Annotated in this window: 54 protein-coding genes (2 of these 54 running past the window's edge); 22 read left to right on the forward strand and 32 right to left on the reverse strand. The window is 53.8% G+C overall.

The window, feature by feature from the left end; genetic code table 11:
* The 6 genes in view from SGR01S_RS21950 to rfaD are tightly spaced (at most 22 nt apart) and all read right to left on the reverse strand, a layout consistent with a single transcriptional unit that may run on beyond the window.
* Window positions 1-521, reverse strand: partial view of a glycosyltransferase gene (locus SGR01S_RS21950; protein WP_061808595.1) — the 5' portion only. It extends 463 nt beyond the left edge of the window; the window shows 521 of its 984 coding nt (coding positions 1-521); the start codon lies at window positions 519-521; its stop codon lies beyond the left edge, outside the window.
* Window positions 522-525: 4 nt separating this feature from the next.
* The gene (locus SGR01S_RS21955) at window positions 526-1761 is read right to left on the reverse strand and encodes an O-antigen ligase family protein (RefSeq protein ID WP_061808596.1); all 1236 of its coding nucleotides are present in this window, start codon (window positions 1759-1761) and stop codon (window positions 526-528) included.
* A 22-nt stretch (window positions 1762-1783) separates the two neighbouring features.
* Window positions 1784-2953: a glycosyltransferase family 4 protein gene (locus SGR01S_RS21960; RefSeq protein ID WP_061808597.1), complete on the reverse strand. Its 1170-nt coding sequence runs from the start codon at window positions 2951-2953 to the stop codon at window positions 1784-1786.
* Entirely contained in the window at window positions 2950-3915 is a 966-nt protein-coding gene (gene rfaC / locus SGR01S_RS21965; protein WP_061808598.1) for a lipopolysaccharide heptosyltransferase RfaC, read from the reverse strand. Before rfaC ends, SGR01S_RS21960 begins: the two co-directional genes overlap by 4 nt.
* A 2-nt stretch (window positions 3916-3917) precedes the next feature.
* Window positions 3918-4964, reverse strand: coding sequence for an ADP-heptose--LPS heptosyltransferase RfaF (gene rfaF, locus SGR01S_RS21970; protein ID WP_061808599.1), 1047 nt, complete (start codon window positions 4962-4964; stop codon window positions 3918-3920).
* 22 nt (window positions 4965-4986) lie between these two features.
* A complete protein-coding gene (rfaD, locus tag SGR01S_RS21975) occupies window positions 4987-5916 on the reverse strand; it encodes an ADP-glyceromanno-heptose 6-epimerase (RefSeq protein ID WP_061808600.1) in 930 nt (309 codons plus the stop codon).
* A 240-nt stretch (window positions 5917-6156) separates the two neighbouring features.
* On the opposite strand from rfaD, the gene kbl reads away from it, so the two are divergent.
* Entirely contained in the window at window positions 6157-7353 is a 1197-nt protein-coding gene (gene kbl, locus SGR01S_RS21980; RefSeq protein WP_061808601.1) for a glycine C-acetyltransferase, read from the forward strand.
* A 9-nt stretch (window positions 7354-7362) separates the two neighbouring features.
* Window positions 7363-8388, forward strand: a complete 1026-nt coding sequence (tdh, locus tag SGR01S_RS21985) for an L-threonine 3-dehydrogenase (protein WP_037421692.1) — start codon at window positions 7363-7365, stop codon at window positions 8386-8388.
* A gap of 33 nt (window positions 8389-8421) precedes the next feature.
* Here the strand turns inward: tdh and SGR01S_RS21990 are convergent, their stop codons facing one another.
* Genes SGR01S_RS21990 through gpmM form a run of 3 tightly spaced genes read right to left on the reverse strand, consistent with a single transcriptional unit; the run spans window position 8422 to window position 12275 of the window.
* Window positions 8422-9384 carry a divergent polysaccharide deacetylase family protein gene (locus tag SGR01S_RS21990; RefSeq protein WP_037421690.1) on the reverse strand — a complete coding sequence of 321 codons (963 nt, stop codon included), beginning with the start codon at window positions 9382-9384 and terminating at the stop codon, window positions 8422-8424.
* A gap of 2 nt (window positions 9385-9386) precedes the next feature.
* Window positions 9387-10721 carry a murein hydrolase activator EnvC gene (gene envC, locus SGR01S_RS21995; protein WP_061808602.1) on the reverse strand — a complete coding sequence of 445 codons (1335 nt, stop codon included), beginning with the start codon at window positions 10719-10721 and terminating at the stop codon, window positions 9387-9389.
* Window positions 10722-10730: 9 nt separating this feature from the next.
* The gene (gene gpmM, locus SGR01S_RS22000; protein ID WP_061808603.1) at window positions 10731-12275 is read right to left on the reverse strand and encodes a 2,3-bisphosphoglycerate-independent phosphoglycerate mutase; all 1545 of its coding nucleotides are present in this window, start codon (window positions 12273-12275) and stop codon (window positions 10731-10733) included.
* Between the two features lie 300 nt (window positions 12276-12575).
* Here gpmM and SGR01S_RS22005 point away from each other — a divergent pair, with 300 nt between their 5' ends.
* The 5 genes from SGR01S_RS22005 (at window position 12576) to cysE (ending at window position 15793) form a co-directional block, all read left to right on the forward strand.
* The gene (locus tag SGR01S_RS22005; protein WP_012147491.1) at window positions 12576-13010 is read left to right on the forward strand and encodes a rhodanese-like domain-containing protein; all 435 of its coding nucleotides are present in this window, start codon (window positions 12576-12578) and stop codon (window positions 13008-13010) included.
* A 28-nt stretch (window positions 13011-13038) separates the two neighbouring features.
* Window positions 13039-13287, forward strand: coding sequence for a glutaredoxin 3 (gene grxC / locus SGR01S_RS22010; protein ID WP_037421687.1), 249 nt, complete (start codon window positions 13039-13041; stop codon window positions 13285-13287).
* A 59-nt stretch (window positions 13288-13346) separates the two neighbouring features.
* Window positions 13347-13817 carry a protein-export chaperone SecB gene (gene secB, locus SGR01S_RS22015; RefSeq protein WP_004953255.1) on the forward strand — a complete coding sequence of 157 codons (471 nt, stop codon included), beginning with the start codon at window positions 13347-13349 and terminating at the stop codon, window positions 13815-13817.
* Window positions 13817-14836 (forward strand): NAD(P)H-dependent glycerol-3-phosphate dehydrogenase, encoded by a 1020-nt coding sequence (gene gpsA / locus SGR01S_RS22020; RefSeq protein ID WP_037421684.1) that lies wholly within the window; start codon window positions 13817-13819, stop codon window positions 14834-14836. Before secB ends, gpsA begins: the two co-directional genes overlap by 1 nt.
* Before the next feature lie 135 nt (window positions 14837-14971).
* Window positions 14972-15793, forward strand: coding sequence for a serine O-acetyltransferase (gene cysE / locus SGR01S_RS22025; protein ID WP_037421681.1), 822 nt, complete (start codon window positions 14972-14974; stop codon window positions 15791-15793).
* Window positions 15794-15863: 70 nt separating this feature from the next.
* Here the strand turns inward: cysE and SGR01S_RS22030 are convergent, their stop codons facing one another.
* The 5 genes from SGR01S_RS22030 to cpxR all read right to left on the reverse strand — a co-directional run bounded on the left by SGR01S_RS22030 (window position 15864) and on the right by cpxR (window position 20092).
* Complete coding sequence (locus SGR01S_RS22030) at window positions 15864-16535, reverse strand: DUF3313 domain-containing protein (protein WP_037421679.1); 672 nt, start codon at window positions 16533-16535, stop codon at window positions 15864-15866.
* A 94-nt stretch (window positions 16536-16629) separates the two neighbouring features.
* Window positions 16630-17424, reverse strand: coding sequence for a CHAD domain-containing protein (locus tag SGR01S_RS22035; protein ID WP_061808604.1), 795 nt, complete (start codon window positions 17422-17424; stop codon window positions 16630-16632).
* Window positions 17425-17486: 62 nt separating this feature from the next.
* Window positions 17487-17960: a tRNA (uridine(34)/cytosine(34)/5-carboxymethylaminomethyluridine(34)-2'-O)-methyltransferase TrmL gene (trmL, locus tag SGR01S_RS22040; RefSeq protein WP_061808605.1), complete on the reverse strand. Its 474-nt coding sequence runs from the start codon at window positions 17958-17960 to the stop codon at window positions 17487-17489.
* A gap of 63 nt (window positions 17961-18023) precedes the next feature.
* Entirely contained in the window at window positions 18024-19397 is a 1374-nt protein-coding gene (gene cpxA / locus SGR01S_RS22045; RefSeq protein WP_037421674.1) for an envelope stress sensor histidine kinase CpxA, read from the reverse strand.
* Entirely contained in the window at window positions 19394-20092 is a 699-nt protein-coding gene (cpxR, locus tag SGR01S_RS22050; protein WP_004953234.1) for an envelope stress response regulator transcription factor CpxR, read from the reverse strand. Before cpxR ends, cpxA begins: the two co-directional genes overlap by 4 nt.
* A gap of 149 nt (window positions 20093-20241) precedes the next feature.
* On the opposite strand from cpxR, the gene cpxP reads away from it, so the two are divergent.
* From cpxP to SGR01S_RS22070, 4 genes are all read left to right on the forward strand, one after another.
* Window positions 20242-20736: a cell-envelope stress modulator CpxP gene (gene cpxP, locus SGR01S_RS22055; RefSeq protein ID WP_061808606.1), complete on the forward strand. Its 495-nt coding sequence runs from the start codon at window positions 20242-20244 to the stop codon at window positions 20734-20736.
* Window positions 20737-20853: 117 nt separating this feature from the next.
* Window positions 20854-21756: a CDF family cation-efflux transporter FieF gene (gene fieF / locus SGR01S_RS22060; RefSeq protein WP_037425602.1), complete on the forward strand. Its 903-nt coding sequence runs from the start codon at window positions 20854-20856 to the stop codon at window positions 21754-21756.
* 231 nt (window positions 21757-21987) lie between these two features.
* The gene (gene pfkA / locus SGR01S_RS22065; protein WP_037425599.1) at window positions 21988-22950 is read left to right on the forward strand and encodes a 6-phosphofructokinase; all 963 of its coding nucleotides are present in this window, start codon (window positions 21988-21990) and stop codon (window positions 22948-22950) included.
* A gap of 185 nt (window positions 22951-23135) precedes the next feature.
* Window positions 23136-24125, forward strand: coding sequence for a sulfate ABC transporter substrate-binding protein (locus SGR01S_RS22070; protein ID WP_061808607.1), 990 nt, complete (start codon window positions 23136-23138; stop codon window positions 24123-24125).
* A 66-nt stretch (window positions 24126-24191) separates the two neighbouring features.
* Here SGR01S_RS22070 and tpiA read toward each other — a convergent pair whose 3' ends face one another.
* Both tpiA and SGR01S_RS22080 read right to left on the reverse strand, forming a co-directional pair.
* A complete protein-coding gene (tpiA, locus tag SGR01S_RS22075) occupies window positions 24192-24959 on the reverse strand; it encodes a triose-phosphate isomerase (protein WP_012147479.1) in 768 nt (255 codons plus the stop codon).
* A gap of 127 nt (window positions 24960-25086) precedes the next feature.
* Window positions 25087-25677 (reverse strand): DUF1454 family protein, encoded by a 591-nt coding sequence (locus tag SGR01S_RS22080; protein ID WP_037425592.1) that lies wholly within the window; start codon window positions 25675-25677, stop codon window positions 25087-25089.
* A gap of 200 nt (window positions 25678-25877) precedes the next feature.
* Between SGR01S_RS22080 and SGR01S_RS22085 the strand changes: the two genes are divergently transcribed.
* Entirely contained in the window at window positions 25878-26303 is a 426-nt protein-coding gene (locus tag SGR01S_RS22085) for a DUF805 domain-containing protein (RefSeq protein WP_037425588.1), read from the forward strand.
* An 8-nt stretch (window positions 26304-26311) separates the two neighbouring features.
* Here the strand turns inward: SGR01S_RS22085 and fpr are convergent, their stop codons facing one another.
* Both fpr and SGR01S_RS22095 read right to left on the reverse strand, forming a co-directional pair.
* Complete coding sequence (fpr, locus tag SGR01S_RS22090; RefSeq protein WP_037425585.1) at window positions 26312-27058, reverse strand: ferredoxin--NADP(+) reductase; 747 nt, start codon at window positions 27056-27058, stop codon at window positions 26312-26314.
* A gap of 3 nt (window positions 27059-27061) precedes the next feature.
* Window positions 27062-27685 (reverse strand): helix-turn-helix transcriptional regulator, encoded by a 624-nt coding sequence (locus SGR01S_RS22095; RefSeq protein WP_061808608.1) that lies wholly within the window; start codon window positions 27683-27685, stop codon window positions 27062-27064.
* Window positions 27686-27981: 296 nt separating this feature from the next.
* Here SGR01S_RS22095 and emrD point away from each other — a divergent pair, with 296 nt between their 5' ends.
* Window positions 27982-29166, forward strand: a complete 1185-nt coding sequence (gene emrD / locus SGR01S_RS22100) for a multidrug efflux MFS transporter EmrD (protein ID WP_037425581.1) — start codon at window positions 27982-27984, stop codon at window positions 29164-29166.
* A gap of 30 nt (window positions 29167-29196) precedes the next feature.
* On the opposite strand, the gene glpX is transcribed toward emrD, so the two are convergent.
* The 3 genes from glpX to SGR01S_RS22115 form a co-directional block, all read right to left on the reverse strand.
* Entirely contained in the window at window positions 29197-30207 is a 1011-nt protein-coding gene (glpX, locus tag SGR01S_RS22105) for a class II fructose-bisphosphatase (protein WP_037425579.1), read from the reverse strand.
* Window positions 30208-30338: 131 nt separating this feature from the next.
* Window positions 30339-31847, reverse strand: a complete 1509-nt coding sequence (glpK, locus tag SGR01S_RS22110) for a glycerol kinase GlpK (RefSeq protein ID WP_061808609.1) — start codon at window positions 31845-31847, stop codon at window positions 30339-30341.
* 42 nt (window positions 31848-31889) lie between these two features.
* Complete coding sequence (locus SGR01S_RS22115; RefSeq protein ID WP_037425575.1) at window positions 31890-32735, reverse strand: MIP/aquaporin family protein; 846 nt, start codon at window positions 32733-32735, stop codon at window positions 31890-31892.
* Window positions 32736-33275: 540 nt separating this feature from the next.
* Between SGR01S_RS22115 and zapB the strand changes: the two genes are divergently transcribed.
* On the forward strand, window positions 33276-33515 hold the full coding sequence (gene zapB, locus SGR01S_RS22120) for a septal ring assembly protein ZapB (protein WP_012147470.1): 240 nt from the start codon (window positions 33276-33278) through the stop codon (window positions 33513-33515).
* A gap of 56 nt (window positions 33516-33571) precedes the next feature.
* On the opposite strand, the gene rraA is transcribed toward zapB, so the two are convergent.
* From rraA to priA, 7 genes are all read right to left on the reverse strand, one after another.
* Window positions 33572-34057: a ribonuclease E activity regulator RraA gene (gene rraA / locus SGR01S_RS22125; RefSeq protein ID WP_020837546.1), complete on the reverse strand. Its 486-nt coding sequence runs from the start codon at window positions 34055-34057 to the stop codon at window positions 33572-33574.
* Between the two features lie 80 nt (window positions 34058-34137).
* Window positions 34138-35055 (reverse strand): 1,4-dihydroxy-2-naphthoate polyprenyltransferase, encoded by a 918-nt coding sequence (locus SGR01S_RS22130; RefSeq protein WP_037425571.1) that lies wholly within the window; start codon window positions 35053-35055, stop codon window positions 34138-34140.
* Between the two features lie 91 nt (window positions 35056-35146).
* Window positions 35147-36481, reverse strand: a complete 1335-nt coding sequence (gene hslU, locus SGR01S_RS22135; protein ID WP_037425568.1) for an ATP-dependent protease ATPase subunit HslU — start codon at window positions 36479-36481, stop codon at window positions 35147-35149.
* 12 nt (window positions 36482-36493) lie between these two features.
* A complete protein-coding gene (gene hslV, locus SGR01S_RS22140) occupies window positions 36494-37024 on the reverse strand; it encodes an ATP-dependent protease subunit HslV (protein ID WP_004953184.1) in 531 nt (176 codons plus the stop codon).
* 102 nt (window positions 37025-37126) lie between these two features.
* Window positions 37127-38071: a cell division protein FtsN gene (ftsN, locus tag SGR01S_RS22145; RefSeq protein WP_061808610.1), complete on the reverse strand. Its 945-nt coding sequence runs from the start codon at window positions 38069-38071 to the stop codon at window positions 37127-37129.
* Between the two features lie 65 nt (window positions 38072-38136).
* Window positions 38137-39165: a DNA-binding transcriptional regulator CytR gene (gene cytR / locus SGR01S_RS22150; protein WP_037425563.1), complete on the reverse strand. Its 1029-nt coding sequence runs from the start codon at window positions 39163-39165 to the stop codon at window positions 38137-38139.
* 289 nt (window positions 39166-39454) lie between these two features.
* The gene (priA, locus tag SGR01S_RS22155; protein ID WP_061808611.1) at window positions 39455-41650 is read right to left on the reverse strand and encodes a primosomal protein N'; all 2196 of its coding nucleotides are present in this window, start codon (window positions 41648-41650) and stop codon (window positions 39455-39457) included.
* A 199-nt stretch (window positions 41651-41849) separates the two neighbouring features.
* Between priA and rpmE the strand changes: the two genes are divergently transcribed.
* Window positions 41850-42065 carry a 50S ribosomal protein L31 gene (gene rpmE, locus SGR01S_RS22160; RefSeq protein WP_037425558.1) on the forward strand — a complete coding sequence of 72 codons (216 nt, stop codon included), beginning with the start codon at window positions 41850-41852 and terminating at the stop codon, window positions 42063-42065.
* Window positions 42066-42142: 77 nt separating this feature from the next.
* Here the strand turns inward: rpmE and metJ are convergent, their stop codons facing one another.
* Window positions 42143-42460: a met regulon transcriptional regulator MetJ gene (gene metJ, locus SGR01S_RS22165; RefSeq protein WP_012147461.1), complete on the reverse strand. Its 318-nt coding sequence runs from the start codon at window positions 42458-42460 to the stop codon at window positions 42143-42145.
* Between the two features lie 317 nt (window positions 42461-42777).
* On the opposite strand from metJ, the gene metB reads away from it, so the two are divergent.
* The 3 genes from metB to metF all read left to right on the forward strand — a co-directional run bounded on the left by metB (window position 42778) and on the right by metF (window position 47500).
* The gene (metB, locus tag SGR01S_RS22170; RefSeq protein WP_061808612.1) at window positions 42778-43938 is read left to right on the forward strand and encodes a cystathionine gamma-synthase; all 1161 of its coding nucleotides are present in this window, start codon (window positions 42778-42780) and stop codon (window positions 43936-43938) included.
* A gap of 2 nt (window positions 43939-43940) precedes the next feature.
* Window positions 43941-46376: a bifunctional aspartate kinase/homoserine dehydrogenase II gene (locus tag SGR01S_RS22175; RefSeq protein WP_037426703.1), complete on the forward strand. Its 2436-nt coding sequence runs from the start codon at window positions 43941-43943 to the stop codon at window positions 46374-46376.
* Window positions 46377-46603: 227 nt separating this feature from the next.
* Window positions 46604-47500, forward strand: coding sequence for a methylenetetrahydrofolate reductase (gene metF / locus SGR01S_RS22180; protein WP_037426700.1), 897 nt, complete (start codon window positions 46604-46606; stop codon window positions 47498-47500).
* Between the two features lie 103 nt (window positions 47501-47603).
* On the opposite strand, the gene ppc is transcribed toward metF, so the two are convergent.
* Window positions 47604-50240, reverse strand: coding sequence for a phosphoenolpyruvate carboxylase (gene ppc, locus SGR01S_RS22185; RefSeq protein ID WP_037426698.1), 2637 nt, complete (start codon window positions 50238-50240; stop codon window positions 47604-47606).
* A gap of 320 nt (window positions 50241-50560) precedes the next feature.
* Entirely contained in the window at window positions 50561-51706 is a 1146-nt protein-coding gene (argE, locus tag SGR01S_RS22190) for an acetylornithine deacetylase (RefSeq protein WP_037426695.1), read from the reverse strand.
* A gap of 216 nt (window positions 51707-51922) precedes the next feature.
* Between argE and argC the strand changes: the two genes are divergently transcribed.
* The 4 genes from argC (at window position 51923) to argH (ending at window position 56548) form a co-directional block, all read left to right on the forward strand.
* Window positions 51923-52927, forward strand: coding sequence for an N-acetyl-gamma-glutamyl-phosphate reductase (gene argC / locus SGR01S_RS22195; protein WP_061808613.1), 1005 nt, complete (start codon window positions 51923-51925; stop codon window positions 52925-52927).
* 148 nt (window positions 52928-53075) lie between these two features.
* Entirely contained in the window at window positions 53076-53849 is a 774-nt protein-coding gene (gene argB, locus SGR01S_RS22200) for an acetylglutamate kinase (RefSeq protein WP_061808614.1), read from the forward strand.
* Window positions 53850-53874: 25 nt separating this feature from the next.
* A complete protein-coding gene (locus SGR01S_RS22205) occupies window positions 53875-55095 on the forward strand; it encodes an argininosuccinate synthase (RefSeq protein ID WP_037426686.1) in 1221 nt (406 codons plus the stop codon).
* A gap of 79 nt (window positions 55096-55174) precedes the next feature.
* The gene (gene argH, locus SGR01S_RS22210; RefSeq protein WP_037426684.1) at window positions 55175-56548 is read left to right on the forward strand and encodes an argininosuccinate lyase; all 1374 of its coding nucleotides are present in this window, start codon (window positions 55175-55177) and stop codon (window positions 56546-56548) included.
* Between the two features lie 64 nt (window positions 56549-56612).
* Here argH and SGR01S_RS22215 read toward each other — a convergent pair whose 3' ends face one another.
* Window positions 56613-57671, reverse strand: the 3' portion of a protein-coding gene (locus SGR01S_RS22215; RefSeq protein ID WP_061808615.1) for a dihydrolipoyl dehydrogenase. The gene runs 390 nt beyond the window's last position; only the last 1059 of its 1449 coding nucleotides appear in the window; the start codon falls outside the window, past its right edge — the gene reads right to left on this strand; its stop codon occupies window positions 56613-56615.

Consider the following 57671-nt stretch of genomic DNA (forward strand, 5'->3'; position numbering starts at 1 on the left):
CTCCGCCTGTAGACTCGACTCCAGAGGTGCCACATCGAGTTGGCAAACAAAGGGGTGAGACAGGCCAGGCCGTGATGAGCAAAATCATAAAGGCTACGGTGTGTGGTCGTAGCGGCGGGTTGCATTGGTGGAACGTCGGTAAACTTCTGGTAATTAAAATCGATCAGGTCATCTTCATCGGCAATCAGCAGTGGGCGCAGGATGCTCAGATAGTCATCACTCAGTAAGTCATCACCATCAAGAAAGGTAATATAGCGTCCTTGAGCGTGATGCAGCCCGACGTTGCGGGCATTGGCGATGCCACCATTTTTTTGCGAGATAAAAGTCACATGCGGATGCTGCTGTTTGCCCAGCAGTTGGCGGACTCGTTCTGCGGAAGCATCCGTTGAGCCGTCATCAATGATGACCACTTCAATATCATCACCAATCTGGTTGAACAGCGAGCTCAGGCTGGCGACCACGAAATCTTCGTTATTGTAAAATGGCACAATAAAGCTGAGCAGGTACGGTGACGAATGCATGGTTTTAATCCTGCGCTGGTGGTGTTTTCTTCACTGAAAGCACACTGGCTATAATCGCCAAACAGAATATGGCAGTGCCTTCGGTGCTGAAGAAGATAACGTCGCTGAGTCCGTAAACAAATAGACTGAATGTCACTCCCAGCAGTAATGCATTACGGTAGGGTTTAAGTGAAGAGACAAACAAGCCAATGTACAGCGCCAGTAAAAACAGCGCACCCCAAACTCCTTTGAGTGAGTAGGTCTCTAGCAGTTCGTTATGCATATGCACATTGATATAAGGCATGACTCCGTATAATTCTGGCTGTTTGGCTACCATGGCTTTGATTTCATCTCCACGCTGCTCGGCAGATTGTCCTAATGGAGCCATAGTACCGGTACGTACACCAATTATTTGCATCGAAAGGCGAGACATAATGGAGTTGTCGATTTCCGGAGTATTCACCAGTTGCATATTGGTTTTAAAATCGGCAATACGTTGTTCTATTTGTGATTTGAAAACAAAGCCGCTAATGAGCAGTAATAGTGGTACTGAGGCAATAAGCTGCAGTTTATGCTTATGGGAAATCAGATTCTTCGTCGCCAATATCGACAGAGCAACCGCAACCGGATAAACCAGCATTGCCGCTCGCGTTCCAGTGAGCACCAGTGTGGAGAAGGTGAACAAGAAGCCGATAATATACAATGGGATGCGGTATTTAGTCCGTAGCATTAGTATCGCCTGCATCATCACCAAATTGATGGCGGTAATCAGATAAGCGGCAACAGTCGCGCGGTCAAAATTGATTTCGATACGTGGAATGTCTAGCCACAGTCCCTGATAAAGCGAGTAGCCATTGACGGCAATACCGGTTGCCAGCGCAACAACAATAAATGCGCGTTGCATACAAAGGCGTTCATTTAAGGCAATCAACAGAATAAATGCGGTAGCAATCTGCAATTTACCGGTCGACATATAGGAACGGTAAATGTTGATGTAGTCACCTGGCTGTTTGAAATACTTCATCCAGAAAATAGTCGCCATCCCGACGCAGAAAAACAGTATTGGCAGGATCAAATTACGTTTGTTTTTAAAGAAATACCTCAAGTTCAGGCAAACGGCAATGAAGGAGATATAGCTGGATATATAGAAAATATTGCGTCCAGTGTCGGAGCCGAAAGGGATAGTGCAAAAAGCGATAGCGCATCCCAGATAAATGAGGTAACTGAAGGCGGGATGCGGTGTTGTTTCTTTTAGTAGCATGGGGCTTGGTTTCCGGCTCACATTACGGTTGGACAATAAATGATTTCAGTGCGTCATCAAACTCAGTTTTGAATAAAGCATAGCTGAAATGTTCGATGGGATAGCGCTGTGCATGTCGGCTCATATTTTGATAGGTTGCAGGATCCATCAGCCTTTCAACGGCATCCGCGCATTCCAGGTGCGACAACAGTTTCGGCGTAACCAGCGCATCGCTAACCGGGTCGTAAACCTGGTGAGGGAAGTCTACCTTAATGCCTGTCAGACGTTGATGTTCTTCAATTGTCACTGAAGGCGTCAGCCCGATGCCGCATTGTCCGTCTTTGATAACCTCTGGCTGACCATCAACCTGCGGGAAAATTACCGGTACGCCAAAATACAGGGATTCCATGCAGGATAAACCGAAGGGTTCGGTGATAGGCGTGCTCATGTAAATGTGCGTGCGGTTGAAAAAGTCAGCGACGTTATCCTGAAAACCACTAAAGGTGACGCGATCACCCAATTCAAGTTTTTCAGCCAACATTTCAAACTCAGACCGATCCGGGCCCTTACCCGCTATTTCCAAAGTAACATCATGTCCACGACGCAACAGCTCCTGCATCATCAGCAATGAAACACTAATGCCTTTCAGGCTCACCAGTCGTGATGCCGTGCCGATCTTGACTGGGCTGCTGAGCGGTTTGAGAGTGTCGTTGATACCGGAGGGGGTTTTCAGCCGGTTTATGACGACATGATTTGGACAGGGTAAGTTAAACCGCAGGGCCATAACGCGTTTAGAGGCGTAGGACGCAGAGATGCAGCCGTCCAGCATCGCCAGAAAACGTAATGTTTTATGGTTTTTCGGATAGCGCCATGAACAGCCGTGATCGTAATACACCAGTTTGCCGCGTTTAGGTTTAGCAGGCAGGCCCGGTATCAGGTCCCAAACGATCACCACGTCGGCGTTGGCCCGCTCGATTTTTCTTTTCAGCAGGTACTTGCGCAAAAATTGTGGGCAGCGTAGCGGTAGCGCGTTGAACAGTCGATTTGCAAAGGTCACTTTCTGGCCAGGCATTTGACGGCGGATCTCTTCACCGATCTCACTGCTGATACAAATCACCTCGTTACTGCCGTCGGTTGTGTCATTGATATACTGCAGGAACAGGCGTTCAACACCGCCCATTTTCCCTAAATTGATAATATGCAGCTTTTTCATCCAATAACCTTTTGCAACTCGTCCCAGACTGAATCGGCGCTGAGGGTCGCCATGCTTTTTTCTGGAGAAATCAGGGAATATTGATTCTGCCCATAGCCGCCGATCAAGCCTGGATCTGTGGGCCCAAACAGCGTGATGTTCGGCCTGTCGAGTGCGGCGGTCAGGTGACTGAGGCCGGTATCGACCGAGACCACGCCTTTTGCGCCAGCCAGCACTTCGGCAACCTGCTGCAGGCTAAGCTTTGGCAAAACTTCAACGTGCGGGAAGCCTTCCGCCATACGCAGCGCGCGCTGACGTTCGTGCTCTGCGCCCCATGGCAGTTTAATTTTTAATCCGCTCGGAGCGGTTAACGCAATCAAATCACGCCAATGAGATTCCGGCCAGTGTTTATCGTCGCGGGTAGTGGCGTGTAAAAACACCAGATACTGTCCTGCGTCAGCGGGGAGATGGGTGAGAAAGCGGGCAGCAATGGCGTAGTCACCCTTGTTGTCCGGTTTTTCGTAGCCCAGGCTTTTGGCGAACAACTCACGCGTACGCTCTACAGCATGTTGTTGTTTGTCGATGTCATGACGATGGTTGTAGAACCAACTGGCGAATGGCTCACGGGCACTTTTACTATCTTGGCCATGCTTGCTGCCTTTGGCGATGCGAGTGATCAGCGCCGCGCTTTTGATTAACCCCTGGGCGTCTATCACTACATCGTAGTCGCGCTCTTGCACCACACGTTTGAAGTCACAACGCTGCTGGCGGGTTTCACTGCCAAACCAATTTTTGCGCCAACGGCGGATTGCCACCGGGATCACGCGGTCCACTGCTGGGTGCCAGGTGGGAATTTGGCTGAAACCTTCTTCCACCACCCAGTCAAAACGGATGCCGGGAATGGCCTGCATGGCATCCGTCAGCGCCGGTAGCGTATGGAGAACATCCCCCATGGAGGAGGTTTTTACAATCAACACCTGCATGCTTATTCCTCGCTGGCGGCAAGTAACGGCGTCAGCGCGTCCAACACCTGCTGTGGCTGTATATCGATCAGGCTTTGATGGTAACCCTGATCGGCATCGCCTTTGCGTATCTTATGGTAACCACTGATTAAGCGGATCACTTTGGCCTTGTCGGACAGTGGTGGAGTAAAGTCTGGGCTACTTGGGCCATACAAGGCTATCAGCGGTTTGTTCAATGCGGCTGCAACGTGCATCAGGCCGGAATCATTGCTGACTACAGCCGAACAGGAAGCCAGCAGAATCACCGCTTGTTCGAGCTGGGTTTCCCCGGCCAAATTCATGCAAAAACCGCGGGCATCGTCATCCAGTGCCGCGCGAATTTGCTCGCCTGCCTCATTATCTTTGGCAGAGCCAAACAGGGCGATTTGATAGCCTTGATCGATCAGCTTCTGCGCCAGTGCGGCGTAATGGTAGTGTGGCCAGCGTTTGGCTGGGCCAAATTCGGCGCCTGGGCAAAAACCGATAATCGGTCGGTGATCGGTCAGATTGAAGGCGGCAGTGGTTTCAGCAATTTCTTCGTCGCTCACCTGCAGTTGCGGCCACAGCAATGGTGTAGGCAGATCTTCTGCGCGTTGAATACGTTGTTTGTCGTAAGCCAGCGCGACGTAACGTTGCACCATCAGCGGGAAAGCCGCTTTGTCCAGCAGGCGAATATCATTCAGCAAGCCATAGCGCATTTCTCCGCGCCAGCCGGTGCGCTGCGGCACATTGGCAAAGAATGGCACGAGTGCGGATTTGAATGAATTTGGTAAGACATAAGCGCGATCGTAACCGTTGGCGCGCAGGGCATGCCCCAAGCGCCGACGTTCACCAAGAGCCAGAGCACCGTGGCCCAATGGCATCGACAATGCTTGATTGACCTCTGGCATGCGTGCCAGCAATGGACGGCACCAGGCTGGTGCCATCACATCGATTTCTGCCGTCGGGTACTCGGCCTTCAGGGTGCGGTAGAGACTTTGCGACATCATCATATCGCCAACCCACGAAGGGCCGATAACCAGTATTTTCATACCCGGGGTATTTCCCTTCAGCTTAAGCGGTGCGGTTTAACCAAGCCATGTACTCTTTCACGCCTTCGGCGACCGTTTTGAACGGTGCGTCATAGCCGGCAGCGCGCAGCTTGGTCAGATCGGCTTGGGTAAACGCCTGATAACGACCTTTCAGCTTTTCTGGGAACGGGATATTTTCTACCGTACCTTTTTGGTGGAAGTCGACGACTGCGTCTGCCACTGCCTGGAAGGTTTCCGCTCGGCCAGTACCGCAGTTGAAGATGCCGGAGACACCGCTTTTCCAGAACCACAGGTTCACTGCTGCCACGTCGCCGACGTAGATAAAGTCACGTTTGAAGTCTTGGCTGCCGTCGAACAGTTTTGGATTCTCACCGCGGTTGATCTGGCTGTTCAGGTGGAATGCGACGCTGGCCATACCACCTTTGTGACCTTCACGTGGGCCGTAAACGTTAAAGTAACGGAAGCCGCAAATTTGTGAGTCGGCTTGCGGCAGGATTTCACGCACATACTGGTCGAACAGGAATTTGGAGTAGCCATAAACATTCAGTGGCTCTTCGAATTGACGCTCTTCGATAAACTCTTCACGGCCGCCGTAAGTGGCTGCAGATGAGGCGTACAAGAACGGAATTTCGCGATCCAGGCAATAGTGCAACAGATCTTTGGAGTACTGATAGTTGTTGTCCATCATGTACTTGCCGTCCCACTCAGTGGTGGACGAACAGGCACCTTCGTGGAATATCGCGTCGATTTCGCCCAGATCGTCACCGGCCATAATATTGGCGATGAAATCTTCTTTGTCGATATAGTCGGCGATATCGAGATCAACCAGGTTGGCGAATTTGGTGCCGTCTTTCAGGTTATCGACTACCAGGATATCGCGATACCCTGTGTCATTCAGCGCTTTAATGATGTTGCTGCCGATCATGCCGGCGCCACCAGTAACGATAATCATTGGGTTACCCCTGTTATTCTGCCCGGTGGGACACGGTGCCCCACGCTCAATGCCGCTTATAATAGCATTTCATGTCGCCGCAAACATCGGACGGGCTCCGAATATCCCGCGATGTCGAGTCCGGCAGCACTTTGCCGTGATATCTGCTGCAATTTTCATATTCTCTCCCGCAGTTTCTCGTCAGTTTGGTTACAAATCAGTAAAATATGTTGAAAACAGACCAATCCTGGAGATAACCGAATGTCCGCGTCTTTTTATCAGCAGTTGGAACAACAACTTGCAACCACTCGTAGCGAAGGGCTGTTCAAAGAAGAGCGCATTATCACCACTGCTCAGCAGGCGGATATCGCCGTTGCTGACGGCAGTCATGTGATTAATTTTTGCGCTAACAACTATCTGGGTTTGGCTAACCACCCGGCGATGATTGCCGCGGCCAAGGCCGGCATGGACAGCCACGGTTTCGGCATGGCATCGGTACGCTTTATTTGTGGTACCCAGGACAGCCATAAACAGTTGGAGCAAAAGCTGGCCGATTTCCTTGGGATGGAAGACGCTATCTTGTACTCCTCCTGCTTCGATGCTAACGGTGGCTTGTTCGAAACTCTGCTGGGCCCGGAAGATGCCATTATCTCTGATGCGTTGAATCATGCTTCGATCATTGACGGTGTCCGCTTGTGTAAGGCGAAGCGCTATCGCTACGCCAACAACGATATGACCGGATTGGCCGCACAGCTTGAGCAAGCGAAAGCCGACGGTGCACGCCACATCATGATCGCCACCGACGGCGTGTTCTCAATGGACGGTGTGATTGCCAACCTGAAAGGGGTTTGCGATCTGGCGGATAAATACCAGGCGCTGGTGATGGTTGATGACTCCCACGCGGTTGGTTTTGTTGGTGCTAACGGGCGTGGCACTCACGAGTATTGCGAAGTGATGGGGCGTGTTGACATCATTACGGGGACGTTGGGCAAGGCGTTGGGTGGTGCTTCTGGCGGTTATACCGCGGCGAAGAAAGAGGTGGTGGAATGGCTGCGTCAGCGTTCGCGTCCTTATCTGTTCTCCAACTCGCTGGCACCGGCGATCGTGGCCGCGTCGATTAAAGTACTGGAATTGCTGGAGCAGGGCGATGCATTACGCGATCGTCTGTGGGCCAATGCTAGCCTGTTCCGTGAAAAAATGACCGCGGCAGGCTTTGAGCTGGCCGGGGCCGATCACGCCATCATCCCCGTGATGTTGGGTGAAGCAAAATTGGCGCAGGAATTCGCCAATGCGTTGCTCAAGGAAGGCATTTATGTGACGGGTTTCTTCTATCCGGTGGTGCCGAAAGGCCAGGCGCGCATTCGTACCCAGATGTCCGCCGATCACACCCCGGAGCAAATTGAACGTGCGATTGCGGCGTTCATTCGTATCGGTAAAGATCTTGGCGTTATTGCATAAGGTAAAACCATGAAAGCATTGTCAAAACTGAAAGCGGAAGAAGGGATTTGGATGACCGATGTGCCTCAGCCAGAGCTGGGCCATAACGACATCATGATTAAAATCCGTAAAACTGCGATCTGCGGTACCGATGTTCATATTTATAACTGGGATGAATGGTCGCAGAAAACCATCCCGGTACCTATGGTGGTCGGCCACGAATATGTGGGTGAGGTGGTTGCCATCGGTCAGGAAGTCAAAGGGTTCAACGTCGGTGACCGTGTCTCCGGTGAAGGCCATATCACCTGCGGCCATTGCCGTAACTGCCGTGGCGGTCGTACGCACCTGTGTCGTAACACCACCGGTGTAGGTGTGAACCGCCCTGGTTCGTTTGCTGAATATCTGGTGATCCCGGCGTTTAACGCTTTTAAGATCCCAGACAATATCTCCGACGAACTGGCGTCTATCTTTGACCCATTCGGCAATGCGGTGCACACCGCCCTGTCATTTGATCTGGTTGGCGAAGATGTGTTGGTTTCCGGTGCCGGGCCGATCGGCATCATGGCTGCCGCCGTGTGTAAACACGTTGGTGCTCGCCATGTGGTTATCACTGACGTTAACGAATACCGTCTGGATTTGGCGCGCAAAATGGGTGTGACCCGTGCGGTTAACGTCAGCAAAGAAAATCTGAACGACGTGATGGCTGAATTGGGTATGACCGAAGGGTTCGACGTAGGGTTGGAAATGTCCGGTGCACCACCGGCATTCCGTTCTCTGCTGAATGCGATGAACCACGGTGGCCGCATTGCTATGCTGGGGATTCCGCCGTCTGACATGTCTATCGACTGGAATCAGGTGATCTTCAAGGGGCTGTTTATCAAAGGGATCTACGGCCGTGAGATGTTTGAAACCTGGTACAAGATGGCTGCACTGATCCAGTCTGGTTTGGATCTGACGCCGATTATTACCCACCGTTTCTCGATCGATCAGTTCCAAGAGGGCTTTGACGCCATGCGTTCCGGTCAATCCGGGAAAGTGGTGTTGAGCTGGGATTGATTGTAAAAAAGGGCCGGAATTCCGGCCCTTTTTTTATACTTTTGGTTTCGTTGGTGTGGCGTCTGTCCAGCGTTGCCACTGGCGTTTAATGAATGTCCCCGCTGGCGATTGCGCCACGCTTTCACCGATCACGCTAATCACCGCGCTCGCGCTGACTTTTTCTTTCGGCAACTTGACCTTACACTGCTTGATACCGCCGGTGAACGGGTTCTTCGGCTGTGGTTTCGGCGGTTTGACCGCAGGTGGGACGTAATTGCCACCGCTGCCGCCCTGCGGTTCATTCAGTAGTGAGCTAGGTTTGACCAACACGATATCAGCCGGCAGAGTTGGCAACATTTGCTGCAACACCTTCACTGTGGCTGGGCGCGGGTGACCAATCGCGATGGCTGAACCCGTGCGGCGCGCCACGTCAACCGCGCGGTTGAATTGACGGCGGATATCGGCTTCGTTGGCGGTATCGTCCAGGAACACCTTACGCTTGATCACCTTCACGTGCGTTCCTGCCGCTGCTCGGGTGGCTTGGCTGTTACCGATGGTCATGCTGTCGAGGAAATAGAGCTGATAGCTGTCGAGTGCCTGCATGACTTTCTCCATGCCTGGTAGGCTGGAAGTCATGGCGCTGCCCATATGGTTATTCATACCCACCGCATAGGGCACATTATTGACTGCATTGCGGATAATGCGCTGGATCTCTTCGCTACTCATGGACGGCTGTAATGTATCGCGTTCCAAAGGTTGCTTGCTGAGCGGTGCCATTGGCATATGAATCAGCACTTCGCGGCCCTGACTGTGGGCGCGGGTGGCCATCAAACGGGCATGTGGGGCGTTAGGTAACACGGCAATTGATATTGCCGTTGGCATTTGCAGCACTGCGCCTTCTTCATGCGGACGATAACCCACGTCATCGATCACAATGGACAATTTCCCTGCCTGTGCGGCGCAAACCTGCAACAAACAGCCAATCAGTACGACAGTACGGGGTTTGATATAGCGCAAATCTATCTTCCCAACCACGGTAGTGGGTTAACGGCCTGGCCTTGGCGACGGATTTCGAAATAGAGCGACGGCGTTCCCTGGCCCCCGCTGGTACCCACTAAAGCAATTGGTTGACCGGCACGCACCTGCGCCCCGACGTTGACCAACGCGCTTTGGTTGTAGCCATACAGGCTCATGTCGCCCTTACCGTGCTCGATGACGACAACCAGGCCATAGCCCTGCAACCAGTCAGCCAACAATACGCGGCCATCGGCGATGGCTTTCACTTCGCTACCTTCTCTGGCCTCAATGACCATACCTTTCCAGCGTAGCTCGCCTTGCAACTGTTCGCCAAAGCCGTGCAGTGTGCGGCCGCGCACTGGCCATATGGCCTGTCCATTTGGTCGACCGAGACCGCCGGTACGGGCCATCAGCGAGCGATCGGCTTCGCTTGGTTTATAACTGGTGCCGGTTTTCTTCGCCTGTTGTTCTTTGACGCGGACCTGTTCGCGCACCTTGGCCGCTTCACGCGCTTCGCGTTCCGCACGGGCGCGGGCTTCACGTTCGGCACGGGCAATCTGGTCTCGCATGCGGGTTTCGTTCTGACGCAGTTCCACCAGACGCTGCTGATCTTTTTCCAGCGAGGCTTCGAGTGCGGTCAGCGTTTTCTTACGCGCGCCGCGTGCCTGCTCCAGCTTTTGCTGCTGGGTTTGTTGCTCGCCTAACAGCGATTTCTGTTGGCCTTGCTTGGCAACTAGCGTCGTTTTTTGCTTCGCCAGTTCGGCACGGGTTTGTTTTAGCTCTTCAATCGTTTTTTGCCGTGCTTCGTTCAGATAGCCGAAGTAAGCCAAAATACGCTCGCTGCGCTGACTCTCTTCACCGCTAAGAACTAATTGTACTGCGCTGTGCTGGCCTTGTCGGAAGGCTGCATCAAGTTGTTTCGCGAGGATATCCTGCTGGGTGGATTGCTGTTTTTGCAGCTTGGCAATTGAAGCGTTCAAACCGGAGATGTCTTTCCCCAACTGGCTCAATGTGCCTTGTGTGTCTCGTAACAGGCGGCTCGCCTGTGCGATGGTTTTTTCTTGCTGCTTCAGTTGATCTTGCAAGGAGCTGCGCTGTTGTTGCTGCTGCTTAACCGCCTTTTCTTTCTCGGCGATACTTTGCTGGATGTCTTTGAGTTGGGATTTGTTGTCCTCCGCCGCCTGGCTGGCGAGCGGCAACAACAAGACGCCAGCGTAAAATACGCTGGCGCACATGGTGGTTAACTTCCTTGGCGCAGTGCGTTCAGGCAGCGATTGGCCGCCTGTGTTTGCGCTTCGGGTTACCCTTGATAGTGCAAAAAACGCCTTTTCCCTCATAGGGAAGGATTATTCCACGATGAACAGCGGCTTACCAGTCATCTCTTGCGGGATTTCCATTCCCATCAGTGTCAGCATGGTTGGCGCGATGTCGGAAAGCTTGCCCCCATTGACTGCGTTGGCAGGCTTGCCGACGTAAATCAACGGCACGGGTAAGCTGGTGTGGGCGGTATGAGCCTGACCGGTCGCCGGGTCACGCATTTGTTCGGCGTTGCCGTGATCGGCGGTGATCAGCAACTGACCATCGACGGCCTTAACCGCCTCGACAACCTGAGCGATGCAGTTATCCAGCGTTTCTACCGCTTTCACTGCCGCGTCATAGACGCCGGTGTGGCCTACCATGTCGCCATTCGGATAGTTGCAGATAATGGCGTCGTACTTGCCGCTGCCAATGGCTGTCAGCAGTTTATCGGTCAGCTCTGCGGCACTCATTTCAGGCTGCAAATCATAGGTAGCGACCTTCGGTGAGTTGATCAGTACGCGATCTTCTCCGGCGAACGGCTCTTCAACGCCGCCGTTATAGAAGAAGGTGACGTGGGCGTATTTTTCGGTTTCCGAGATGCGTAGCTGTGTCTTGTCGTGTTTCATCAGCCACTCACCGAAGGTGTTACGCAACGATGCAGGCGGATAGGCGCAAGGAACTTTGATGTCGGCGGCATACTCGGTCAACATCACAAAATCACCAAAATTGATGACTTTAGTACGTGGGAAACCGTCGAAATCTGCATTGACGAAAGCGCGGACGATCTGGCGTGCGCGATCGGCACGGAAGTTCATGAAAATCAGTGCGTCGCCGTCATTCAGCTCGGCGGTCGCTTCACCCGCGGCCTGGAGTACAGTCGGTTTCACGAATTCGTCATTTTCACCGCGCTGATAGGCAGCCTGCAGGGCAGCAACCGCGTTATCGGCAATGTAATCGCCCTTGGCCTGAGCCAGCAGATCATAAGCCAGTTGCACGCGGTCCCAGCGGTTATCGCGGTCCATAGCGTAATAACGGCCAATCAGCGACGCAATGCGTCCGGTACCCAGTTTGGCAAACGCGTCGCTAAAGCGTTGCAAAGAGGTTTCTGCACTGCGTGGCGGGGTATCACGACCATCCAGGAAAGCGTGCAGATAAACGGCTTTGGCGCCGCGCTGTGAGGCCAGTTCAATCATCGCCATAATATGGTCTTCGTGGCTGTGCACACCGCCAGGCGACAACAGACCCATGATATGCACCGCTTTGCCTGCTTGAACGGCTTTATCGACCGCTGCTGTCAGCGTTGGGTTTGTGAAGAAATCACCGTCTTTGATTTCTTTATCCAGTCGAGTCAGATCCTGATAAACAATACGCCCGGCGCCCAAGTTAACATGGCCAACTTCAGAGTTGCCCATTTGGCCGTCAGGCAGGCCGACATCCAGTCCAGACGCGGCGATCAGGGTGTGCGGCTGCTGTTGCCACAGACGGTCCATCACCGGCGTTTTAGCATTCAGAATGGCGTTGTCCTGTTGCTCCTCACGGTGGCCGTAACCGTCCAGAATCACCAGTACCATCGGCTTTTTGTTACTCGACATTGCATTAACCTCGTTATGAACTTTTAAGTTGTGAATAGCCATCAACCCGTGATCAGATTGATGGCTATCCACCCTAAAAAACTGCCTGATTTTACAACGTGGCCGGTTAAAAAGAGCCCAGAGAGATCAAAGTTGCAGTGAACAAGGCTGGCTTTTATGCTCTGAGACCGTGAATTTGTCAGCGTGGCCCGCAGTTTCTGCAATAGCGCTTGCTTATTGGCTGTATTTGCTGCACTCGGCAGGTATACTCTGGAACCTTGAGTTATTTTTTCCCTTAACTGACGGGAGTTGTTATACCCCATGCTGCAAGAAATTATGCAATTCGTTAGCAAGCATCCCATACTGAGCCTGGCCTGGATCGCCCTGCTGGTTGCGGTGATCGTCATGACGTTCAAGAGCAGTTTCTCCAAGGTGAAAGAGATCACCCGTGGTGAAGCCACCCGCCTGATTAATAAAGAAGATGCCGTTGTGGTTGATACCCGCAGCCGTGATGATTTCCGCCGAGGCCACCTGGCTAACGCCATCAACTTGACCGCCAGCGAAATCAAAAGCGGTAGTCTGGGCGAGCTGGAAAAACACAAAGCTCAGCCGATCATCGTGGTTTGTGCCAATGGCACCACCTCCCGCGAGCCGGCAGAGAACCTGAGCAAGGCCGGTTTTGAAAACGTAGTTACGTTGAAAGACGGTATTGCCGGCTGGAGCGGGGAAAACCTGCCACTGGTGCGCGGTAAGTAATTGTTTAACGTATTTGAGGTGGTAATTCATGGCTAACATTGATATCTACACCAAAGCGACCTGCCCGTTCTGCCATCGTGCTAAAGCGCTGCTGAACAGTAAGGGCGCCGCGTTTAACGAAATCGCCATTGATGGCGATAATGAAAAACGCGAAGCGATGATTGCGCGCAGTGGGCGCACCACCGTGCCTCAGATTTTCATCGATGGCCAACATATCGGCGGCTGCGATGATTTATATGAACTCGATACTCGTGGTGGTCTGGATCCGCTGCTTTAAGCGGGTGACTGCCGGTTACTGAGTGTCAATAAGGACGTTTAACCAAGGGTATTACACACATGTCAGAACAAAACAGCACAGAGATGGCTTTTCAGATTCAGCGTATTTACACCAAAGATATCTCCTTCGAAGCGCCAAACGCACCGCAGGTTTTCCAGCAGGAATGGCAGCCGGAAGTTAAACTGGATCTAGATACGGCTTCCAGCCAGTTGGCTGACGAAGTGTATGAAGTTGTACTGCGCGTAACCGTGACAGCATCTCTGGGTGAAGAAACTGCGTTCCTGTGTGAAGTGCAGCAGGCGGGTATCTTCTCCGTAGCGGGCATCGATGGTACGCAGCTGGCGCATTGCCTGGGTGCATACTGCCCGAACATTCTGTTCCCGTATGCGCGTGAGTGCATCACCAGCTTGGTTTCTCGCGGTACATTCCCGCAGCTGAATCTGGCACCGGTTAACTTTGACGCGCTGTTCATGAACTATCTGCAACAGCAGGCGGAAGGCGAAGGTGCCGCACCACATCAGGATGCCTGATGAACACCGTCAATGCTTCAATGACCGTTATCGGTGCCGGCTCGTACGGCACCGCATTAGCCATTACGCTGGCGCGTAACGGCCACTCTGTGGTGCTGTGGGGTCATAACCCCGAGCAGATTCAAAAAATGCAGCACGATCGCTGCAACCAGGCATTTCTTCCCGACGTCGCTTTCCCCGACACGTTGTTGCTCGAAGCCGATCTGGCTCGCGCACTGGCGGCCAGCCGCGATGTGCTTGTAGTGGTACCAAGCCATGTGTTCGGCGATGTGCTGCGTCAGTTGAAACCGCATCTGCGCCCGGATGCCCGCATCGTGTGGGCGACTAAAGGGCTGGAAGCAGAGACGGGTCGGTTGTTGCAGGACGTGGCTCGCGAAGCGCTAGGCGATGCTATTCCGTTGGCGGTGGTCTCAGGGCCGACGTTCGCCAAGGAACTGGCAGCTGGGCTGCCGACCGCGATTGCATTGGCCTCTACAGATGCGCAGTTTGCCGAAGATCTGCAACTGCTGCTGCACTGTGGCAAAAGCTTCCGCGTTTACAGCAATCCCGATTTTATCGGCGTACAGCTGGGCGGTGCCGTGAAGAACGTGATTGCCATCGGTGCAGGGATGTCAGACGGTATTGGTTTTGGTGCTAATGCACGTACTGCATTGATTACCCGTGGCCTGACGGAAATGAGCCGCCTTGGCTCGGCTCTGGGGGCTGACCCATCGACCTTTATGGGCATGGCTGGTCTGGGCGATTTGGTGTTAACCTGCACCGATAATCAATCGCGCAACCGCCGCTTCGGTATTATGTTGGGGCAGGGGAAAGGCGTGCAAGAAGCGCAGGACAGCATCGGTCAGGTTGTCGAAGGCTATCGCAATACCAAAGAGGTATTGGCGTTGGCACAACGCTACGGTGTGGAAATGCCCATTACCGAACAGATTTACCAGGTGTTGTATTGCCATAAAAATGCCCGCGAAGCCGCACTGAGCCTGTTAGGGCGCACCAGAAAAGATGAAAAGCACAGCGGGTAATCTATAACCCTATGGCTTAAAATTCGACGGGTATAAAACCGATATGCTGGGCGGCATGCCGACCCAGCAATTGTTTTGGGCCACCTGATCGCGATGCGATGAGGTGGCCTGTTTTGCAAGGTGGAGAGGAACCAGATGTCGTCAGAAGAGTTAGAGCAGGTCTGGAATAGCATCAAATCAGAAGCGAGAGGGCTGGCTGAGTGTGAGCCGATGCTGGCTAGCTTTTATCATGCGACGCTGCTCAAGCACGACAATCTGGGGGGCGCACTCAGCTATATTTTGGCAAACAAACTGGCTAATCCAATTATGCCAGCCATTGCGGTGCGCGAAGTGGTGGAAGACGCCTACTTAGCCGATCAGCAAATGATCGCTTCGGCAGCTCGCGATATTCTGGCGGTACGCCTACGCGACCCGGCCGTCGACAAATATTCTACCCCTCTGCTGTATCTGAAAGGCTTCCATGCACTGCAAGCCTACCGTATTGGCCACTGGCTATGGCTGCAAGGCCGACAGGCGCTGGCGATTTATCTGCAAAATCAGATTTCGGTCGCCTTTGGCGTTGATATCCATCCGGCAGCCACTATTGGCTGCGGCATCATGCTCGATCACGCGACCGGCATTGTGATCGGTGAAACGGCCGTGGTAGAAAATAACGTGTCTATTTTGCAGTCTGTCACCCTTGGTGGTACCGGGAAAACCAGTGGCGATCGTCATCCAAAGATCCGTGAAGGTGTAATGATAGGCGCCGGGGCTAAAATTCTCGGTAATATCGAAGTAGGTAAAGGCGCAAAAATTGGCGCTGGCTCGGTAGTGCTGCAATCGGTGCCGCCGCATACGACGGCAGCTGGTGTACCAGCACGTCTTGTCGGTCGACCGGAAAGCGATACGCCATCAATGGATATGGATCAGTACTTCAATGGTAACAACCACGGATTTGAGTACGGCGACGGTATTTAATCTGTTCGCATAACCGACAAAACAGGGGGAGCTTTAGCTCCCCCTGTGCTTTTTCTTCTTCGGAGAATGTTTAGCCCTGTTTCGGGAACGCAACAGTGTCGGCGACCATTTCATCGATTGCTGCTTTGACTTCTTCTTCTGTCACCGGCGCACTGTCATTGCTGACAGTTCTGCCGTAACTCTTGCGTACGACTTCCAGCACGGTCTTGCCGGTATCCTGATCGATCAACTCAGCCTCGAGAAACAGAGTTGTGTTTTGCGTCCGGTGGCCAGTCGCGGCCATGGTGCTGGCTACCACTGCGGCAACCGGCACCACTTCATAGAATTTCATGTCTTCATCTTCGGCCGAGACGGCGGTAATCGCTACTTTTGCCAACAAGACGCGAGAACCCGCCGGACTCTTCAGAATAGTTGTGCGTTCAGCGACCGCTTTTCTCATGCTTTGGTCGGTATAGTTCCTGATTTTATCCAGTGTTTGCTGGCTGACGCGGTCGTTGGGTTTTGCCGGTGGGTAATAGACTACAGGAGAAAAATACACTCCTCGGTAGTTGGATTCTTTAAAGTTAGGATCGATCCAACGTAGCGTTTTATGGCCACTTGGTGAGCTGGTTTCCTTCAATTTACTGTAGTCAGACAGGAAGCCTGAGTACTGTTCTGTTGTTGTTACTTTGGATGCACAGCCTGCCAGCAACAGGCCTGCTGCCAGAACCGCTGTAGCAACGCACAAGCGTTGTTTTTTCATACGATTTCCTATAGTGAGTGTCGATAACCCTTACAAAACATAGTTCATTATCTTCTGGCGCAGCGGATGTTTTCAGCGCCGTGTGTGCCATGTTTCAGGCCAGCTTGTCGGGATTGTGATATCTGGCGTGTTTTTTACCTGCGCCACTGAGTGCTTGAGACAGTAAAAGCAATGCCGTCTCTGCATTTTCCTGTGCGATCGCAATGGTCGATCGCCATTGCGGCAGTAACGGCCAGAGATCTTGCTGATGTTCTGCCATCTGGTACCAGACAACATGATCGTGCCAATGACCGAGGGTGTTTTGCGCCGTTTTCAGGTGGGCGATAGCTTCAGGTGTGATGAGGGTAAATTGGGGGTAGGTATCCACGACATAACGTAGATGTTTAACCAACAGACGTAACCTGTGTCGATCGTAATGCGCGTCGGCTAGCGCCAGGCGTAATTGTTTCACCTGACGGTTCATATGGTGGGCAATACGGTGTTTCGTATGCCGATGTTGGGTCTTGAGGAAAATGCTTAGCCAGGCATGCAGCAGTGTGGGGAGGCGGATGAGTAACGGTAACGATGTTAAAGCGAGTTTGCGGCTTTGCAGTTCAGTCTTGCGAGTATTGGCCTGCCACGTTAGCTGATGCTGATCCAGCTCGATAATCAGCACTTCCAGATCGCGTATTGGCGTGGTGATTCTCCCCAGCTTGGCAGCGGCGTTGTCGAGTTGTGCAGCGCCATGGGTATCGCGCAATGGTCTCAGCAGGCTCCTGAGACGTCGCAGGTTGATACGTACGTCATGCAGAGCCTCGTTATCTGTTGTGTCCCGTAAACGCAGCAACGCTTGATTCAGCGCGCTCTCGAGCTTACGCCCTTGCGTGATAATACTCTCGACCAACGCCATGTTGCGTCTCCAGAGACGTCATCTTTAAAGATTATCCTCTCTGTAGCACAGACTGTCATCGGTTAAGATTTAATCAGTGCACCTGCGTAGTCTAGTTGCCGCCAGGCTTCATACACCACTACCGCAACGGCATTAGACAGATTCATGCTACGACTTTGTGCCTGCATGGGAATGCGAATTTTTTGTTGTGCGGGTAGGGCGTCAAGGATATCGGCGGGCAGTCCGCGGGTTTCCGGGCCGAATAGCAGGTAATCGCCTGCTTGATAGCTGACCGCGCTGTGCGCCGGTGTGCCTTTGGTGGTCAGGGCAAACAGCCGCTGAGGATTTTCGCTGGCAATAAAAGCGGCGTAGTCGGCGTGACGTCGGATGCTGGCAAATTCATGGTAGTCCAGCCCGGCACGACGCAGACGTTTATCATCCCACGGGAAACCCATCGGCTCTATCAGATGCAGTTGAAAGCCGGTATTGGCACACAGGCGGATAATATTGCCCGTGTTAGGTGGAATTTCAGGTTCGAATAAAACAATGTTCAGCATGTAAAAAGCCCCTCATGACGAGGGGCGCAGAATAACAAAATCTTACCGGCCTGTCTTAGGCGATCAGCGCTGGTGCAGCGGTAACCACAGCACCAACCGCAAACCGCCGAGCGGGCTGTCTTCCGCTTTTACCCAGCCGCGATGCTGGTTAACCGCCGCCTCTACGATCGCCAGGCCCAAGCCGGTGCCACCAGAGGCGCGATCACGCGCTTCGTCGGTGCGATAAAACGGGCGGAAAATTTGCTCGCGATCTTCCGTACTGACGCCTGGGCCATCATCGTCGACCACAATAGTGATGCCCTGGTTGTCCGCGCTGAACGCCACGGCGATGCGTGTGTTTGAGTAGCGCAGCGCGTTACGCACAATGTTTTCCAGTGCGCTGTCCAACGCGCCGGCGTTGCCGAATAGTGTCCACGGGCCTGGAGGGGCGGTGACTTCCAACTGCTTGCCCATTTGCTCGGCTTCAAAGCCAGCGTCATCCAGTACATTGGCCCAGAGTTCATTGGCCAGTAGCCGCTCACGGACCAACTCGCTTTTCTGCTGTCCTCGTGACAACACCAACAGATCGTTGATCATCGAGTCCAGACGCTGCGCCTCGGTTTCGATGCGCTCCAGCTCACGGCCTTCGCCGTGGCGACGACGCATTAACGCGGTAGCCAGTTGCAGACGGGTTAGCGGGGTGCGCAGCTCATGCGAGATGTCGGAGATCAGCCGTTGCTGAGCGGTCATCATGCGTTCCAGCGAACTGACCATTTGGTTGAAACTGGCGCCGGTCGCCAGAAACTCTTGCGGCCCCGCTTCCAGCTCCGGGTGTTGTTTCAGGTTGCCACGTGCAACGTCATCGGCCGCATTCTTCAGTTTACGCGCTGGTTTTGCCAGGCTCCATGCTAGCCACAGCAGCAGTGGGGCGCTGATTAACATGGTGACGATCAGCAGCAGCAGCGGTCGGTCGAACATCAGGTTGATGAAATCGGATTGTGGACTGTTGGCAGGGCGGATCAGGTACAACTGGTAGTTATCTTCACCGTCGCGAACGGAGAAGGGGCCGACCAGTTCGACGCGGCCGTATTTTTTCTTCTTCGGGTGATCGGAATTATCAGATTGACCAATAAAATTACGCACCAACTGCATTTCGTTGCGTTGCATGTTGCCAATCACCCGGCCTTCGCTGGTCACCAGAATGAGGCGCTGCCCTGGCGGTGCCCATTTTTCAATGGCGCGGAATAAGCGACGCCACCACATCAGATCGTTGGCCGGATCGTTTTGCAACTCGGCCTCGACATGCTGTTCCAGCATAAGCCCCTGCCGCTGCTCGCTGTCCAGCAGCGAGGTCATTTGGCGGGAGTCGAGCTTGGGCACCATCAACACCAACATCAGCACCAGGGCTAATGTGAACCAAAAAATGGCGAAGATGCGTGCCGTCAAACTGTTGATCATGTTGCTGATACCATTAAATAACCCCGTCCGCGCAAGGTCTTGAACCACGGATGGCCGTCTTTGCGGTTAGGGAGTTTACGTCGTAAGTTGGAGATGTGCATGTCGATGGCGCGGTCGAAAGGCGTCAGTCGTTTGCCCAATACTTCTTGGCTCAGCAATTCACGAGATACTACCTGGCCGAGATGCTGTGCCAGCAGATACAACAGGGTAAATTCGGTGCCGGTAAGATCCAGCGTTTGGCCGTCAAAGCTGGCTTCCTGACGGCCCGGGTTGAGCTGCAAACCGTCAACATCCAGCGTTGGTGCACCGGTATCGACATTTTGCTGCTGTTCGCTCCAGTTGGAGCGGCGCAGGATCGCACGAATACGCGCGACCAGCTCACGATCGTTAAACGGTTTTGGCAAGTAGTCGTCGGCACCCAGTTCCAGACCCAGCACGCGGTCCAATTCGCTGCCGCGAGCAGTCAGCATAATGACCGGCGTCTGGTGGTGCTGGCGCAGCTCTTTTAACGTATCGATACCGTTTTTCTTTGGCATCATGATATCGAGCAACAGCAGATCAATGGAGCTGTCCAGAAGCGACAACGCCTGTTCACCATCGTATGCCACGACGATAGTAAAGCCTTCCATTTCAAGAAGTTCTTTTAACAGCGAGGTCAGCTCGCGGTCGTCGTCAACTAACAGAATTTTGTTCATTGTATTTTTTCCTCCTGACGCAAAATACGTCATCAACTGTTGGCATTCCATGACTTTACGTAGTTTTACATGCACTGACGCATGTTTGCAGGTGCAGCAGTACACTGCTCCTCGTTGATTCGCAAAGTGAGAAAGCACGAGGAGTGAAAATGCGTAAGGTGACCGCATTAGTTATGGCATCAATGCTGGCAATAGGTTCTACCGCTGCGTTCGCTGCTGACACTACATCGGAAACTGTACCGACTCCCGGAAACGAAGCGATGACCAGAGCACCTGGCCAACACCACATGTTTGACGGTGTTAGCCTGACTGAACAGCAGCGACAGCAAATGCGCGATTTAATGCGCCAAGCGCGCCACGATCTGCCTGGTGTCAATGTAGCTGAAATGGAAGCCATGCATAAGCTGGTAACCGCAGACAAATTTGATGAAGCCGCCGTGTATGCCCAGGCGGAAGAGATGGCTCAGCAACAGGTTAAGCGCCAGGTCGAAATGGCCAGAGTGCGCAACCAAATGTATAACCTTCTGACGCCACAGCAAAAAAGTGTTTTAGACCAGAAGCATCAGCAGCGTATGCAGCAGATGGAGCAACAGATTTCTGGTTTGCAGCAAACTTCTGCCCAGAAGTTAAGTATGACTGAGTAGTCCCCTGTTTTTCCTTGCCATAGACACCATCCCTGTCTTCCCCCGCCATGATGGCGGGGTTTTTTTTATCCATCATTTCGCTATATTGACCTTCTGAACGTTCAGCCTGGATGGGTTATGGAACCGCAATATGCGCGTTTGGTGAAGTCTGCCGCGCTAGCTGCCACCGCGTTGGCCTCAATACTGCTACTGATCAAAATTATTGCCTGGTACCACACCGGTTCGGTGAGCCTGTTGGCGGCATTGGTGGACTCGCTGGTGGATATTGCCGCGTCATTGACCAACTTGTTGGTGGTCCGTTACTCACTACAGCCAGCCGATGAAGAACATACCTTCGGGCACGGTAAAGCAGAATCATTGGCCGCGTTGGCGCAAAGCATGTTTATTTCTGGCTCAGCGTTGTTCCTGTTTCTGACCGGTTTCCAGCATCTTTATGCTCCAGAAACGCTGCGCGATCCTGGCATCGGTATTGTTGTTACGGTTGTTGCGTTGTTCAGCACCTTGCTCTTGGTCACCTATCAGCGTTGGGTGGTCAGAAAAACGCGCAGTCAGGCTGTGCGCGCAGATATGCTTCATTATCAGTCAGATGTCATGATGAATGGTGCTATTCTTATAGCGCTTGCGCTAAGCTGGTACGGTTTCCAACGGGCGGATGCATTGTTTGCATTGGGAATTGGCGTCTACATTCTTTACAGCGCGCTGCGGATGGGGAATGAGGCTGTACAATCGCTTCTGGACAGGGCATTGCCGGACGAGGAACGCCAGGCAATTATTGAGGTGGTTTCCTCTTGGCCAGGGGTGAAAGGCGCACACGATCTACGAACTCGCCAGTCCGGTCCGACACGTTTTATTCAGTTGCACCTGGAGATGGACGATGGGCTGCCGCTGATGCAGGCGCATATTCTGGCCGAGCAGGTAGAACAGGCGTTGCTGCATCGTTTCCCGGGGGCGGATATTCTCATCCACCAGGATCCTTGTTCTGTGGTGCCGGCGGGCCAGCAAGGGCGTTGGGAGCTATAATCAGTACAGGGACGGTGAGATTGCATAGCGAGCAAATGGTGGCGTTAGCTCAGCGTGCCATAGCAGTTTTTTACCGCAATATTGCGTGACTTGAATCAATTCAGCTGGGTGTTTTTGCTATAATATCCAGCAATAAAGCCGTAAAGCTGGTTTTCTGTAGCCTGAGAGGTTCCAAGACAATCGGCGAATACAGAATTCTTAAGAAATTGCATCTACAGTTCAGAGGTAGTCATGATCAAGAAAATCGGTGTACTGACGAGTGGCGGTGATTCGCCGGGTATGAACGCTGCGATCCGTGGCGTTGTGCGTGCTGCACTTTCGGAAGGTCTGGAAGTTTTTGGTATTTACGATGGCTACCTTGGCTTGTACGAAGATCGCATGGAACAATTGGACCGTTACAGCGTGTCCGATATGATCAATCGCGGCGGCACTTTCCTCGGTTCAGCCCGCTTCCCAGAATTCAGAGACGACAGCGTACGCGCCAAGGCGATTGAAAACCTGCAAAACCGCGGCATTGATGCGCTGGTGGTCATTGGCGGTGACGGTTCCTATATGGGTGCCAAACGCCTGACGGAAGAAGGCTTCCCTTGTATTGGTTTACCGGGCACCATCGATAATGACGTAGCCGGTACTGACTACACTATCGGTTTCTTCACCGCGCTTGAAACCGTAGTGGAAGCCATTGACCGTCTGCGCGATACCTCATCTTCTCATCAACGTATTTCCATTGTTGAAGTGATGGGGCGCTACTGCGGCGATCTGACCCTGGCGGCAGCCATCGCTGGTGGTTGTGAATTTATCGTGTTGCCTGAAACCGAATTCAACCGCGAAGACCTGGTTTGCGAAATCAAGGCTGGGATCGCCAAAGGTAAGAAACACGCGATCGTGGCGATCACCGAGCACATCTGCGATATCGATGAGCTGGCTCGTCATATCGAACAGGAAACCAAGCGTGAAACCCGTGCTACGGTGCTGGGCCATATTCAGCGCGGTGGTTCTCCAGTTGCTTACGACCGTATTCTGGCTTCCCGCATGGGTGCCTACGCTATCGAACTGCTGTTGCAGGGCTACGGTGGGCGCTGTGTCGGTATCCAGAACGAGAAGATGGTGCACCATGACATCATCGATGCGATCGAAAACATGAAGCGTCCATTCAAGGGCGACTGGCTGGATACAGCGAAAAAACTGTACTGATCCCGTCTTAACCCGGGCAATAGAAGCCTCCGCATGCGGAGGCTTTTTTTATGCCTGTGCGGTTATATTCCAGAATCGTATAGTCCAACATTTTTTATTCTTTAATTGATAGGGAAGTTTCTGGCAGGCTCTGATGCTAAATCAACCGATTGAGGTTGCGATTATTTTCCTGGGAGAGCGAGTCGATGCGTAAATGGGGTGTAGGTCTGACAATCATGTTACTGGCGTCCGGTGCCATGGCGAAAGATATCCAATTGCTGAACGTTTCATATGACCCGACACGTGAGTTTTATCAGGAATATAACACCGCATTCGGCAAATACTGGCAGCAGCAGACTGGAGATAAGGTGACGGTACGCCAGTCGCATGGCGGCTCCGGTAAGCAAGCGACGTCGGTGATCAACGGTATTGAAGCCGACGTAGTGACACTGGCATTGGCCTACGATGTGGATGCTATCGCTGAGCGAGGCCGCATTGATAAAGCGTGGATAAAACGGCTGCCAGACAACTCAGCACCTTATACTTCGACCATTGTGTTCCTGGTGCGCAAAGGAAACCCAAAACAGATCCATGACTGGCCGGATTTGATTAAACCGGGTGTGTCGGTGATTACGCCGAACCCGAAAACATCCGGCGGTGCACGCTGGAATTACCTGGCAGCCTGGGGTTATGCATTGCATCAGAACAATAACGATCAGGCTAAGGCGCAGGCGTTCGTTAAGGACCTGTATAAAAATGTTGAAGTGCTGGATTCTGGTGCGCGTGGCTCAACCAATACCTTTGTGGAGCGCGGTATCGGTGATGTGTTGATCGCCTGGGAAAACGAAGCGCTGCTGGCGGAAAAAGAACTGGGTAAAGACAAGTTTGAAATTATCACTCCGAGTGAATCGATTCTGGCTGAGCCAACCGTGTCGGTGGTAGATAAGGTGGTTGATAAGCGTGGTACCCGCGATGTGGCTACTGCTTATCTGAAGTATCTGTATACACCGGAAGGGCAGACTATTGCGGCGAAAAACTACTATCGCCCACGTGATGCGGCAGTGGCTGCCAAGTTTGCCGAGCAATTCCCTAAACTGAAGCTTTTCACCGTGGATGATACTTTTGGTGGCTGGACGCAAGCGCAGAAGGTGCATTTCGCGACGGGTGGCGTGTTTGATGAGATCAGCAAACGCTGATAGTTGATGAGCCACAATAAAAAACCCCGGCATGCCGGGGTTTTGTCATTTATCAGCCGAGCGAAATCAGGCTTTTTTAGCGGCAGCAGCGGCTTTGACGATCACAGCGAAAGCATCGGCTTTCAGTGATGCGCCGCCAACCAGCGCGCCGTCGATGTCTGGCTGGGTGAACAGCTCGGCAGCATTTTTATCGTTCACGGAACCACCGTACTGGATGATCACTTCTGCAGCGACGGCTGCGTCCTGTTTAGCGATGTGATCACGGATAAATTTGTGTACGGCTTGTGCCTGCGCTGGGGTGGCAGACTTGCCGGTACCGATAGCCCAAATAGGTTCATAGGCGATAACTGCGCCTTTGAACGCTTCAGCGCCCTGAGTTTTCAGCACTGCGTCGATCTGGCGTGCGCAAACTTCTTCGGTTTTACCCGCTTCGTTTTCTGCGTCAGTTTCACCGATGCACAATACAGGGATCAGACCGGCAGTTTTCAGCACGGCAAATTTCTCGGCGATCGCTGCATCGGTTTCTTTGTGGTAGGTGCGACGCTCGGAGTGGCCGATGATGATGTATTGCGCGCCAATATCTTTCAGCATGTCAGCGGAAACTTCACCGGTGAATGCGCCGGACAGGTTTACGTCTACGTTTTGGGCGCCCAGAGCAATGCGGCTACCAGCCAGCGCGTGCTTGGCTTGGTCCAGGTACATGACTGGCGGTGCGATAGCGACGCCACAACCATCAACGCTGCTCAGTTCATTGCGCAGAGCGGCGATCAGTTCGTTAACCATGTGAGTGCTGCCGTTAAGCTTCCAGTTACCCATAACTAATGGATGACGCATGTTTTTTCCTCCAACAAGGGAACGCGAGAGTCGAAATAACCACTGCCGGACCGGCAGTTTACCTGCCCAACAGTATAGAGATGATTAAGCACGAAGGCTTTGCTTTTCGTCATTAAATAGCCAGCTGTTATGGCTCGGATAACGTCAGCTTAACCGGTTCAACAGCGAAAGTTACCCCTTTATCGCCATTGTCTGACACAACATAGCGGATCGCACCGACCTGCTGTTGGTAAAAGCGTGAACCTTTGCCTTTTTCCAGCAGGGTGGCCACTTTGCTCAGGCTTTGATCCACCGTGAGTGCGGTTTCAAACTGGCGCATCAGTGCGGCCATATAGCTAATAGCGATGGTGCGGGCGGCTTTCTCTTCGCCGGTTTGTTGCAGCGGCAGGTGGGTGATTTGTAGCGTTTTGATTTTGCCGGTGCCTTTTTCCAATGCGGTAGAGGCATAGAGATTTTCGTTCAACTTGCTGGCGGCACGCGTCAGCAGCGGTGTGTCGTCTTCGGCAGCTGCGATAGCGCGAAATTCACCGATCGGCAATTTCGGGTTGTCGCGATTATATTTTTCGCGGAATTCCACCACCGTCAGATCAAACGTCGGCGCCCCGGCGAGCAGGTACGGCGCGGTAGGCGACGCACTGACGGCGGCATCCGGCGGATCGGCCCAAGCGCTGCTGATACTCAGCAACAGGCAGGCGATGGCGATGGTTTTTCTCAACATGGTATACACGGCATCAAGAACAAAGATGGCTCCGATTAAAGCGATAACCGAGGGGGATTGTCAAAGATCCCGTGCCATTATCGCTTGCTGACAGGAAAGCTGTGCGTTACTCCGCGTAATGCAGGGCGGAAACCTTCGCCATGCCGCGCCTATGTTACACTGCGCGGCAGATTATGGGCAGGCTAACAACGCAGGATTCAATGACAATACAACAGTGGTGCTTTTCGTTTAAAGGCCGAATTGGGCGGCGTGACTTCTGGATTTGGATGGTGCTGTGGCTGGTACTGATGGCGGTGGCTTTTTCTCTTGCCAGCCGCGAACTGGTGGATATCCAGACCATTGCATTCTTTATCGTCGGGCTGCTATGGCCAACGGCGGCGGTGTTGGTGAAGCGGTTGCATGACCGTAATAAAGCCGGTTGGTGGGCATTGTTACTGATCGTCGCATGGTTGCTGGCAGCAGGAAACTGGCAGATGCTGGCACCGGTTTGGCAGTGGGGGGTCGGGCGTTTTATCCCGACGTTGATCATTGTGATGATGATGATCGATTTGGGCGCGTTTGTCGGCACGCCCGAGGATAACCGTTTTGGCCCGCCAGCCAAACCAGTGAAGTTCAGTGCAGACTGAGGAACGGGTTACCAGTAGTGTTCGCTGGTGATATGGCCAGGCTTGCGGCGCAGATGCTTGCGCATCTGCCGCTGATCTTTCAGCGTCTGCTGGGTATCCCGCACCATTTGCGGGTTACCGCACAACATGACGTGGTCAGTTTCAGCATTGATCGTTAACCCTACTGCCGCTTCCAGCCGGCCGTCTTCAATCAGCGCCGGTACGCGGCCAGTCAGTGAGCCGGCGACTTCCTCGCGGCTTACGACAGTCTGAATACGCAGTTTGCCGTTGTAGCGTTGTTGCAGCTGTTGCATCAGTGGCAGGTAGCTGAGATCACGCGCAAAGCGGGTGGCATGGACCAGCACCAGATTTTTGAAGCGCTCCAGGTCTTTACCTTCCTGCAGAATGGATAGGTATGGGCCGATGGCAGTACCGGTTGCCAGCATCCACAGGGTGTCACATTCGGGGACTTCTTCCAGCACGAAAAACCCGGCAGCTTCTTTGGTTACCATTACTTCCGACCCAGGCTGTAGCTGATTGAGGCGGGGGCTCAGTTTGCCTTCCGGCACGGTGACCAGGTAAAACTCCAGGTTCGGATCGCTGGGGGCGTTGACATAGGAATAGGCGCGTTGGACGCGTTCGCCGTCAATCTCTAGTGCCAATTTGGCAAATTGCCCCGCGATGAATGGAGCAATGGGAGCGTGGACGGTAATACTGAACAGCCCGTCGGTCCACTGCGTGACTTGCGTAACCTTGCCTTTAACCCAGTCAGCCATACTCTAAAGCTCCAATGGTCGAATCAAATAAGCGCAATGTCGTGAGCCGGAAATGGCATGTGCTGTACGCTCTATGCGATAGCTGTGACCAAACAGGCGGTGAAACAGCTGTAGTTCCGAATCACATAGGCTGCTGCAGGCGGTGGCTGCTATGCCAATAGGGCAGTGGTTTTCTACCAGTAGCATGCCTTGCGGATGTTCAAACAGTTCGGCCATATAACCGTCGTGTTGCCGCAGGCGCACTAACCGGTTGAGTTTGGCCTGATGGCCAGTCTCCTCTGACAGTTCTTCGGCATAGCGTTGATAAAGTTTATCTTCGCGTACACTGAGTAACTGCTCTACCCCTTCAGTGCCAAACAGCTGCTGCGCTGAGCCCAGTAGCGCCGTCGCCAACGTATCGTGGCAATCGGCGAACTGAGCATGACCCTGATGGGTCAGCGACCAATAGCGCGTAGGGCGACCTACTTTGGTGCGTGCCTCTTCGTAACAAACCAACTCACGTTTTTCCAGGGATTGCAGATGCTGACGGATGCCCATTGGGGTGATATCCAGACGCTCAGCCAGCATTTTGGCGGAATGCGGCCCCAAGGTTTTTAACTGCAATAAAATCAGCTCTGGTGTCTTCATTAACCCAATCCCTATGGTGTTATTTTATTTCAAGATGATGAAAATAATTATCGATTAAATGCTAAAGGCAAACTACTGAAAGTTTGTCATTGTTAACTCCTAAGCGTTAGACGTACAGTTTAATTTACGTGGCTGGTTGCCTTTGCTGCCACTGTGACCGAGATCAATATCTTCCTGAAACTCGCTAAAAAAATAAAATTTGTTAGCTTATGCCGCCATAGAGGGCTGCTCGCCGTTCTGGCTGAATTCCGAGCCATACCGGGACGCTGTGACGAGTTAATACGTTAACGAAGATAATGAGAAAAATAGAAAACTTTCACCTGTTGGTGATGCTTACCCTGTTGGTGGCCGTCGGTCAGATGGCGCAAACCATTTATGTCCCTGTTGTTGCTGATATTGCTAAAGATCTGTCGGTGCGCTCCGGTGCAGTGCAGCGAGTGATGGCGGCGTATCTGATGACCTATGGCTTCTCGCAACTGATTTACGGTCCGCTGTCTGACCGTATTGGCCGTCGCCCGGTGATCCTGGCTGGGATGATGATTTTCATGATTGGAGCCTCAGGAGCGTTGCTGTCCAGCAGCCTGACGATGCTGGTTGCTGCCAGTGCTATTCAGGGGATGGGTACGGGCGTGGCTGGAGTGATGGCACGTACGATGCCGCGTGACCTGTATGCCGGTACCTCACTGCGATACGCTAACAGCTTGCTTAACATGGGGATCCTGGTGAGCCCGCTGCTGGCACCGATCATCGGTGGGGCGTTGGCGATGGTATTTGGTTGGCGTGCCTGTTATGCCTTCCTGTTGGTGCTGTGTATCGGTGTTGCTTTCGCCATGTTTCGCTGGCTGCCGGAAACCCGGCCGCAGCAGACCGAAAAGCGGAGAATGTTGGCGAGTTTCCGCAAGTTGTTGGGCGATAGCACGTTCAGTTGTTATTTGGTGATGTTGATCGGTGCACTGGCGGGGATTGCTGTGTTTGAAGCCAGTTGTGGTGTGCTGATGGGCGGCGTGCTGGGCTTGAGCGGTCTGACCGTCAGTATTTTGTTTATTCTGCCGATCCCGGCGGCGTTTTTTGGTGCCTGGTACGCCGGTCGTGATGGCAAGACCTTCCACAGCTTGGTGTGGCACTCTGTCATTAGTTGCCTGCTGGCGGGTCTGATGATGTGGATCCCTGGGTGGTTTGGCGTGATGAATATCTGGACGCTGATTGTGCCGGCTGCATTGTTCTTTTTCGGTGCCGGGATGATGTTCCCGCTGGCTACGACGGGCGCGATGGAGCCTTTCCCTTATCTGGCTGGGGCGGCAGGCGCGTTGGTAGGCGGTATGCAAAATATGGGCTCTGGCCTGGCGACCTGGCTTTCCGCCATGTTGCCGCAGACTGGGCAGTTCAGCCTCGGTTTGCTGATGTTTGCCATGGCACTGTTGATACTCCTTTGCTGGTGGCCGTTGTCGAACCGAATGCAGCACCAGGGTCATACCGTTTAAAAAACAGGGCGCCTTTGGCGCCCTGTTTCATTACAACAGAAATTCGTGCAGAGCGGGGTCTTTACGATCCAGATAATGGGTCGAACGGATACGGCGGATGGTGCGTGATTTACCACGGATTAACAGCGTTTCCGTGGTGGCCATATTACCCTGACGGCTGATACCTTCCAGTAGGTCACCTTTGGTGATGCCGGTTGCGGAGAAAATGACGTTGTCGTTGCGTGCCATGTCATCCAGCATCAACACCTTGCCAGCTTCAATGCCCATCTCTTTGCAGCGCGCGAGTTCTTCTTCGCCGATGCGGCGATTCTCGGCGCTGTCGCCCTTCACCTGGTGGCGTGGTAACAGACGCGCTTGCATATCGCCATCCAGTGCACGGATTACCGCAGCGGAAATTACCCCTTCAGGCGCGCCGCCGATGCCATACATCACGTCGACTTCGCTGTCAGGCATACAGGTCAGGATAGAGGCCGCGACGTCGCCGTCAGGGATGGCAAATACACGCACTCCGAGCTGCTGCATCTGGGCGATCACGCCATCATGCCGCGGCTTGGCCAGAATAACGACGGTCAGTTGGCTCAGTGGTTTGCCTAAACAGGCTGCGACCTTGTTCAGGTTCTCTGCCAGAGGCAAATTGAGATCGATAACGCCGCGGGCTGCCGGACCCACCACCAATTTTTCCATATACATGTCCGGAGCGTGCAGAAAGGTACCGCGATCGCCTACCGCCAGGACGGCCAATGCATTGGGCTGGCCCATGGCGGTCATGCGAGTGCCTTCGATGGGATCGACGGCGATATCCACCGCATCACCTTGGCCGCTGCCGACCTGCTCGCCGATATACAGCATTGGCGCTTCATCAATTTCGCCTTCGCCGATCACGATGCGGCCATCGATATCCACTTTATTGAGCATAATGCGCATTGCGTTGACCGCCGCACCATCGGCGGCGTTCTTATCGCCGCGTCCCAACCATTTGTAGCCCGCCAGTGCGGCGGCTTCGGTAACACGGGAAAATTCGATGGCTAATTCACGTTTCATGGCAAAACCTGTCTGTGATAAAGGGAGAAAATATCGACAAAGTTTATCACAGCGGGCGATGGGGAGGGCGGGGCAAAAAAAACGCGCCACCTAGAGGCAGCGCGTGATGGGATTAACCTGACCAAACAGCGTTAGTCGTGCTCTTCCCATGCTTGTGCACGGGCAACCGCTTTTTTCCAGCCGCTGTAACGGAAGTTACGTTCGGTGGTTTCAATGCTTGGGCGGAATTCACGCTCGATAACAGCCTTGCTCTTCACTTCATCCAGGTCATTCCAGTAGCCGATAGCCAGGCCAGCCAGGAATGCCGCGCCGAGTGCTGTCGACTCACGCACTTCAGGACGCTCTACACGGGTACCGAGGATGTCAGACTGGAACTGCATCAGGAAGTTGTTAGCAACGGCACCACCGTCCACACGCAGCGATTGCAGACGGGTGTTGGAGTCGGCCTGCATGGCATCCAGCACGTCGCGTGTCTGGTAAGCGATAGACTCCAGTGTTGCGCGGATGATGTGGTTACTGTTAGCACCGCGTGTAAGACCGAAGATCGCACCACGGGCATACGGGTCCCAGTAAGGGGCACCCAAACCAGTGAAGGCCGGCACCACGTATACGCCGTTGCTGTCTTTCACCTTGGTAGCAAAGTATTCGGAGTCGGCCGCATCGCTGATCAGTTTCAGCTCATCGCGCAGCCACTGAATAGACGCGCCGCCGATGAAGACTGCGCCTTCCAGCGCGTAGTTCACTTCGCCGCGTGGACCGCAGGCGATAGTGGTCAGCAGGCCATGGCTAGAACGCACCGCTTCTTTGCCAGTGTTCATCAACAAGAAGCAGCCAGTGCCGTAGGTGTTTTTTGCCATGCCCGGTTGAACGCAAAGTTGGCCATATAGCGCCGCCTGCTGGTCGCCAGCGATACCGGCGATAGGAATACGTGTACCGCCTTTACCGCCGATGTTGGTCTGACCGTACACTTCTGAAGAAGGGCGGACTTTTGGCAACATGGCACGCGGGATGTCCAGCGCTTCCAGCATGCGTTCATCCCAGTCCAGCTCATGGATGTTGAACATCATGGTACGCGAGGCGTTGGTGTAATCGGTCACATGCACCCGCCCTTGGGTCATTTTCCACACCAGCCAGGTATCAACGGTGCCGAACAGCAGCTCGCCGCGTTTGGCGCGTTCACGGGCGCCTTCTACATTATCAAGGATCCATTTTACTTTGGTGCCGGAGAAGTACGGGTCAACCACCAGGCCGGTGTTGTGACGGATGTACTCTTCCATACCATCGCGTTTGAGCTTCTCGCAAATGTCAGCGGTACGACGGCATTGCCAGACGATGGCGTTATAAATTGGCTTACCAGTCTCTTTTTCCCAGACGATGGTGGTTTCACGCTGGTTGGTGATGCCGATACCGGCGATTTGATCGGAATTGATGTCTGCCTTCGCTAACACTTCTACCAGCGTTGAGCTCTGAGAAGACCAGATCTCCATCGGATCATGCTCGACCCAGCCGGCTTTCGGGTAAATTTGCGTGAATTCACGCTGGGATACCGCAACAATATTGGCATTGTGGTCTAGCACTACGGCACGTGAACTCGTGGTTCCCTGGTCGAGAGCGACAATGTATTTTTTTTCTACAGTCATGATTTTAGTCCTGCTGTTGTTAACCGTTTAAAACTGTGCCAATCACGCTTTACGCTGCTGAGCCTTGGCGGCGGGTTTTTCTTCTTCTACGCAAACGTCACACGGCAGATTGCGGCCAATGAGCATGCGGTAGCCGAAGGCACCCAGGCAGGCACCGATGATTGGGCCAAAGATTGGCACCAGGAAGTACGGAATATCACGTGCACCGGTGAAGGCCACTTTGCCCCAGCCTGCCAGATAAGCGAACATTTTAGGACCGAAGTCACGCGCCGGGTTCAGTGCAAAGCCGGTCAATGGTCCCATAGAGGCGCCGATCACGGCAATCAGAATACCAATTAACAATGGGGCCAGTGGGCCACGCGGAATGCCGTTGCCGTCGTCGGTCAGCGCCAAAATCAGGCACATCAGAATTGCGGTAATCACGGTCTCTACCAGGAAAGCCTGGCCGACAGAAATGTGCGCATTAGGATAAGTGGAGAAGATGCCAGCCAGGGCCAGGCTTGCATCACTGCCGCGAACCATATGGTTGGCCGCTTCAAAGTCGTAGAACAAGTTGTAATACAACCCGTAGACCAAGGCTGCTGCGCAGAAGGCTCCGGCGATCTGCGCGACAATGTAAGGGAGTACTTTGCGTCCGTCAAAGCAGGCGAACAGCCACAATGCGATGGTGACTGCCGGGTTGAGATGCGCACCGGAGATGGCAGCGGTCAGATAGATAGCCATGGCAACGCCGAGGCCCCAAATGATACTGATTTCCCATTGGCCGAAGCTGGCGCCAGCCAGTTTCAGCGCGGCAACGCAGCCTACGCCAAAGAATATCAACAGGCCGGTGCCGAGGAACTCAGCGATGCACTGGCCTTTTAGGGTCGGACTGGTGGTTTGGCTCATAATGTTGTTGTCCTGCAAAACGGCGGTTATAGGTTTATAGGCTCAGTGTGTGTATCGATTTGGCCTATGGGTACAGTTTTTTTCATCTCGTCCAATTATTAATTGAGGACGTGATGTAAATTTATCGTTAACGAACATAAACGAGAAATAGCGAAATCAAAATGTGTGTGCTTCGTCATAAAATTGAGCGAATTCGCGTCGTTCTGTGTTCTTTCTGCTCCATAAAAGTGTGATCTGACCAGTGCTTTCGCCACCGACTGTTAACAAAACGATTTTGCAGGCTGCGAATATTTTCAGTTTTTGCTGATGGCGAAGGCAGGAAAATTGCAACAGACTGCGCGATGAGCCGGATGTTGCTAGACAGTCGGGGACAGGCTACTTACAATCGTTTTTATCGAAAGAAGCGTTTTATCGGGACAGGCGCGTTATTTTCAATAAAAGCGTGTGTCACTTGGCGCGATGCATATTCGCAGCAGTTGCAACCTGAGTTGCGGCCGTTACCTATAGATGTACGCCTTGCTATCATGAGGGGACTGAAGCATGTCATTTGAAGTATTTGAGAAATTGGAATCAAAAGTTCAGCAGGCGATCGATACCATCACCCTGCTGCAGATGGAAATTGAAGAGCTGAAAGACAAAAACAATACTCTGTCTCAGGAAGTTCAGGCTGCCTCTGGCAACCACGAATCGCTGGTACGTGAAAACCAGCAACTGAAAGAAGAGCAGCACGTATGGCAAGACCGCCTGCGCGCGCTGTTGGGCAAAATGGAAGAAGTCTGATTCCGTATTGCACGATCGAAAAGGGCGCCTTAGGCGCCCTTTTTCATATCTGAAGATTACTCGATGTCGAGAGGATCCTCAGACAGAATAATACCGGTATTGTCGGCATACAGATGATCGCCGGAGAAGAAGGTCACACCGCCAAAGTTAACGCGGATATCGCTTTCGCCAATACTTTCACTGGCGGCACCGACAGGAATGGCTGCCATCGCCTGAATGCCGATGTCCAACTCTTCCAAATCGTCCACCTGACGCACTGCACCGTACACAACGATGCCTTCCCATTCGTTCTGGGTAGCCAGGCGTGCCAACTCTGCGTTGATCAGGGCACGGCGTACCGAGCCGCCGCCGTCAATCACCAGGACGCGACCGCGCCCGTTTTCTTCAAGCAGCTCGAATAACAGGCCGTTATCCTCAAAGCATTTCACCGTAGTGATTTGCCCGCCAAATGAAGTACGCCCGCCAAAATTGGAGAATAGAGGCTCAACTACGTTCACCTCTTCGTGATAGATGTCGCAAAGTTCGGAAGTATCGTATTTCATAGGATTTTACGTCTGTTTGCCGCTGGAATAACCAGTATATCCCTTTATCCGCCCTGTTGGCAAAATCATCAGTTCGATGGCTAACTGAGCACCACACCGACAGCAAACAACACATTGGCCAGAAGGGCTGCCTTGACCATGTGTTCCAGCATTGGCCGCATGCCGGCTGGCGTCGGATCACGCAACACCCGCAGGCCATGTCGTACCAAGAGGGGAATCGCCAACACAAACAGCCAGCCCCACAGGCTATGCAGGTTGAGCAGCGTAAACAGTGCAAAGCACACCACCGCCCCGATCAGCAGTAGTACATGGTAATAGCGAGCTTTCTGTGGCCCGAGCCGTACTGCCAACGTATTTTTGCCGTTAGCACGATCGCTTTCGATATCGCGCAAATTATTAATATTGAGTACCGCTGCAGCCAACAGGCCGCACGCGGTGGCAGGTAGCATCACGATGCTGTCAAACGCATGGGTTTGCAGGTAGTAGGTACCTGCCACGCTCAGCCAGCCGAAGAACACCAGCACCGAGATGTCGCCAAGTCCCAGATAGCCATAGGGTTTGGTACCGACGGTATAGGTAATGGCTGCGACGATAGAAAGCCCACCCAGCACCAGGAAGCCCACGACGTCACTGGGTTGCTCACAGGCGACGGCGATCAGTGAACAACCTGCGATGGCGATCAATACAACCGTTACTACCAGAGCGCGCTTCATCTGCGCCTGGGTGATCATCCCCTTTTGCATACCGCGTAGCGGCCCAATGCGGTCTTCTTTGTCGCTGCCTTTTACCGCATCGCCATAGTCATTCGCCAGGTTGGAGAGTATTTGCAGTAGACCGGCGGTCAGCAATGCCAGCAGTGCGACGCCGGGTTTCAGACTGCCTTGCCAGGCAGCAATGGCGGAACCGACGACGATCGATGCAAAGGCCAGCGGTAGAGTGCGTGGTCGTAAACTTTCAAGCCAGGCTCTGGCCGGGGAGGTGGTAGTTGATGAGCTCATTTTTCGCTTCAGAGTAAGTGGCTGTGTCCGCTAGAAATAATTGTGGGAGGCAATGCCTCCCACAGATGACTGACTGGACATGATTGAGCGATTATAGGATAAAACGACTCAAATCTTCATCTGCTACCAGTTCATCCAGATGATTACGTACGTAATCCGCATCAATTGTAATGGATTGACCGTTAATTTCACTCGCATCATAGGAAATATCTTCCATCAGACGCTCAAGCACGGTATGTAAGCGACGTGCGCCGATGTTTTCGGTGCTTTCGTTAACCTGCCATGCGGCTTCAGCGATGCGGCGGATGCCTTCAGCGGTGAATTCGATATTCACGCCTTCAGTACCCATCAGCGCTTTGTATTGCTCGGTCAACGAAGCGCTTGGCTCGGTCAGAATACGCTCGAAATCTTCAGTGGTCAGCGCTTGCAGCTCAACGCGGATTGGCAGGCGACCCTGCAGTTCCGGGATCAAGTCTGATGGGCTGGCAGTCTGGAAGGCACCGGAGGCGATAAACAGAATGTGATCGGTTTTCACCATGCCGTGCTTGGTAGAAACAGTACAGCCTTCCACCAATGGCAGCAGGTCGCGCTGCACGCCTTCACGAGACACGTCAGGGCCAGAGCTTTGGCCACCACGCTTACAGATTTTGTCGATTTCGTCGATGAACACGATGCCGTGTTGCTCAACCGCTTCGATCGCCTGTTCTTTCAGCTCTTCTGGGTTAACCAGTTTGGCCGCTTCTTCTTCCACCAGCAGCTTGAAGGCTTCTTTGATCTTCAGCTTGCGCGGTTTCTGCTTTTGACCACCGAGGTTTTGGAACATCGATTGCAGCTGGTTGGTCATCTCTTCCATGCCCGGAGGTGCCATGATTTCCACACCCATCGGCGCAGCAGCCAGATCGATCTCAATTTCTTTGTCGTCCAACTGGCCTTCACGCAGTTTCTTGCGGAATGCCTGGCGAGCAGCAGACGGCTCCTGATGTTCTTCCGACTGGCCCCAGTTGTTCTTGGCCGGTGGGATCAGCACGTCGAGAATACGTTCTTCCGCCAGCTCTTCGGCGCGGGTACGGTTCTTATCAATCGACTGCAAGCGCACCATTTTGATCGCGGCATCGGTCAGGTCGCGGATAATTGAATCCACTTCTTTACCGACATAGCCCACTTCAGTGAACTTGGTGGCTTCAACCTTGATGAACGGGGCGTTAGCCAGTTTTGCCAGACGACGGGCAATTTCGGTTTTACCGACACCGGTCGGGCCGATCATGAGAATGTTCTTTGGCGTGACTTCATGGCGCAGCATCTCGTTAAGCTGCATCCGGCGCCAGCGGTTACGCAGGGCAATGGCAACGGCACGTTTGGCTTTGTTCTGGCCAATGATGTAGCTGTCCAGTTCGCTGACGATCTCGCGCGGGGTCATTTCAGACATAGTATTCGATCCTTACGCTTTGGAAGGCAATTCTTCAATGGTGTGGAAATGGTTGGTGTAAATACAGATGTCACCGGCGATGTTGAGGGACTTATCAACAATTTCGCGGGCGCTCAGTTCGGTATTTTCCAACATCGCGCGGGCGGCTGCCTGGGCGTATGGACCGCCGGAGCCAATCGCAATCAAATCATTTTCAGGCTGGATCACGTCACCGTTACCGGTGATGATCAGCGATGAGTGTTCATCTGCGACAGCCAGCAGGGCTTCGAGTTTGCGCAGCATGCGGTCGGTACGCCAGTCTTTCGCCAGTTCAACGGCTGCTTTCACCAGGTGACCCTGGTGCATTTCCAGCTTGCGCTCGAACAGCTCAAACAGCGTGAAGGCATCCGCAGTACCACCGGCGAAACCAGCAATTACTTTGTCGTTATACAGGCGACGCACTTTCTTGACGTTGCCCTTCATTACCGTATTGCCCAAGGTGGCCTGGCCATCGCCACCGATCACTACCTGGCCGTTGCGGCGTACGCTTACAATTGTTGTCACGAGCAGACCCTCGTTGAAGACGGAAAGAAGCCCTCGCAGCATCTGCTTGCGCAGACACTACGAGGCATATTGAGAGTATAGATGGGGGGGGATTGACGCTTTTCAACCCCCAACGGAGAGGGGAATGCAACTTGACATGCCTACGCCCTTCAGGCGCGACAGGGTTTTGTCCGCAACAGCCCGGTTGCTGTAAGGACCGAGTACCACGCGATTCCAGCCACCACCCGCGGTGATGCGGCTTTCGATGCCTTCAAACGCCAGGCGTGCACGCACAGACTCTGCCTGATCGGTCGCGCGGAATGAACCGCACTGCACCATCCACTTCTGCTTCGATTCTGGCTTGGTTTCCTGCTTGACCGTTTCCTGACTGACTTCCGGCTTGGCCTCAGGTTTCGGCTGCGGTTTTGGCTCAGGATGCTTAACCTGTGCCGGCGGCGGTGTAACCGGCTGCGGCTTAGGTTTCGGCTGCGCCTGTTGCTGCACAGGTTGCGTTGTCGCGCTGTTGTTAAATGGATTACGCGGTTGCGTTACCTGTGGTTGCTGTATGGGCTGCTGCTGCACCTGCTGTTGTTGCATTTGCTGCTGTTGCAGACGGCTATTGCGTACAGCGGCTTGTGAAGGATCGTTATACGGCACTTCATTGAGCTGTGTTGGACGCTGTTGCATATCCGCCTGCATCTGATCCAACAGTTGGCGCTGTTCAGCCGTCAGTTGTGTTTTGGAACTGGCTTCGCCGCCGGCCGTAGGTTCGGTCGGGGTTTGTACGCCAATCTGACGATTTTCCAGCTCTTTGATGTAGCGCCAACGCTCTTCCGGTTTCGGCGGTAGGCCGTTACCTGGACGAGTGCTGTGCACAGGCAGCAGCGGCGTATCATCCGGCTTGTTGTGCGTAATGAAATAGAGGCCACCGATAAAAATCACCAGCAGTGCGACGGCCAACGCCAACACGGTTTTGGAGACCTTCGGAGAACTGCGTTTTTTACGGCTGGGGGGTTTACGCTTAGCTCCTGCTGCGCGCCCACGGCTTACATAGTCTTTTTGTGCCACTATTATTCCGCTGTGTCCTGATGAGGGGATAAGTCCGTCATGTTACTGAACCCTAAAATATTTGACTAGCGTTTAGGGGCAGCAGTGCTGCCTCTGATAATCAATTCACTGTCTAATAGCCGGGAGCCGCTTGCCACGGTCTGTCCGTGTAACTGCTCCAACAGCAACAGCATTGCTTGCTGGCCAATCTGGTAGCGCGGTTGAGCCACGGTGGTTAACGGTGGATCGCAATATTGCGCTAATTTGATGTCGTCAAAGCCGACGATGGAAAGGTCCTGCGGTACGCGCAGCCCCATCTTTTTCGCCTGCGACAACACGCCGATCGCCATGACGTCACTGTGGCAGAAAATTGCCGTCGGTGGTTTTGGCTGTGCCATCAGCGTCGCCAGTGCCTGAGCACCAGCTTCGTAGGTGAAATCACCCCGGGTAATATAGCTGCTTTCGACGCTAATGCCATTACGACGTAGCGCCTGAATATAACCTTGCAACCGATAATGGCTGAGCGGCATCTGTTCTGGCCCAGCGACACAGGCGATTTGCTTGTGTCCGAGCTGGTGTAAATAATGTACGGCTTCGAAGGCGGCGGTAAGATTATCGATGTGTACCGTCGGCAGTTCGAGTTCCGGGGCAAACTCGTTGGCCATCACCATCGGTGGCAGATTACGTTGTTCTTCTTTGCTGGCATCAAACGGCAAGTTGGAGCCGAGCAGCAGCATGCCGTCGATTTGTTTGGTAATAATCAAATTAACGAACGTGCGTTCCTGCTGATTTTGCTGTGCGCAGTCGCCAATGAGCACCAGATAGCCCTGTTGTGCTGCTGTTTGCTCGATCCCCTGGATCACATCGGCAAAAAACGGATCGCAAATGTCGGGGACGATCACCAGGATGGTGCGGGATTCGTTGCGTTTGATATTGCGTGAGAGGGCATGAGGAGAGTAACCCACGGCCAGCACGGCCTGTTCCACTTTTTGGCGCGTCGGCGTTGACACCTTTTCCGGGTTCATCAGCGCACGCGACACGGTTGCCGTTGAAACGCCCGCCATTTCGGCAACGTCTTTCATGGTTGCCATGGATAATTCTTTCTTGTGTTCCAACGCCTTTCTCCTTGCGTTAGCCCCATGCCAACGCGACGACTTCAGTTTGCTCACAAATTCGGGCGTGCGGTGGTGTTGTTATCATTTAGCGCCATCCGCGCTTAAACATTCCGCCACTGTGCTGCAAGAGGTGACAAAATTGCTTTCAGAGATATTCTAAACAGAATATGTCCTGCCTTTGTTACCTAATTTGCATAAAAAGTGTGACCTGTGAAGGTTTTTTAGCGTTCGCTCGCAATTTCAAGGGTAAACGTTTGCATTGCATGAACTGAATCAGACTTTTCTGGGTTCAGCTGTCTATCGGATCGATGTCTAACGTCCACTTCACCTTACGTGCCTGCGGTAGGGTACCAACCAGTGGCAGGGAACTCTTCATCAACTGTTGTAACACCCGCCGGGAAGGGTGCTGCAACAAGAGTTGCCAGCGGAAGCGACCACCGCGTTTTGACTGCAGTGCCGGGACAGGCCCCATCACCCAGAGCGAATCATCTTTCAATGGGCTGGCTTCCAACAGATTACGCAGTTGCTGCAGGAATTGCGGTGCCTGTTGGTTATCGTGATCTTCCGAACGCACGATGATATGGCTGGTATACGGCGGAAGGAATACGCTATTGCGTTCTGCCAGTGTCTGTTTGGCAAAGGCATCGTAGCCCTGTTGCAACAGAATTTGCAGTAACGGGTGTTCCGGGTGGTGTGTTTGCAACAACACCTCACCCGGTTTGCCCGCGCGACCTGCACGACCGGATACCTGGGTATATAACTGTGCAAAGCGTTCTGCGGAACGGAAATCGGCCGAGAACAGTGCACCGTCAACGTCCAGCAGTGCCACTAACGTTACATCTGGGAAATGGTGGCCTTTTGCCAACATTTGAGTACCGATCAAAATGCGTGAACCGCCACGGTGAATATCTGCCAGATGTTGTTCGAGCGAGCCTTTACGGCTGGTGGTGTCGCGATCGATACGGGTGATTGGTGTTTCCGGGAACAGTGGCGCCAGTTCATTTTCCAACTGTTCGGTGCCGACACCGACTGACACCAGATGCGTTGATCCACACTGCGGGCATTGATGAGGCACTGGGCGTTGGCTGTCACAGTGGTGGCAGCGCAGTTGCCGCTGGTTTTGGTGGAAGGTGTAATAATGATCACAGCGTTGGCACTCGGCGATCCAGCCGCACTCGTGGCACAGCAGCGCTGGTGCGTAGCCGCGGCGATTGAGGAACAGCATCACCTGATTGCCGGCCTTTAAATGGTGCTGCATGCTTTTCAGCAACGGTTGTGACAGGCCAACCTTCAGCGGAAGACCTTTTAGATCGATCAAGTGCTGCGTTGCCGGTTTGGCGTTACCGGCACGCTGGGTGAGTTTGAGTTGACGGTATTTACCCAATTGCACATTGTGCAGCGTTTCCAGAGCGGGCGTAGCAGAGCCCATCACCATTGGGATGTTTTCCTCGCGGGCGCGGAAGACCGCCAGATCGCGGGCATGGTAGCGCCAGCCTTCCTGCTGTTTATAAGAGCTGTCGTGTTCTTCGTCGATAATGATCACGCCCAGGCGTGAAAATGGCGTAAACAGCGCAGAACGGGTGCCGATGACAATTGCTGCTTCCCCGCTGCGGGCGCGCAGCCAGACTGACAGACGCTCACTGTCGTTTAGGCCGGAATGCAGCACGTCCACCGGCGCGTTGAAACGTTCCCGAAAACGAGCGATGGTCTGTGGCGTCAGGCCGATCTCCGGCACCAATACTAATGCCTGCTTGCCCTTCGCCAGAATATTCTCCAGCACGCTGAGATAGACCTCGGTTTTGCCGGAGCCGGTGACACCGGCCAATAGCCAAGCGGCGAATTGGTCGTCCTCACTGCGGATGGCGCCCACGGCAGTTGCCTGTTCGGTATTCAACCGCAGCCGTTCGCCCAGTACTTCAAAGCCTGGTCGCCAGTCCTGTGTTGCTACTGTCTGGGCCCGTAAGTCGATTAACCCTTTCGTGCGTAGCGCTTGCAACGCGCTTTCGGTTAACTCCAGTTCACTGACCTGATGACGATAGACCGGGCGTTGCAACAAAGCGGCCAGTGCCTGTTGCTGTTTAGGCGCACGTTTCAGGCTTTCCGGCAGAGTGGCACGGCCCTGTTCGGTGGCAAACCACTGCCATAACGGCGCGGTTTCGGCGGGTTTTCCCTGGCGCAGCAGGATCGGCAGTGCGTGAAACAGCACCTCGCCGATTGGGTAATGATAATAGTCACTGGCCCAGCACAGGATGCGCCACAGGCTGGGAGAGAACAGGGAAACATTGTCGATCACGCTGTCGATTGGCTTGAGTTTATCCAGCGGTAATTCGCTGGTCTCGCTACAACCAGTGACGATACCTATCGCCCGTTGCTTACCCCAGGGAACGCCCACGCGTGCGCCAACCACCGGCTGCAGACCTTGCGGCAGCAGATAGTCGAAGGTACGAGCGAGGGGTACCGGCAAAGCAACGTGAACAACAGGCATGGGGTCATCCAGAGTAAAAAAAACAGTTCATTAGTTTACACGGCGCACTGGCAAATGTACGGTTCCGATTGCGCGGCACTTTTAATTCTGTATAATTTGCCGCCTTTGGTATAATTCGATACCAAATTTTATTATCAACCACGTGTGGTGTCTGGCGAAACAGGGCTGGATAGCGACACGGCCTTAACTGAGGTTTCCCATGAAACAAGGTATCCACCCAAAATACGAAGAAGTTACTGCTAACTGCTCTTGCGGTAACGTGATCAAAATCCGCTCTACCGTGGGTCACGATCTGAACCTGGACGTTTGTGGCGCATGCCACCCGTTCTACACTGGCAAGCAGCGTGATGTTGCTACCGGTGGCCGCGTTGACCGCTTCAACAAGCGTTTCAGCGTGCCAGGCGCTAAGAAATAAGATTTCTTATCGTCAGATGAAAAAGGCGCCTTCGGCGCCTTTTTTCGTTTCTACCGTCTGCATTCGCAGACCGGCACTTAATATTCCCAGGTATCGGGATCCACACCCAATTCACGCATCAGCAGTTTCGCGGCTTCCGGGATTTCATCGCTGCGTTCTTTGCGCAGGTCTTCGTCGTTCGGCAGCGGCTGGCCGGTAAAGGCGTGCAGAAATGCTTCGCACAGCAATTCGCTGTTGGTGGCATGGCGCAGGTTATTGACCTGGCGACGCGTCCGTTCATCGGTGAGGATTTTCAGAACCTTCAGCGGAATGGATACCGTGATTTTTTTTACTTGCTCGCTTTTTTTACCGTGTTCAGCGTAAGGGCTGACATACTCGCCGTTCCACTCAGCCATGGGACACCTTAAATTTGTCAGAAAAATTACAAAACTCTAAAAACCGGCCAATTATGCCCGATCTTCACTGTTCTCACTAAATAAATGTCAATTTTACGCGACCAAGGTCACTGAATGCTGACGATCAATAGGTGTCGCCTATGCATTCCGGGTTAACATCGTATCGTCATATCAAACTGGCATAATTTTAGCGGGTATTAGGGCTTTGCTCAATCTATACGCAAAGAAGTTTAGATGTCCAGATGTATTGACGTCTATCGTTGCTGCGATTAATCTTTAGGCCTCATTCATCCGAATCCCGAGAGCCGAGAGACCCTATGACGCGTAAACCTGCCACGATTGCCGTACGTAGCGGCCTGAACGATGACGAACAGTATGGCTGCGTTGTCCCGCCGATCCACCTGTCCAGTACCTATAATTTTACTGACTTCAACCAGCCTCGTGCTCATGACTATTCACGCCGCGGTAACCCAACGCGTGATGTGGTGCAGCGTGCACTGGCAGAGTTGGAAGGTGGTGCGGGTGCAGTCATGACCAGCAGCGGGATGTCGGCGATCCATCTGGTGACAACCGTGTTCCTGCAACCCGGCGATCTCCTGGTGGCTCCACATGATTGTTATGGTGGTAGTTATCGTCTGTTCGACAGCCTGAGCAAGCGTGGTGCTTACCGCGTGCTATTTGTCGATCAGGGGAATGAAGAAGCGTTGCAGCAAGCGTTGGCGCAAAAGCCCAAACTGGTGCTAATTGAAAGCCCAAGCAATCCGCTGCTGCGTGTCGTGGACATTGCGGCGATTTGTGATGCAGCCCATGCAGCGGGTGCATTAACTGTAGTGGACAACACCTTCCTTAGCCCGGCATTGCAACAGCCTATCAGCCTGGGTGCGGATCTGGTGGTGCACTCCTGCACTAAATACCTCAATGGCCATTCTGACGTTGTGGCCGGAGCAGTCATCGCCAAAGATAAAGATCTGGCGGTGGAGCTGGCCTGGTGGGCCAACAATATCGGTGTGACGGGGGGGGCATTCGACAGCTATTTGTTGCTGCGTGGTATGCGTACCCTGTCGCCACGCATTAAAGCTGCGCAACAAAACGCCGAAGCAATTGTCAGTTATTTACAGCAGCAACCCTTAGTGAAAAAGCTGTATCATCCTTCTCTGCCACAGAACCCTGGGCACGAGATTGCACGTCGTCAGCAACGCGGCTTTGGCGCGATGCTCAGCTTTGAACTGGACGGTGATGAAGCGCTACTGCGTCGTTTTCTGTCTGCCCTTGAGTTGTTTACTCTGGCAGAATCGTTGGGCGGCGTAGAAAGCCTGATCTCGCATGCAGCGACCATGACCCATGCAGGTATGGCGGCAGAAGCCCGTGCGGCGGCCGGTATTTCCGAGAGCCTGCTGCGTATCTCCGTGGGTATTGAAGACAGTGAAGATTTGATTGCCGATCTGGAACGAGCCTTCCAGGCGGCGGCAACGAGGTAAGCATGAATGCAATTGCGGTAGCAGGGCCGGTGAGTGGACGTCAACTGCATAAGTTTGGCGGCAGTAGCCTGGCGGATGTGAAGTGTTATCTGCGGGTGGCTGGGATCATGGCTGAATACAGCCAGCCAGGCGATATGATGGTGGTGTCGGCGGCCGGCAGTACCACCAACCAACTGATTAGCTGGCTGAAGCTCAGCCAGAGTGATCGCCTTTCTGCACATCAGGTTCAGCAGACATTACGCCGTTATCACAGCGAATTAATTAGCGGTCTGTTACCGCCGGAAACCGCTGAGCCATTGATCGCCGAATTTATTCAAGATCTGGAGCGCCTGGCAGTATTGCTGGACGATAAGCTCGACGACGTTATCTATGCCGAAGTGGTTGGTCATGGCGAGATCTGGTCGGCGCGCTTGATGGCAGCCGTATTGAACAAGCTGGACATGCAGGCAGCCTGGCTGGATGCGCGCGATTTCCTGCGTGCGGAACGGGCCGCTCAGCCGCAAGTTGACGAAGGCCGTTCTTATCCGTTGTTACAACAGCTCTTGGCCCAACACCCGGGTAAACGTTTGGTGGTGACCGGCTTTATTTCACGCAACGACGCCGGTGAAACCGTGCTGTTGGGGCGTAACGGCAGTGACTATTCTGCAACCCAGGTTGGTGCGTTGGCCGGGGCAGAACGCGTGACCATTTGGAGTGACGTGGCAGGGGTGTACAGTGCTGACCCGCGCAAGGTGAAAGACGCTTGCCTGCTGCCACTGCTGCGTTTGGACGAAGCCAGTGAGCTGGCGCGTCTGGCGGCACCAGTGCTGCACACCCGCACTTTGCAGCCGGTATCCGGCAGCGATATCGATCTTCAACTGCGCTGTAGTTATCAGCCAGAACAAGGTTCAACGCGTATTGAACGCGTGCTGGCCTCGGGCACCGGTGCGAAGATTGTCACCAGTCATGATGATGTGTGCCTGATTGAACTGAATGTCGCCAGCCAACATGACTTTAAGCTGGCGCAGAAAGAACTGGATCTGGTGCTCAAGCGTGCGCAGATCAAACCGCTGGCGGTGGGTATTCATCCAGACCGCAACCTGATACAGCTATGCTACACCTCGGAAGTGGTGAACAGTGTGCTGCGTACGTTGCAGGATACGGCGCTGCCGGGTGAGCTGCAGCTGCGTGAAGGATTGGCGCTGGTGGCGCTGGTTGGCGCGGGCGTTTGCAAGAACCCGCTGCATAGCCATCGCTTTTATCAACAGCTGAAAGACCAGCCGGTAGAGTTTATTTGGCAGTCCGAAGATGGCATCAGTATGGTGGCGGTACTGCGTAAGGGGCCTACCGGGCTACTGATTCAGGGCCTGCACCAAAGCCTGTTCCGCGCCGAGAAGCGTATTGGTTTAGTGCTGTTTGGCAAAGGCAATATCGGTGCACGTTGGTTGGAGCTGTTTGCCCGCGAGCAGAAAAATATTTCCGCCCGTAGCGGGTTTGAGTTCAGCCTGGCTGGCGTGGTGGATAGCCGCCGCAGTTTGCTGAATTACGACGGTCTGGACGCCAGCCGCGCATTGGCATTCTTTGAAGAAGAAGCGCAAGAACTGGACGAAGAATCACTGTTCCTGTGGATGCGTGCGCACCCGTTTGACGATCTGGTGGTGCTTGATGTCACCGCCAGTGAGAGTCTGGCTGAACAGTATCTGGATTTTGCCAGCTATGGTTTCCATGTGATCAGTGCCAACAAGCTTGCGGGTGCATCCTGTAGCGACAACTATCGCCAAATCCGTGATGCCTTCGCCAAAACGGGGCGTCATTGGTTGTATAACGCGACTGTTGGTGCGGGCCTGCCGGTCAATCATACCGTGCGCGATCTACGTGACAGCGGTGACAGTATTTTGGCGATAAGCGGTATCTTCTCGGGTACGCTTTCATGGCTGTTCCTGCAGTTTGACGGCACTGTACCTTTCACCGAGCTGGTGGATCAGGCATGGCAGCAGGGGCTGACAGAACCGGATCCACGGGTTGACCTCTCCGGTCAGGACGTGATGCGCAAGCTTGTGATCCTGGCGCGTGAGGCGGGTTACGATATTGAACCGAATCAGGTACGAGTCGAGTCTCTGGTTCCTGCAGGGGCCGAACAGGGCTCTGTCGATCAGTTCTTCGAAAACGGCGATGCATTGAACCAGCAAATGCTGCAACGCTTTGAGGCTGCCAATGAAATGGGGCTGGTGCTGCGACACGTAGCGCGCTTCGATGCCAATGGCAAGGCGCGTGTTGGTGTGGAGGCAGTGCGTCCTGAGCACCCGCTGGCGTCGCTGTTGCCGTGTGATAACGTGTTTGCCATCGAAAGCCGTTGGTACCGAGACAACCCATTGGTGATCCGCGGTCCGGGTGCGGGCCGTGATGTCACCGCCGGTGCGATCCAGTCAGACCTTAACCGTTTGGCGCAGCTGCTTTAATTTTCTTGTGGGCGCGGATCCTCCGCGCCCCTCGTTTTTCCTGCCATAATTATCCTTGTTCTGAATATGAAATTCTTTCTCTTAACGGGTGAGGATTAATCACCTTATTACCCTCATTTTCCTGTTGACTCTTTAGCCAACATACGGCATTTTCTATCTAGACGTCTAAACGTATAGACGCTTATTAAAATAAAGCAAAACAGTGATCGATAAGAGGCGGACAGGGTATGAGTTTTTTTCACGCAAACCAGCGGGAAGCGCTGAATCAGAGTCTGGCGGAGTTAAACGGTCAGATTAACGTATCATTCGAGTTCTTCCCGCCGCGCACTAGCGAGATGGAAGACACCCTGTGGCAGTCCATTGATCGTCTGAGCAGCCTGAAACCTAAATTTGTCTCTGTGACTTATGGTGCAAACTCCGGTGAGCGTGATCGCACCCATAGCATCATCAAAGGGATTAAGGATCGCACTGGCCTGGATGCGGCCCCGCACCTGACTTGTATCGACGCCAGCCCAGATCAGCTGCGTGAGATTGCGACCGACTATTGGAACAGCGGTATTCGCCATATTGTGGCGCTGCGTGGTGACTTACCACCGGGTGGTGGAAAGCCTGACATGTACGCGACCGATTTGGTGGCCTTGCTGAAAGACGTCGGCGATTTTGATATCTCGGTGGCGGCCTACCCCGAAGTGCACCCGGAAGCCAAAAGTCCGCAGGCGGATCTGATTAACCTGAAGCGTAAAATTGATGCCGGTGCCAACCGCGCGATTACACAGTTCTTTTTCGATGTAGAAAGCTACCTGCGTTTTCGTGACCGTTGCGTTGCGACCGGCATTGACGTCGAAATTGTGCCGGGCATTCTGCCGGTGTCCAACTTCAAGCAATTACAGCGTTTTGCCACTATGACTAACGTGCGGGTGCCGAGCTGGATGACCAGCATGTTTGAAGGGCTGGATGACGATGCCGAAACCCGCAAAATGGTCGGTGCCAATATCGCGATGGACATGGTGAAGATCCTCAGTCGCGAAGGGGTGAAAGACTTCCATTTCTATACGCTGAACCGTGCCGAGATGAGCTATGCCATTTGCCACACGCTGGGTGTGCGCCCGGTAGCTATTGCCTAATTTTATTGATGGATGATGAAAAGGGCGCTGTGTAATGACAGCGCCCTTTTTATTGGATAAAAAAACGGTCCCTGCAAACAGGGACTATTTTTTGTCGCTTAACCTAGCCAGTATTGCGCATCCCGGCGGCAACGCCGGCAATGGTGACCATTAGCGCTTGCTCAACGCGGGCATCGGGCTGTTCTTGCTGGCGTGAACGGTGCAACAGTTCGGCCTGTAACACATTCAGCGGATCGGTATACACGTTACGTAGCGCAATGGATTCGGCGATCCATGGCAGGTCTTCCATCAGGTGCGCGTCATTGGCGATGGTCAACACTACCTTGATGTCGCTCGCCAATTGGTCGCGTAACTGTTGGCCAAGTGGCCACAGTGACTTATCAACCAGACGCTGATCGTAGTATTCCGCCAACCACAGGTCAGCTTTGGCAAAGACCATTTCCAGCATCGCGATGCGGGTAGAGAAGAACGGCCAGTCGCGGCACATCGCTTCCAGTTGGTCCTGCTTACCGGCTTTCACCGCTTCTTGCAAACCGGCACCGGCACCCAGCCAGGCGGGTAGCATCAGTCGGTTCTGCGTCCATGCGAAGATCCATGGGATAGCGCGCAGGCTTTCAACGCCGCCGTTTGGCTTGCGTTTGGCCGGGCGTGAACCCAGCGGCAGCTTGCCCAGTTCCAATTCCGGCGTTGCAGCGCGGAAATAGGGTACAAACTCCGGATTCTCGCGTACGTAGCCGCGATACATGTTGCACGAGGTGTCTGACAGCTCATCCATCAGCGTACGCCACTCTTTCTTCGGTTCTGGCGGCGGTAACAGGTTAGCCTCAAGAATTGCGCCTGTGTACAGCGCCAGGCTGCTGATGGTGACTTCCGGCAGACCAAACTTGAAGCGGATCATCTCGCCCTGTTCGGTGACGCGCAGGCCGCCTTTCAGGCTACCCGGCGGTTGCGACAGCAATGCCGCATGCGCCGGTGCACCGCCACGGCCAATCGAGCCGCCGCGGCCGTGGAACAACGTCAGCGCCACGCCGGCTTTTTCACAGGTTTTGATCAGTGCGTCTTGCGCGCGGTACTGCGCCCAGGAGGCGGCCATCACCCCGGCATCTTTCGCCGAATCGGAATAGCCAATCATCACCATCTGTTTGCCCTGGATAAAGCCGCGGTACCAGTCAATATTCAGCAACTGGGTCATTACGTCGTCGGCGTTGTTCAGGTCGTCGAGGGTTTCGAACAGCGGGGCCACCGGCAGCGCGAACGGGCAACCGGCTTCTTTCAGCAACAGGTGAACCGCCAGCACGTCAGAAGGCGTACGCGCCATGGAAATCACGTAGGCGGCAATCGAACCCTGCGGCGCTTCGGCAATGACCCGACAGGTTTCCAGCACTTCCTGGGTGTCGGCACTCGGCTCCCATTTTAGCGGCACCAGCGGGCGTTTGGAGTTCAGTTCGCGGATCAGGAACGCCTGTTTGTCGGCTTCCGACCAGCTTTCGTAATCGCCCAGCCCCAGATAACGGGTCAACTCGGCGATGGCTTCGGTGTGGCGGGTACTTTCCTGACGTACGTCGATACGTACCAGCGGCACGCCAAAGCAGCGCACGCGACGCAGGGTATCGAGCAACTGGCCATTGGCGATGATGCTCATGCCGCAGGCCTGCAGCGACTGGTAACAGGCGAACAGCGGTTCCCACAGCTGTTCGTTATTCACCAGCAGGTCGTGTGGTTTCAGTACGCGCTCACCCTTCAGGCGACCTTCCAGATACGCCTGAGAGCTCATCAACTGGCTGCGCAATTGCTTCATGATCTCGCGGTACGGCTCTTGCACCTCGTCACCACCGGCCCGTGCGCGCAGTTCCGGGGTACATTCGGTCATCGACAGTTCTGAGACCAGCACCTGAATATCGCGGGTGAACAGATCGCAGGCTTTCCAGCGGCTCAGCAGCAGCACATGCCGGGTAATTTCGGCCGTGACATTTGGATTGCCATCGCGATCACCGCCCATCCAGGAGGTGAAGCGTACCGGTACGGCTTCTGCCGGCAGGCTGTAATCGATGGAGTTTTCCAGCTGTTCGTTGAATTCGCGCAGGAAGGCAGGCACCCCTTCCCACAGGCTGTTTTCCACTACCGCAAAGCCCCATTTGGCTTCATCGATCGGCGATGGACGATGCTTACGGATTTCGTCGGTATGCCAGGATTGGGCAACCAGCTGACGCAGACGACGCATGATCTTGTTACGTTCGTAGTCGGCCAGGTCGTTATGGTCGAGCTGGCTGAGGCAGGTATTAACCTCAACCAGCTTGTGGATCAGGGTACGGCGGGTGATCTCTGTCGGGTGTGCTGTCAGCACCAGTTCGATGGAGAGTTGGGACACCGCATTTTGCAGCTCTTTGGTACTGAGCTTTTTGTCCTTCAGACGAGTAAATAACTGGGCCAGCGCCTCTGGGTTGCTGGCAGCTTCGCCGTTGGGCGAAATACTGTGGTACTGCTCGGCGACGTTGGTCAGATTGAGAAACTGACTGAATGCACGTGCAACGGGCAGTAACTCGTCGTTGGACAGGTTTTGCAAGGTAGAAAGCAGCTCTTGGCGATGCGCTTCGTTACCTGCACGTGAAGATTTGGAAAGCTTACGGATAGTTTCAACGCGATCGAGAATATGCTCGCCCAGCGCTTCTTTGATGGTATCGCCGAGCAATTTGCCGAGCATACTGACATTACTTCGCATTGCCGAATATTGTTCGTTCATATAACCCCTGACCCAGTTCTGTATTTACCCTTAATTTTTCAAACCACAGCGGCGTTGGCTGCAATGTGAAGCCTGTTGGGTAGATGGTTTTTTATCTTGTAAGTAAATTTCACGTGTCAGGCGAAGAGCGCCTGTTTCATCTCGCCACGTTCCTGTCCAATCGTCAATTGACACTATTTTTAGCAAAAAAACATCAAAATCGGCGCATTTTCTGAAATTTAATTACGGCGCACCGGTTATCAGTCTGGCTTATTTCATTGGTTTGGTACGTCTTAAGAGGTAGGGAGATGATAAATCATTAACCCTACCTTGTGTCTGGTTTATTGGCGACAGAAGTGATCAACCAACTGACCCAGCAGCTTGCGTGTTGGTTCGATAAAACCGGTATCAATGTATTCATCCGGTTGATGCGCTTGGTCGATAGAGCCGGGACCCAGCACCAACGTCGGGCAGACCTGCTGGACGAAGGGTGCCTCGGTGCAATAGTTGACCACTTGCGTGCGGGTACCCAGCAGTTTCTCGATCACCGCCACCATATGATGATCGGTTGGGCACTCGTAACCTGGTACAGATGCATGAAGCTCTTCAATACTCAGACGTCCCGGCCAACGCTGACTCACTGGCTCCAGAGTCTGGTGCATCAATTCATTGATGTTGTCGAGTGTCATACCTGGCAACGGGCGGATGTCCAGATGCAGTTCACAGCAGGCACAAATGCGGTTGGCTGCGTCGCCGCCACTGATATGACCAAAGTTCATGGTTGGATAGGGTACGGCGAAAGCTGGATTGTTGTAGCGTTCTTGCAGCGTTTTACGCAGTTCCATCAGGCGGCCGATAGTTTCATGCATCAGATCGATGGCATTCACGCCACGTGCAGGATCACTCGAGTGGCCAGACTGCCCGACGATACGGATGGCATTGGCCATATGGCCTTTATGCGCACGCACCGGTTGCAGCGAGGTCGGCTCACCAATAATGGCGAAGTCTGGACGGATGCTGGTTGAGGCAGCGAAATATCGTGCTCCGGCCATCGTCGTTTCTTCATCTGCGGTGGCTAGAATGTATAACGGTTTGGTCAACTGGCTGGCGTCGATGTCACGTACCGCATCTAAAATAAAGGCAAAAAAACCTTTCATGTCGGCGGTGCCCAGACCGTACAGCTTATTGTCGTGTTCGGTCAGAGTGAAAGGATCGCGCGTCCAGCGGCCTTCATCATAAGGCACGGTATCGGTGTGACCCGCGAGCAGCAGGCCGCCGCTGCCTTCGCCAATGCTCGCCAGCAGATTGAATTTGTTGCGGCTATCCGGCACTGGCTGCACGTCGACACTGAAACCTAAATCGGCAAACCATCCGGCCAGCAAGTTGATTAATGCTTCATTACTCTGATCGAGGGCGCTATCGGTGGCGCTGATCGACGGAGTGGCGATCAACGCCCGGTACAGCTCAATAAATGGAGGTAATTTCATCTTCACTGTTGACAGCCTTTGGTTAGGTTGGTATCAATATTCATGCATTTATTGTGAATAAAAATACAGTAAGCTGGAGCGTAAGGGAACCCGATTCCCGGATGATTATAAAAACATCAACGCTCGACCTCGTGGGTGAACGGCGAAACAACGCTGGTGAGCCTGGAAACCTGAGTCGAATACGACCCTACGCAAGTCAAGAAGGTGAAAGGCCCCATGTTGAATACGCTGATTGTCGGTGCCAGCGGTTATGCCGGAGCAGAGCTCACGGCGTACCTTAATCGTCACCCACACATGAACATAACCGCTTTAGCGGTTTCAGCGCAAAGTGCAGATGCAGGAAAATTGCTTTCCGATTTGCACCCTCAGTTAAAAGGTATCGTTGATCTGCCATTACAGCCGCTGGTTGACGTTGCTAAAGCCGCCGAAGGTATCGATGTGGTGTTTCTGGCCACGGCACACGAGGTTAGTCACGATATCGCGCCAGCGTTCCTGGCAGCAGGTTGCGTGGTGTTTGATCTTTCGGGCGCGTTCCGTGTGAAAGATGCCGCGTTCTACAGCCAATATTACGGTTTTGAACATCAGCACGCTGATTTGCTGGAGCAGGCGGTGTATGGCCTGGCGGAATGGCAGAGCGACAAAATCAAACAGGCTCAGTTGATCGCCGTACCGGGCTGTTATCCGACAGCGGCGCAGTTGGCGCTGAAACCGCTGATCGACCAAGACTTGCTGAACCTTGATCAGTGGCCAGTGATCAACGCCACTAGCGGCGTCAGCGGTGCAGGCCGCAAGGCCAGCGTCACCACCAGTTTCTGTGAGGTGAGCCTGCAGCCGTACGGTATTTTCAACCACCGTCACCATCCGGAAATCGTTGCGCACCTGGGTGTACCGGTCATCTTCACGCCACATTTGGGTAACTTCCCGCGTGGTATTCTCGAAACCATCACTTGCCGCCTTAAAGCCGGTGTGACCGCGCAGGACGTGGCCGCTGTTTATCACGCCGCCTATGACGACAAGCCGCTGGTACGGCTGTACGATCAGGGTGTACCGGCGTTGAAGTCCGTCGTCGGGCTACCGTTCTGCGATATCGGCTTCGCTGTACAGGGCGAACATCTGATTGCCGTGGCGGCGGAAGACAACCTGTTGAAAGGCGCGGCCGCTCAGGCGGTGCAATGCCTGAATATCCGTTTTGGGTTCCCTGAAACCCAAGCGTTACTTTAATGAATCCCCAATAGATTTCGAGTCGCGGCCAGGCGGCAAGGGTTCGAATCTCCAGGAACTTACTCAAGTAAGTGACTGGGGTGAGGGCCGGCAGCCAACAACGCGGCGACTTGAAAGATGAAGGGGATAGTGTGGGATGTAAACAGCGATGAATCCGTTAATTATCAAGTTAGGTGGCGTGTTATTAGACAGTGAAGAGGCGCTGGAGCGTCTGTTTACCGCACTGGACAGCTACCGCCAGCAGCATCAGCGCCCGTTGGTGATCGTTCACGGCGGCGGTTGCGTGGTGGATGAGCTGATGAAAAAGCTCTCCCTGCCGGTGGTGAAGAAGAATGGCCTGCGTGTGACGCCAGCCGATCAGATTGACATTATTACCGGCGCGCTGGCCGGCACCGCCAACAAAACCTTGCTGGCGTGGGCCATCAAGCACCAGATTAACGCGGTCGGCCTGAGCCTGGCAGACGGTGGCAGCGTCACCGTTACCTCGCTCGATCCGGCGCTGGATCACGTGGGCAATGCGCAACCGGGTTCCCCGTTGTTGCTCAATACCCTGCTGGGTGCCGGTTACCTGCCGGTGATCAGTTCCATCGGCATTACCGCCGATGGGCAGTTAATGAATGTGAACGCCGATCAGGCGGCGACGGCTTTAGCCGCTACGCTCGGTGCGGATTTGATCCTGCTGTCGGATGTCAGTGGCATCCTCGACGGAAAAGGGCAGCGCATCGCAGAAATGACGGCGCAAAAAGCGGAACAACTGATTGCCCAGGGCATCATCACTGATGGTATGGTGGTGAAGGTGAATGCGGCGCTCGATGCGGCCCGCACCCTCGGTCGCCCGGTAGATATCGCCAGTTGGCGCCATGCCGATCAGCTTCCTGCACTGTTTAACGGCGTGTCAATTGGCACCCGGATCCTCGCTTAAATTTAGAATTAAAAAGGAAAAGACCATGCAAAACCAAGGCATCAAAAAAATCGTTCTGGCGTACTCTGGCGGTCTGGATACTTCGGCCATCATTCCCTGGCTGAAAGAGAACTACGGCGGCTGCGAAGTGGTAGCCTTCGTGGCGGATATCGGCCAGGAGCGCGGCGATCTGGAAGGTGTGGAGCAAAAAGCCCTGCAATCCGGTGCCTCTGAGTGCCACGTGGTTGATCTGCGTGAAGAATTCATCCGTGACTACGTTTACCCGGTACTGCAGACCGGCGCCCTGTATGAAGGCAGCTATCTGCTGGGCACCTCCATGGCGCGCCCGATTATCGCTAAAGCACAGGTTGAACTGGCGCTGAAAGTCGGTGCTGACGCGTTGTGCCACGGCGCAACTGGTAAAGGTAATGACCAGGTGCGTTTCGAAACCACCTATACCGCGCTGGCCCCACATCTGAAAGTGGTTGCCCCTTGGCGTGAGTGGAACCTGCGTTCCCGTGAAGCGCTGTTGGACTACCTGAAAGAACGTAATATCCCGACCACTGCGTCGTTGGAAAAAATCTATAGCCGTGACGAAAACGCCTGGCATATCTCTACCGAAGGCGGCGTGTTGGAAAGCCCGTGGAACGCACCGAACAAAGACTGCTGGGTCTGGACGGTTGACCCGCAGGAAGCACCGGATCAGCCTGAGCAAGTGACCATCACCGTAGAGAAAGGCTGCGTAGTGGCGGTTAACGGTAAAGTGCTGAGCCCGTACAAATGTCTGGAAACCCTGAACGTGCTGGGTGCCAAACATGGCGTGGGTCGTATCGATATCGTGGAAAACCGTCTGGTGGGTATCAAATCCCGTGGCTGCTACGAAACCCCTGGCGGCACCATCATGGTGGCGGCACTGCGTGGCGTTGAGCAACTGGTTCTGGATCGCGATAGCTTCAAATGGCGTGAGCAACTGGGCCTGGAAATGTCTTACGTGGTTTACGATGGGCGTTGGTTTGCTCCACTTCGTCGTTCACTGCAGGCTTCTGCTGAGGCGCTGGCCGAAGAAGTTAACGGCGAAGTCGTGCTGCAGCTGTACAAAGGCCAGGTGACGGCGATTCAGAAGAAATCCGCTAACAGCCTGTATTCTGAAGAGTTTGCCACCTTCGGCGAAGACGAAGTTTACGATCACAGCCACGCGGGCGGTTTTATCCGTCTGTTCTCACTCTCTTCACGCATTCGCGCGTTGAACGAGAAAAAGAACAAGTAACTTTATTGATTATTCGGCGTGACTTGTTAAGGGCGCAGCATGCTGCGCCCTTATTCGCATAAAATTCGGGAGTAAAGGTATGGCACTTTGGGGCGGACGGTTCAGTCAGGCGGCAGATCAGCGGTTCAAACAATTAAACGATTCTCTGCGTTTCGATTATCGCCTGGCGGAACAGGACATTGTTGGCTCAGTGGCTTGGTCGAAAGCACTGGTCACTGTCAACGTGTTGACGGCAACCGAGCAGCAGCAACTTGAGCAGGCATTGAATGGGTTGTTGGCAGAAGTGCAGGCCGATCCGCAGGCGATTGTCAGCAGCGATGCAGAAGATATTCATAGCTGGGTCGAGCAGAAGCTGATCGACAAAGTCGGCGATCTGGGCAAAAAATTGCACACCGGCCGTAGCCGTAACGATCAGGTCGCGACCGATTTGAAATTGTGGTGTAAACAGCAGATTGGCGAGTTGCATCAGGCCATCGTGCAACTGCAACAGGCGCTGGTGGAAACTGCTGAAGCCAATCAAGACGCTGTTATGCCGGGCTATACCCACCTGCAGCGCGCGCAGCCGGTGACCTTCGCCCACTGGTGTTTGGCCTATGTGGAAATGCTGGCGCGTGATGAAAGTCGCCTGCAGGACACATTGAAGCGTCTGGACGTCAGCCCGTTGGGCAGCGGTGCGCTGGCCGGTACCGCCTATCCGATCGACCGTGAACAACTGGCCGGTTGGCTGGGTTTTGCTTCGGCCACCCGTAATAGCCTGGACAGTGTTTCCGACCGCGATCACGTGCTGGAGCTGCTATCCAATGCTTCTATCAGCATGGTGCACCTGTCGCGCTTTGCCGAAGACCTGATTTTCTTCAACAGTGGCGAAGCCGCATTTGTCGATCTGTCTGACCGTGTGACTTCTGGCTCCTCGCTGATGCCGCAAAAGAAAAACCCGGATGCGCTGGAACTGATCCGTGGCAAATGTGGCCGAGTACAGGGTGCATTGACCGGCATGATGATGACGTTGAAAGGCCTGCCGTTGGCATACAACAAAGACATGCAGGAAGACAAAGAAGGTCTGTTCGACGCGCTTGATACCTGGATGGACTGTCTGCAGATGGCTGCGCTGGTGCTGGATGGCATTCAGGTGAAACGCCCGCGTTGTAAAGAAGCAGCGGAGCAGGGCTACGCCAATTCAACTGAACTGGCGGACTACCTGGTAGCGAAGGGCGTACCGTTCCGTGAGGCGCACCATATCGTCGGCGAGGCAGTAGTGGAAGCTATTCGTCAGGGTAAGGCGCTGGAAGCCCTACCGTTGACTGATTTGAAGAAGTTCAGCGCAGTGATTGGTGATGACGTCTATCCGATTCTGGCATTGCAGTCTTGTTTGGATAAACGCTCAGCCAAAGGCGGTGTTTCTCCTCAGCAGGTCGCCAGTGCGATCGCCGCAGCGAAACAACGCTTGGCTTAATTAGGTTACTCAGTATAAAGGGCGCAGTTCATATGCAGAACTGCGCCCTTTGTTTATGGACGGATTATTCGCCTGGGCAGCGCTGGCAGCGTTCGGCCTCGGCCTCGCCCAGTTTAAGTTTGGCCTGCAGATCTCGCAGTGCGGTGCGCAACCCTTCTTCAATGACGGGATGGTAAAAGGGCATGTCCAGCATCTGATTGATGGTCATTTGCTGCTGATGCGCCCAGGCCAGAAGGTGAGCGATATGTTCAACATCGGGTCCCATCATTTCCGCACCGAGGAAACGCCCGGTACCCTGCTCGCCGTAGACGTGCAGGATACCTTTGTTACGTAGCATCACGCGTGAGCGTCCCTGATTTTCGAACGACACTTCACCGATTTCAAAACAACCACAGGCGCTGAATTTCTCGCTCAGCTCACGGAAGGTGGAGCCAACCATCGCAATCTGTGGATCGGAGAATACTACCGAGATCGCGCTGCGTCGCAGGCCCGGGCAGACTTCCGGGAAGCTGCCGGCATTGCTCCCGGCAATGCGTGCCTGATCGCTGGCTTCGTGCAATAGCGGTAGTTGGTTGCTGGCGTCACCCGCGATAAAGATGTGCGGCACGCTGGTTTGCATCGTCAGACGGTCGGCCTGTGGCACTCCCCGGGTATCGAGTACCAAGCTGGTGTTTTCCAGGCCCAGATTATCGACGTTCGGTCGGCGACCGGTGGCGGCCAGTACGTAATCCACCATGATCTCCTGCGCCTTGCCGTGTAAATCCTGATAGCGGATAAACACTTTATCGCCTTCGCGTTGCATCATTTCCACTTTCACATCGGCATCAAGATAGAACTCTTCGCCCAGGGTTTTAGCGGCATAGTTGCGTACCGCGCTGTCAGTCAATGGGCCGACGGCACCGCCAACGCCAAACACTCTGGTCTCAACCCCGAGACGATGCAGTGCCTGGCCCAGTTCCAGGCCAATCACACCTGGCCCGAACACCGCCACAGACTGCGGTAAATCATCCCAGTTGAAGACGTCGTCATTGACGATCAGTCGGTCACCCAGTGCATTCCATGGGGCGGGCCAGCTTGGGCGGGAACCGGTGGCGATAACAATGCGCTGAGCTACGATGCGCGT

The sequence above is a fragment of the Serratia grimesii NBRC 13537 genome (assembly GCF_001590905.1).
GTDB classification, from domain to species: Bacteria; Pseudomonadota; Gammaproteobacteria; order Enterobacterales; family Enterobacteriaceae; genus Serratia; species Serratia grimesii.

Bases quoted from the DNA above. Each gene is read 5' to 3' on its own strand.
- SGR01S_RS21955 (WP_061808596.1), bottom strand. From the start codon at position 1,761: ATGCTACTAAAAGAAACAACACCGCATCCCGCCTTCAGTTACCTCATT.
- SGR01S_RS21960 (WP_061808597.1), bottom strand. From the start codon at position 2,953: ATGAAAAAGCTGCATATTATCAATTTAGGGAAAATGGGCGGTGTTGAA.
- rfaC (WP_061808598.1), bottom strand. From the start codon at position 3,915: ATGCAGGTGTTGATTGTAAAAACCTCCTCCATGGGGGATGTTCTCCAT.
- rfaF (WP_061808599.1), bottom strand. From the start codon at position 4,964: ATGAAAATACTGGTTATCGGCCCTTCGTGGGTTGGCGATATGATGATG.
- rfaD (WP_061808600.1), bottom strand. From the start codon at position 5,916: ATGATTATCGTTACTGGTGGCGCCGGCATGATCGGCAGCAACATCATT.
- kbl (WP_061808601.1), top strand. From the start codon at position 6,157: ATGTCCGCGTCTTTTTATCAGCAGTTGGAACAACAACTTGCAACCACT.
- tdh (WP_037421692.1), top strand. From the start codon at position 7,363: ATGAAAGCATTGTCAAAACTGAAAGCGGAAGAAGGGATTTGGATGACC.
- envC (WP_061808602.1), bottom strand. From the start codon at position 10,721: ATGAGGGAAAAGGCGTTTTTTGCACTATCAAGGGTAACCCGAAGCGCA.
- gpmM (WP_061808603.1), bottom strand. From the start codon at position 12,275: ATGTCGAGTAACAAAAAGCCGATGGTACTGGTGATTCTGGACGGTTAC.
- SGR01S_RS22005 (WP_012147491.1), top strand. From the start codon at position 12,576: ATGCTGCAAGAAATTATGCAATTCGTTAGCAAGCATCCCATACTGAGC.
- grxC (WP_037421687.1), top strand. From the start codon at position 13,039: ATGGCTAACATTGATATCTACACCAAAGCGACCTGCCCGTTCTGCCAT.
- secB (WP_004953255.1), top strand. From the start codon at position 13,347: ATGTCAGAACAAAACAGCACAGAGATGGCTTTTCAGATTCAGCGTATT.
- gpsA (WP_037421684.1), top strand. From the start codon at position 13,817: ATGAACACCGTCAATGCTTCAATGACCGTTATCGGTGCCGGCTCGTAC.
- cysE (WP_037421681.1), top strand. From the start codon at position 14,972: ATGTCGTCAGAAGAGTTAGAGCAGGTCTGGAATAGCATCAAATCAGAA.
- SGR01S_RS22030 (WP_037421679.1), bottom strand. From the start codon at position 16,535: ATGAAAAAACAACGCTTGTGCGTTGCTACAGCGGTTCTGGCAGCAGGC.
- SGR01S_RS22035 (WP_061808604.1), bottom strand. From the start codon at position 17,424: ATGGCGTTGGTCGAGAGTATTATCACGCAAGGGCGTAAGCTCGAGAGC.
- trmL (WP_061808605.1), bottom strand. From the start codon at position 17,960: ATGCTGAACATTGTTTTATTCGAACCTGAAATTCCACCTAACACGGGC.
- cpxA (WP_037421674.1), bottom strand. From the start codon at position 19,397: ATGATCAACAGTTTGACGGCACGCATCTTCGCCATTTTTTGGTTCACA.
- cpxR (WP_004953234.1), bottom strand. From the start codon at position 20,092: ATGAACAAAATTCTGTTAGTTGACGACGACCGCGAGCTGACCTCGCTG.
- cpxP (WP_061808606.1), top strand. From the start codon at position 20,242: ATGCGTAAGGTGACCGCATTAGTTATGGCATCAATGCTGGCAATAGGT.
- fieF (WP_037425602.1), top strand. From the start codon at position 20,854: ATGGAACCGCAATATGCGCGTTTGGTGAAGTCTGCCGCGCTAGCTGCC.
- pfkA (WP_037425599.1), top strand. From the start codon at position 21,988: ATGATCAAGAAAATCGGTGTACTGACGAGTGGCGGTGATTCGCCGGGT.
- SGR01S_RS22070 (WP_061808607.1), top strand. From the start codon at position 23,136: ATGCGTAAATGGGGTGTAGGTCTGACAATCATGTTACTGGCGTCCGGT.
- tpiA (WP_012147479.1), bottom strand. From the start codon at position 24,959: ATGCGTCATCCATTAGTTATGGGTAACTGGAAGCTTAACGGCAGCACT.
- SGR01S_RS22080 (WP_037425592.1), bottom strand. From the start codon at position 25,677: ATGTTGAGAAAAACCATCGCCATCGCCTGCCTGTTGCTGAGTATCAGC.
- SGR01S_RS22085 (WP_037425588.1), top strand. From the start codon at position 25,878: ATGACAATACAACAGTGGTGCTTTTCGTTTAAAGGCCGAATTGGGCGG.
- fpr (WP_037425585.1), bottom strand. From the start codon at position 27,058: ATGGCTGACTGGGTTAAAGGCAAGGTTACGCAAGTCACGCAGTGGACC.
- SGR01S_RS22095 (WP_061808608.1), bottom strand. From the start codon at position 27,685: ATGAAGACACCAGAGCTGATTTTATTGCAGTTAAAAACCTTGGGGCCG.
- emrD (WP_037425581.1), top strand. From the start codon at position 27,982: ATGAGAAAAATAGAAAACTTTCACCTGTTGGTGATGCTTACCCTGTTG.
- glpX (WP_037425579.1), bottom strand. From the start codon at position 30,207: ATGAAACGTGAATTAGCCATCGAATTTTCCCGTGTTACCGAAGCCGCC.
- glpK (WP_061808609.1), bottom strand. From the start codon at position 31,847: ATGACTGTAGAAAAAAAATACATTGTCGCTCTCGACCAGGGAACCACG.
- SGR01S_RS22115 (WP_037425575.1), bottom strand. From the start codon at position 32,735: ATGAGCCAAACCACCAGTCCGACCCTAAAAGGCCAGTGCATCGCTGAG.
- zapB (WP_012147470.1), top strand. From the start codon at position 33,276: ATGTCATTTGAAGTATTTGAGAAATTGGAATCAAAAGTTCAGCAGGCG.
- rraA (WP_020837546.1), bottom strand. From the start codon at position 34,057: ATGAAATACGATACTTCCGAACTTTGCGACATCTATCACGAAGAGGTG.
- SGR01S_RS22130 (WP_037425571.1), bottom strand. From the start codon at position 35,055: ATGAGCTCATCAACTACCACCTCCCCGGCCAGAGCCTGGCTTGAAAGT.
- hslU (WP_037425568.1), bottom strand. From the start codon at position 36,481: ATGTCTGAAATGACCCCGCGCGAGATCGTCAGCGAACTGGACAGCTAC.
- priA (WP_061808611.1), bottom strand. From the start codon at position 41,650: ATGCCTGTTGTTCACGTTGCTTTGCCGGTACCCCTCGCTCGTACCTTC.
- rpmE (WP_037425558.1), top strand. From the start codon at position 41,850: ATGAAACAAGGTATCCACCCAAAATACGAAGAAGTTACTGCTAACTGC.
- metJ (WP_012147461.1), bottom strand. From the start codon at position 42,460: ATGGCTGAGTGGAACGGCGAGTATGTCAGCCCTTACGCTGAACACGGT.
- metB (WP_061808612.1), top strand. From the start codon at position 42,778: ATGACGCGTAAACCTGCCACGATTGCCGTACGTAGCGGCCTGAACGAT.
- SGR01S_RS22175 (WP_037426703.1), top strand. From the start codon at position 43,941: ATGAATGCAATTGCGGTAGCAGGGCCGGTGAGTGGACGTCAACTGCAT.
- metF (WP_037426700.1), top strand. From the start codon at position 46,604: ATGAGTTTTTTTCACGCAAACCAGCGGGAAGCGCTGAATCAGAGTCTG.
- ppc (WP_037426698.1), bottom strand. From the start codon at position 50,240: ATGAACGAACAATATTCGGCAATGCGAAGTAATGTCAGTATGCTCGGC.
- argE (WP_037426695.1), bottom strand. From the start codon at position 51,706: ATGAAATTACCTCCATTTATTGAGCTGTACCGGGCGTTGATCGCCACT.
- argC (WP_061808613.1), top strand. From the start codon at position 51,923: ATGTTGAATACGCTGATTGTCGGTGCCAGCGGTTATGCCGGAGCAGAG.
- argB (WP_061808614.1), top strand. From the start codon at position 53,076: ATGAATCCGTTAATTATCAAGTTAGGTGGCGTGTTATTAGACAGTGAA.
- SGR01S_RS22205 (WP_037426686.1), top strand. From the start codon at position 53,875: ATGCAAAACCAAGGCATCAAAAAAATCGTTCTGGCGTACTCTGGCGGT.
- argH (WP_037426684.1), top strand. From the start codon at position 55,175: ATGGCACTTTGGGGCGGACGGTTCAGTCAGGCGGCAGATCAGCGGTTC.